The 57,671-nt window shown below is 64.6% G+C and carries 53 protein-coding genes and 1 pseudogene (1 of these 54 running past the window's edge); 11 read left to right on the top strand and 43 right to left on the bottom strand.

Annotated features, from left to right (window positions below):
* Nucleotides 1–442 carry the 5' portion of a glycerol-3-phosphate dehydrogenase/oxidase gene (locus tag AC3WJU_RS07490; RefSeq protein ID WP_492259553.1) on the bottom strand. The gene continues 1,358 nt to the left of window position 1, outside the view, so 442 of the gene's 1,800 nt are visible here — the first part of the coding sequence; it begins with the start codon at nt 440–442; its stop codon lies beyond the left edge, outside the window.
* A 124-nt stretch (nt 443–566) separates the two neighbouring features.
* Here AC3WJU_RS07490 and AC3WJU_RS07485 point away from each other — a divergent pair, with 124 nt between their 5' ends.
* The 4 genes from AC3WJU_RS07485 to AC3WJU_RS07470 are packed head-to-tail and all read left to right on the top strand — an operon-like array spanning nt 567 to nt 4,505.
* Nucleotides 567–1,529: a sugar-binding transcriptional regulator gene (locus AC3WJU_RS07485; RefSeq protein WP_059389187.1), complete on the top strand. Its 963-nt coding sequence runs from the start codon at nt 567–569 to the stop codon at nt 1,527–1,529.
* A gap of 54 nt (nt 1,530–1,583) precedes the next feature.
* Nucleotides 1,584–2,465, top strand: a complete 882-nt coding sequence (locus AC3WJU_RS07480) for an aldo/keto reductase (RefSeq protein ID WP_492259552.1) — start codon at nt 1,584–1,586, stop codon at nt 2,463–2,465.
* 10 nt (nt 2,466–2,475) lie between these two features.
* Nucleotides 2,476–3,423, top strand: a complete 948-nt coding sequence (locus AC3WJU_RS07475) for an alpha/beta fold hydrolase (protein WP_492259551.1) — start codon at nt 2,476–2,478, stop codon at nt 3,421–3,423.
* Nucleotides 3,420–4,505, top strand: coding sequence for a glycosyltransferase family 4 protein (locus AC3WJU_RS07470; RefSeq protein ID WP_284989283.1), 1,086 nt, complete (start codon nt 3,420–3,422; stop codon nt 4,503–4,505). Before AC3WJU_RS07475 ends, AC3WJU_RS07470 begins: the two co-directional genes overlap by 4 nt.
* A 5-nt stretch (nt 4,506–4,510) precedes the next feature.
* Here AC3WJU_RS07470 and AC3WJU_RS07465 read toward each other — a convergent pair whose 3' ends face one another.
* The 27 genes from AC3WJU_RS07465 to AC3WJU_RS07335 form a co-directional block, all read right to left on the bottom strand.
* Complete coding sequence (locus AC3WJU_RS07465) at nt 4,511–6,631, bottom strand: primosomal protein N' (RefSeq protein WP_492259569.1); 2,121 nt, start codon at nt 6,629–6,631, stop codon at nt 4,511–4,513.
* Between the two features lie 133 nt (nt 6,632–6,764).
* Nucleotides 6,765–7,994 (bottom strand): methionine adenosyltransferase, encoded by a 1,230-nt coding sequence (gene metK, locus AC3WJU_RS07460; RefSeq protein ID WP_306959795.1) that lies wholly within the window; start codon nt 7,992–7,994, stop codon nt 6,765–6,767.
* Nucleotides 7,995–8,086: 92 nt separating this feature from the next.
* Nucleotides 8,087–9,334: a bifunctional phosphopantothenoylcysteine decarboxylase/phosphopantothenate--cysteine ligase CoaBC gene (gene coaBC / locus AC3WJU_RS07455; protein WP_492259550.1), complete on the bottom strand. Its 1,248-nt coding sequence runs from the start codon at nt 9,332–9,334 to the stop codon at nt 8,087–8,089.
* 26 nt (nt 9,335–9,360) lie between these two features.
* Nucleotides 9,361–9,621: a DNA-directed RNA polymerase subunit omega gene (gene rpoZ / locus AC3WJU_RS07450; RefSeq protein ID WP_028267125.1), complete on the bottom strand. Its 261-nt coding sequence runs from the start codon at nt 9,619–9,621 to the stop codon at nt 9,361–9,363.
* Between the two features lie 39 nt (nt 9,622–9,660).
* Nucleotides 9,661–10,233: a guanylate kinase gene (gene gmk / locus AC3WJU_RS07445; protein ID WP_492259549.1), complete on the bottom strand. Its 573-nt coding sequence runs from the start codon at nt 10,231–10,233 to the stop codon at nt 9,661–9,663.
* Between the two features lie 72 nt (nt 10,234–10,305).
* Nucleotides 10,306–10,632, bottom strand: coding sequence for an integration host factor, actinobacterial type (mihF, locus tag AC3WJU_RS07440; RefSeq protein WP_084784535.1), 327 nt, complete (start codon nt 10,630–10,632; stop codon nt 10,306–10,308).
* A 109-nt stretch (nt 10,633–10,741) separates the two neighbouring features.
* The gene (pyrF, locus tag AC3WJU_RS07435; protein WP_332602180.1) at nt 10,742–11,623 is read right to left on the bottom strand and encodes an orotidine-5'-phosphate decarboxylase; all 882 of its coding nucleotides are present in this window, start codon (nt 11,621–11,623) and stop codon (nt 10,742–10,744) included.
* On the bottom strand, nt 11,616–14,936 hold the full coding sequence (carB, locus tag AC3WJU_RS07430; protein ID WP_284989279.1) for a carbamoyl-phosphate synthase large subunit: 3,321 nt from the start codon (nt 14,934–14,936) through the stop codon (nt 11,616–11,618). Before carB ends, pyrF begins: the two co-directional genes overlap by 8 nt.
* The gene (gene carA / locus AC3WJU_RS07425; protein WP_492259548.1) at nt 14,936–16,213 is read right to left on the bottom strand and encodes a glutamine-hydrolyzing carbamoyl-phosphate synthase small subunit; all 1,278 of its coding nucleotides are present in this window, start codon (nt 16,211–16,213) and stop codon (nt 14,936–14,938) included. Before carA ends, carB begins: the two co-directional genes overlap by 1 nt.
* Nucleotides 16,194–16,715 (bottom strand): PH-like domain-containing protein, encoded by a 522-nt coding sequence (locus tag AC3WJU_RS07420; protein WP_492259547.1) that lies wholly within the window; start codon nt 16,713–16,715, stop codon nt 16,194–16,196. Before AC3WJU_RS07420 ends, carA begins: the two co-directional genes overlap by 20 nt.
* The gene (locus AC3WJU_RS07415; protein WP_492259546.1) at nt 16,715–18,073 is read right to left on the bottom strand and encodes a dihydroorotase; all 1,359 of its coding nucleotides are present in this window, start codon (nt 18,071–18,073) and stop codon (nt 16,715–16,717) included. The genes AC3WJU_RS07420 and AC3WJU_RS07415 overlap by 1 nt, the downstream gene beginning before the upstream one ends.
* On the bottom strand, nt 18,073–19,086 hold the full coding sequence (locus AC3WJU_RS07410; protein ID WP_284989275.1) for an aspartate carbamoyltransferase catalytic subunit: 1,014 nt from the start codon (nt 19,084–19,086) through the stop codon (nt 18,073–18,075). The genes AC3WJU_RS07415 and AC3WJU_RS07410 overlap by 1 nt, the downstream gene beginning before the upstream one ends.
* Nucleotides 19,083–19,664 carry a bifunctional pyr operon transcriptional regulator/uracil phosphoribosyltransferase PyrR gene (gene pyrR, locus AC3WJU_RS07405; RefSeq protein WP_059389191.1) on the bottom strand — a complete coding sequence of 194 codons (582 nt, stop codon included), beginning with the start codon at nt 19,662–19,664 and terminating at the stop codon, nt 19,083–19,085. The genes AC3WJU_RS07410 and pyrR overlap by 4 nt, the downstream gene beginning before the upstream one ends.
* 199 nt (nt 19,665–19,863) lie before the next feature.
* Complete coding sequence (nusB, locus tag AC3WJU_RS07400) at nt 19,864–20,274, bottom strand: transcription antitermination factor NusB (protein WP_059389192.1); 411 nt, start codon at nt 20,272–20,274, stop codon at nt 19,864–19,866.
* Nucleotides 20,274–20,837 (bottom strand): elongation factor P, encoded by a 564-nt coding sequence (efp, locus tag AC3WJU_RS07395; protein WP_028267136.1) that lies wholly within the window; start codon nt 20,835–20,837, stop codon nt 20,274–20,276. Before efp ends, nusB begins: the two co-directional genes overlap by 1 nt.
* A gap of 168 nt (nt 20,838–21,005) precedes the next feature.
* Nucleotides 21,006–21,527 (bottom strand): tetratricopeptide repeat protein, encoded by a 522-nt coding sequence (locus AC3WJU_RS07390; protein WP_059389193.1) that lies wholly within the window; start codon nt 21,525–21,527, stop codon nt 21,006–21,008.
* Nucleotides 21,524–22,615 carry a 3-dehydroquinate synthase gene (gene aroB / locus AC3WJU_RS07385; RefSeq protein ID WP_492259545.1) on the bottom strand — a complete coding sequence of 364 codons (1,092 nt, stop codon included), beginning with the start codon at nt 22,613–22,615 and terminating at the stop codon, nt 21,524–21,526. The genes AC3WJU_RS07390 and aroB overlap by 4 nt, the downstream gene beginning before the upstream one ends.
* Nucleotides 22,612–23,178 (bottom strand): shikimate kinase, encoded by a 567-nt coding sequence (locus AC3WJU_RS07380; protein ID WP_306959780.1) that lies wholly within the window; start codon nt 23,176–23,178, stop codon nt 22,612–22,614. The genes aroB and AC3WJU_RS07380 overlap by 4 nt, the downstream gene beginning before the upstream one ends.
* Entirely contained in the window at nt 23,178–24,377 is a 1,200-nt protein-coding gene (aroC, locus tag AC3WJU_RS07375; RefSeq protein ID WP_059389196.1) for a chorismate synthase, read from the bottom strand. The genes AC3WJU_RS07380 and aroC overlap by 1 nt, the downstream gene beginning before the upstream one ends.
* A 29-nt stretch (nt 24,378–24,406) precedes the next feature.
* Entirely contained in the window at nt 24,407–25,273 is an 867-nt protein-coding gene (locus AC3WJU_RS07370) for a shikimate dehydrogenase (RefSeq protein WP_492259544.1), read from the bottom strand.
* The gene (gene mltG, locus AC3WJU_RS07365) at nt 25,270–26,952 is read right to left on the bottom strand and encodes an endolytic transglycosylase MltG (protein WP_492259543.1); all 1,683 of its coding nucleotides are present in this window, start codon (nt 26,950–26,952) and stop codon (nt 25,270–25,272) included. The genes AC3WJU_RS07370 and mltG overlap by 4 nt, the downstream gene beginning before the upstream one ends.
* Entirely contained in the window at nt 26,952–27,539 is a 588-nt protein-coding gene (gene ruvX, locus AC3WJU_RS07360) for a Holliday junction resolvase RuvX (protein ID WP_441433563.1), read from the bottom strand. Before ruvX ends, mltG begins: the two co-directional genes overlap by 1 nt.
* A 2-nt stretch (nt 27,540–27,541) precedes the next feature.
* Nucleotides 27,542–30,220: an alanine--tRNA ligase gene (alaS, locus tag AC3WJU_RS07355; RefSeq protein WP_441433562.1), complete on the bottom strand. Its 2,679-nt coding sequence runs from the start codon at nt 30,218–30,220 to the stop codon at nt 27,542–27,544.
* A 120-nt stretch (nt 30,221–30,340) separates the two neighbouring features.
* A complete protein-coding gene (locus AC3WJU_RS07350; RefSeq protein ID WP_059389200.1) occupies nt 30,341–30,553 on the bottom strand; it encodes a hypothetical protein in 213 nt (70 codons plus the stop codon).
* Between the two features lie 58 nt (nt 30,554–30,611).
* Nucleotides 30,612–30,986 (bottom strand): DUF948 domain-containing protein, encoded by a 375-nt coding sequence (locus AC3WJU_RS07345; RefSeq protein ID WP_059389201.1) that lies wholly within the window; start codon nt 30,984–30,986, stop codon nt 30,612–30,614.
* Between the two features lie 148 nt (nt 30,987–31,134).
* The gene (gene rpsD, locus AC3WJU_RS07340; RefSeq protein ID WP_028267147.1) at nt 31,135–31,755 is read right to left on the bottom strand and encodes a 30S ribosomal protein S4; all 621 of its coding nucleotides are present in this window, start codon (nt 31,753–31,755) and stop codon (nt 31,135–31,137) included.
* 170 nt (nt 31,756–31,925) lie between these two features.
* Nucleotides 31,926–33,407: a replication-associated recombination protein A gene (locus AC3WJU_RS07335; protein ID WP_284989268.1), complete on the bottom strand. Its 1,482-nt coding sequence runs from the start codon at nt 33,405–33,407 to the stop codon at nt 31,926–31,928.
* 41 nt (nt 33,408–33,448) lie between these two features.
* On the opposite strand from AC3WJU_RS07335, the gene AC3WJU_RS07330 reads away from it, so the two are divergent.
* Nucleotides 33,449–34,147 (top strand): acVLRF1 family peptidyl-tRNA hydrolase, encoded by a 699-nt coding sequence (locus AC3WJU_RS07330; RefSeq protein ID WP_307053985.1) that lies wholly within the window; start codon nt 33,449–33,451, stop codon nt 34,145–34,147.
* Here the strand turns inward: AC3WJU_RS07330 and AC3WJU_RS07325 are convergent.
* From AC3WJU_RS07325 to hisS, 4 genes and pseudogenes are all read right to left on the bottom strand, one after another.
* Entirely contained in the window at nt 34,144–34,464 is a 321-nt protein-coding gene (locus AC3WJU_RS07325) for a GNAT family N-acetyltransferase (RefSeq protein ID WP_492259542.1), read from the bottom strand. The two genes, AC3WJU_RS07330 and AC3WJU_RS07325, sit on opposite strands and share 4 nt — an antisense overlap.
* Nucleotides 34,465–34,585: 121 nt before the next feature.
* A pseudogene (locus AC3WJU_RS07320) lies at nt 34,586–34,888 on the bottom strand (GNAT family N-acetyltransferase, cg3035/Rv0428c family); the annotation flags it as partial.
* 126 nt (nt 34,889–35,014) lie between these two features.
* Nucleotides 35,015–36,805, bottom strand: a complete 1,791-nt coding sequence (gene aspS / locus AC3WJU_RS07315) for an aspartate--tRNA ligase (protein ID WP_492259541.1) — start codon at nt 36,803–36,805, stop codon at nt 35,015–35,017.
* 143 nt (nt 36,806–36,948) lie between these two features.
* A complete protein-coding gene (gene hisS / locus AC3WJU_RS07310; RefSeq protein ID WP_441433559.1) occupies nt 36,949–38,301 on the bottom strand; it encodes a histidine--tRNA ligase in 1,353 nt (450 codons plus the stop codon).
* Nucleotides 38,302–38,561: 260 nt separating this feature from the next.
* On the opposite strand from hisS, the gene AC3WJU_RS07305 reads away from it, so the two are divergent.
* The 3 genes from AC3WJU_RS07305 (at nt 38,562) to AC3WJU_RS07295 (ending at nt 41,737) form a co-directional block, all read left to right on the top strand.
* Nucleotides 38,562–39,329, top strand: coding sequence for a peptidylprolyl isomerase (locus AC3WJU_RS07305; RefSeq protein ID WP_492259568.1), 768 nt, complete (start codon nt 38,562–38,564; stop codon nt 39,327–39,329).
* Between the two features lie 65 nt (nt 39,330–39,394).
* Nucleotides 39,395–40,999 (top strand): DUF349 domain-containing protein, encoded by a 1,605-nt coding sequence (locus AC3WJU_RS07300; RefSeq protein ID WP_492259540.1) that lies wholly within the window; start codon nt 39,395–39,397, stop codon nt 40,997–40,999.
* A 93-nt stretch (nt 41,000–41,092) separates the two neighbouring features.
* Nucleotides 41,093–41,737, top strand: a complete 645-nt coding sequence (locus AC3WJU_RS07295) for a type IV toxin-antitoxin system AbiEi family antitoxin (protein ID WP_441438260.1) — start codon at nt 41,093–41,095, stop codon at nt 41,735–41,737.
* Between the two features lie 10 nt (nt 41,738–41,747).
* On the opposite strand, the gene AC3WJU_RS07290 is transcribed toward AC3WJU_RS07295, so the two are convergent.
* From AC3WJU_RS07290 to pdxT, 9 genes are all read right to left on the bottom strand, one after another.
* Nucleotides 41,748–44,141, bottom strand: coding sequence for a RelA/SpoT family protein (locus AC3WJU_RS07290; RefSeq protein WP_272909578.1), 2,394 nt, complete (start codon nt 44,139–44,141; stop codon nt 41,748–41,750).
* 149 nt (nt 44,142–44,290) lie between these two features.
* Nucleotides 44,291–45,304 (bottom strand): protein translocase subunit SecF, encoded by a 1,014-nt coding sequence (secF, locus tag AC3WJU_RS07285; protein ID WP_284989261.1) that lies wholly within the window; start codon nt 45,302–45,304, stop codon nt 44,291–44,293.
* Nucleotides 45,304–47,058, bottom strand: a complete 1,755-nt coding sequence (secD, locus tag AC3WJU_RS07280; RefSeq protein WP_492259539.1) for a protein translocase subunit SecD — start codon at nt 47,056–47,058, stop codon at nt 45,304–45,306. Before secD ends, secF begins: the two co-directional genes overlap by 1 nt.
* A gap of 109 nt (nt 47,059–47,167) precedes the next feature.
* Complete coding sequence (gene yajC / locus AC3WJU_RS07275) at nt 47,168–47,551, bottom strand: preprotein translocase subunit YajC (RefSeq protein WP_492259567.1); 384 nt, start codon at nt 47,549–47,551, stop codon at nt 47,168–47,170.
* Between the two features lie 190 nt (nt 47,552–47,741).
* Nucleotides 47,742–48,818, bottom strand: coding sequence for a Holliday junction branch migration DNA helicase RuvB (gene ruvB / locus AC3WJU_RS07270; RefSeq protein ID WP_284989259.1), 1,077 nt, complete (start codon nt 48,816–48,818; stop codon nt 47,742–47,744).
* Nucleotides 48,811–49,455 carry a Holliday junction branch migration protein RuvA gene (gene ruvA / locus AC3WJU_RS07265; RefSeq protein ID WP_284754937.1) on the bottom strand — a complete coding sequence of 215 codons (645 nt, stop codon included), beginning with the start codon at nt 49,453–49,455 and terminating at the stop codon, nt 48,811–48,813. Before ruvA ends, ruvB begins: the two co-directional genes overlap by 8 nt.
* A gap of 89 nt (nt 49,456–49,544) precedes the next feature.
* Nucleotides 49,545–50,123 carry a crossover junction endodeoxyribonuclease RuvC gene (ruvC, locus tag AC3WJU_RS07260; protein WP_078108969.1) on the bottom strand — a complete coding sequence of 193 codons (579 nt, stop codon included), beginning with the start codon at nt 50,121–50,123 and terminating at the stop codon, nt 49,545–49,547.
* A 45-nt stretch (nt 50,124–50,168) separates the two neighbouring features.
* Nucleotides 50,169–50,924 carry a YebC/PmpR family DNA-binding transcriptional regulator gene (locus AC3WJU_RS07255; protein WP_492259538.1) on the bottom strand — a complete coding sequence of 252 codons (756 nt, stop codon included), beginning with the start codon at nt 50,922–50,924 and terminating at the stop codon, nt 50,169–50,171.
* Nucleotides 50,925–50,927: 3 nt separating this feature from the next.
* The gene (gene pdxT, locus AC3WJU_RS07250) at nt 50,928–51,629 is read right to left on the bottom strand and encodes a pyridoxal 5'-phosphate synthase glutaminase subunit PdxT (RefSeq protein WP_059390283.1); all 702 of its coding nucleotides are present in this window, start codon (nt 51,627–51,629) and stop codon (nt 50,928–50,930) included.
* A gap of 101 nt (nt 51,630–51,730) precedes the next feature.
* On the opposite strand from pdxT, the gene AC3WJU_RS07245 reads away from it, so the two are divergent.
* From AC3WJU_RS07245 to AC3WJU_RS07235, 3 genes are read left to right on the top strand one after another with little or no spacing between them, the layout of a single operon-like run.
* On the top strand, nt 51,731–53,026 hold the full coding sequence (locus tag AC3WJU_RS07245; RefSeq protein ID WP_492259537.1) for a Mur ligase family protein: 1,296 nt from the start codon (nt 51,731–51,733) through the stop codon (nt 53,024–53,026).
* On the top strand, nt 53,023–53,772 hold the full coding sequence (locus AC3WJU_RS07240) for a type 1 glutamine amidotransferase (RefSeq protein ID WP_284989256.1): 750 nt from the start codon (nt 53,023–53,025) through the stop codon (nt 53,770–53,772). The genes AC3WJU_RS07245 and AC3WJU_RS07240 overlap by 4 nt, the downstream gene beginning before the upstream one ends.
* 49 nt (nt 53,773–53,821) lie before the next feature.
* Entirely contained in the window at nt 53,822–55,834 is a 2,013-nt protein-coding gene (locus AC3WJU_RS07235; RefSeq protein ID WP_492259536.1) for a M3 family metallopeptidase, read from the top strand.
* 333 nt (nt 55,835–56,167) lie between these two features.
* On the opposite strand, the gene pdxS is transcribed toward AC3WJU_RS07235, so the two are convergent.
* Together pdxS and AC3WJU_RS07225 are read right to left on the bottom strand one after the other, a co-directional pair.
* The gene (gene pdxS / locus AC3WJU_RS07230; protein WP_306959754.1) at nt 56,168–57,094 is read right to left on the bottom strand and encodes a pyridoxal 5'-phosphate synthase lyase subunit PdxS; all 927 of its coding nucleotides are present in this window, start codon (nt 57,092–57,094) and stop codon (nt 56,168–56,170) included.
* Nucleotides 57,095–57,202: 108 nt separating this feature from the next.
* On the bottom strand, nt 57,203–57,427 hold the full coding sequence (locus tag AC3WJU_RS07225) for a hypothetical protein (RefSeq protein ID WP_492259535.1): 225 nt from the start codon (nt 57,425–57,427) through the stop codon (nt 57,203–57,205).
* Nucleotides 57,428–57,671 lie beyond the last annotated feature (244 nt).

Genomic DNA, 57,671 nt, shown 5'->3' with positions numbered 1-57,671 from the left:
CGAGCTTGATGAGGAAGGCGCCGCGCTCCTTCGGCTTGCCTTGCTTGTGCGTGAGGAAGCGGGTGGGGGCGGAAAGTATCCCGGAGAAGGTGCTGAAGATCGGGATGGTCGTCTGCAGGGGCTTGACGTAGTGCGGAGCGATCTTCAAAAGTCGGTTGCGCTCGACCACGGATTCCTGGACGAGGCGGAATTCCCCGTTCTCGAGGTAGCGGATGCCGCCGTGGATCATGTGGGATGAGGCTCCGCTGGCGCCCTGGCAGTAATCGCCGCGTTCCACGAGGGCGACGTCCACGCCTTGGAGTGCCAAATCGCGGAAGGTTCCGACGCCGTTGATGCCGCCTCCGATGATCAGCACCTGGGCCTGCGGCCGTTCGCGGAGTGCCGAAACCGAAGCCCGACGTGGTGATCCTGCTGCGGAACCGGAATTGCTGGTGTATCCCAAAACTGCTCCCTTGGGCTTTGGTGTATGCGCTGCATCACTTGACGTCGCACCTTGCACAACTATTCTTCGAAGGAATGGAAAATGAAATCAAGCTAGTTGCACAAACGTGCAGAACGGAATTGAGATGCCACGATCACGACATTCAGAGGCCCTCCGGGCGGCACAGATGTACTACCTCCAGGACCTCACCATGGACGCCATTGCCCGCGAGCTTCGGACCTCGCGGTCAACCGTTTCCCGCTTGCTGTCTTCGGCCCGCGAGTCGGGACTGGTCCAGATCCAGATCCGCAGTCCCCTGGATTCCGCCCCTGAACTGGAGCGCATGATCCGCAACCACTACGGGGTCGATGTGCACGTGGTGCCCGTCCTGGACACCTTGAACGAGGCGGAAACCCTTGACCGGGTGGCGACGCAGGCGGCAAAGACCATTGGTCCCCTGGTGGATTCCAACGCCATCATCGGCGTGGCCTGGGGTGCCACCATCAGTGCCGTCAGCAGGCACCTGACACGCAAGATCACGCACGGCAGCACCATCGTGCAGCTCAACGGCGCCGGCAACATGCAGACCACCGGCATTACCTATGCCAGCGACATCATGCGCCGTTTCGGCATCGCCTTTGGTGCGCGGGTAGAACAGTTCCCGGTGCCCGCCTTCTTCGACCATGCCTCCACGAAGACCGCCATGTGGAATGAGCGCAGCGTCCAACGCGTGCTCGATCTGCAAGCCAGGATGAGCATCGCCATCTTCGGTGTCGGCTCGGTGCATTCGGACTACCCCAGCCACGTCTACGCAGGTGGGTACCTCGATGAAACGGACTTGAACTTGTTGGCCAGCTCGGACGTCGTGGGCGACGTTGCCACCGTCTTTTTCCGCGCCGACGGCTCTTCCGACGGCATCACCCTCAACGAGCGGTCAACAGGCCCAAGCCACGAGCAACTACGGCAGGTGCGTCGCCGGATCTGCGTCGTCTCTGGTGCATCCAAGATCAACGGGCTTCGTGGAGCACTCGAAGCGAAACTGGCAACAGATCTGATCCTGGACGAGGCCACGGCGAAGCGCCTGGTCAGTTTCGGCAGCCCTTCCTGAATAATTGAAGGACCCTGAAACATTCCCGGCATCGAGGTAGGTAGAGTCTTGGCTATGAAACCCTCGCCTAGGCTCAGTCTCAACAATGGTGTCTTGATTGACCAGTTGGGGTTCGGGCTCTACAAGGTGCCGCCGGCGGATGCCACTTCTTTGGTCGCCACTGCGCTGGGCGCCGGCTACAGGCATTTCGATACAGCGGCCATGTACGGCAACGAGACCGGGGTCGGACGCGGCATCGGCAGTGCGGTCATACCCCCGCCCGGCATCGACAGCAACACGGGAGGCTCCGGGGAAGGAACTCACGGCCTCTCCCGCGAAGACGTCTTTGTCACCACCAAGCTCTGGAACGACGACCAGGGGTACGACTCCACGCTGCGCGCCTTCGATACCTCCATGGCCAATCTCGGCCTCGACTACGTCGACCTGTACCTGATCCATTGGCCTTGCGCAGGGCGTGGATTGTTCCAGGAGAGCTACCGGGCAATGGAAACCCTGTACCGTGAGGGCCGGGTGCGCGCGATCGGCGTCTCCAACTTCCAGCCGGCCCACCTCGAAGCGCTCATGCAAAAGGCCGAAGTGGTCCCTGCGGTGAACCAAATTGAGCTGCACCCGTGGTTGCAGCAGACCAGGCTCCGGACCCTCCACGAGCAGTTGCGCATCCGCACGGAGGCGTGGAGCCCGTTGGGGCGTGGCCAGGTCCTCCAGGATCCGGCAGTCAGCGCGCTCGCGGATAAATATGGAAAGACACCTGCCCAAATCATCATCCGCTGGCACCTCCAGCTCGGAAATATCGTGATTCCCAAAGCCAGTACCGCGTCACGCATCCAGGAGAACTTCGACGTCTTCGGCTTCGAGCTTGATGCCGACGACATGGATGGCTTGGCCGCCCTCGAACGCCACCACCGCACCGGGTCACACCCGGACAACGTCAACTAGGACCTGCCGAATGGAACAAGTGGACACCAACCACTCCCCCGAACCCGCACCAGCCTCCCCACGGGAGTTCTTCAGCAAGGCCTTGGCCTCCAGGACGAGTGCCTCGGACATCGACCTCGACGGCAGCAACGTCGCCTATTGGTGCTACGAACCGGTCACGGTGACCCCGGCGACGCGCACCATACTGGTCATTCACGGTTTCCGCGGCGACCACCACGGCCTGCTCCGCGTAGTGGACCACCTGCCGGAAATGCGCGTCATCATGCCCGACCTTCCCGGCTTTGGCAGCTCGGAGCCTTTCGCCGGAGACACCCACACCGTGGAACGCTACGGGAAGTTCATCACCGGTTTCATGGCGGCCTTGGGCCTCGGAGCGGACACAGTTCTCTTGGGGCACTCCTTCGGATCCATCGTCGCCAGCCACTTCGCCGCCGCGAACCCCGGCGCCATCCGCCCGCTGATCCTGGTCAATCCCATCGCCGCTCGCGCGCTTGAGGGCCCCAAAGGCCTCATGACCAAGCTCGCGGTCCTGTACTACCAGGTCTCCGCCAAGCTCCCGCGCCGGCTTGGACTCGCCGTCTTGCGCAGCCGCCTCATTGTCCGCGTCATGAGCGCCGCGATGGCCAAGACCCGGGACAAGGAACTCCGGGCCTTTGTCCATGGCCAGCACGATGCGTACTTCTCCGCGTTCGCCGACCGCGCTAGCCTGCTGGAGTCTTTCCGGGCTTCGGTGTCCAGCCATGTGGCCGAGGTCGCCGGGCAATTGGACCTTCCTGTGTTGTTGGTGGCCGGCGAGAAAGACGAGATCGCGCTGCTCAAGGACCAGCACAAGCTACTGGAGATGCTCCCGGACGGCGCGCTGGAAGTGATTCCCGACGTCGGGCATTTGATCCATTACGAGACACCGGCGCCGGCCGCCGCCGCCATCCGCAGTTTCCTGGAGGAACACCCCGCGTGAAAATCGTCATAGATGCCCGCTTCACCCGCACGGACCATCATGACGGGATCAGCCGCTACGGATCGAGCCTCATCGCGGCGACGTCCAAGATCGCGGATGTCACCATGCTCATCAGTGACAAGCGCCAATTGGCGCTCCTCCCGGACGTCCCCTACGTTCACATCAGCAGCCCGCTGTCCCCCCGCGAACTGTTCGTGGCGCGTGAAGTCAACAAGCTCGGCGCCGACGTCGTGGTCTGCCCCATGCAGACCATGGGAACCTGGGGCCGCAAGTACGGGCTGGTCCTGACCCTGCACGACCTCATCTACTATGAGCACCCTGCCCCTCCGGGCTTCCTGCCCGCACCCGTGCGGCTGCTCTGGCGGCTCTACCACAAGGCCTACTGGCCGCAGCGATTGCTTCTCAACCGGGCCGACATTGTGGCGACCATCAGCCACACCACCGAGTCGCTCATGGCGAAGTTCAATCTCACGCGCCGCCCGGTCCGGATCGTGGGCAACGCGCCACAGCCGGGCCAGAAGCCGCGCGATCCCGCAGCCGGCGCCGAGAAATCCCTGCTCTACATGGGCTCTTTCATGCCCTACAAAAACGTGGAGACCATGATCCAGGGAATGGCCGATTTGCCAGGATTCACGCTGCATCTGCTCAGCAGGATCACCCCCCAGCGCCGTGCGGAGCTGGAGCCCCTGGTCCCGCCTGGCGCCCAGGTCGAGTTCCACAACGGCGTCACGGATGCCGAATACGATTCCCTCCTGCTCCGGGCCACCGCCCTCGTCAGCCTGTCCAAGGCAGAAGGTTACGGGCTGCCCCTGGTCGAGGCGATGGCACTTGGCACTCCCGTGATCGCCAGCGACACCCCCATCTTCCGTGAGGTCGGCGGGGACGCCGTGAGCTACGTACACCCCGAATCGCCCGGCGAGTTCGCCGCAGCGGTCAAGGCCCTTGAAGACGGCGAATTGTGGCAGGCACGGTCGCGCCGCTCCGTGGAACGCGCGGCTGATTTCAATTGGGACGAGTCTGCGCGCCAACTGCTGGCGGTGGCCGAAGAGATCGTTGCGATGCGGAGCCGCAAACGGCGCTGAGGACGCTAGAGGACGTCGACGCCGTCGAGCCGCAGTTGCACCGGTCCTGAGGTGCGCTTCGCCGCACTGGCGGCTTTGACGGCCCTCATGGAACGGGTGGCAACGGCTGCTTGGGCATACGGAATGAAGATCAGCGTCCGGACGTCCGGATCGTCGTCCCTCCCTGAAGCGCGCTGCGCCGATAGTGCAAGGGAGACCGGCGCTGGGCCCGCAGTGCGGAGCTGGATGGTGTCGGCCAGGCTTTCGGTGAAATGCACGACGTCGGCCCGCTTGCCCGTCACTGAGGCGATCCGCACGGCGGGCGGTAACTGGAGTTCCTGCCGCAGTGCCAGTTCTCGGGAGGCATATCCAGCGGGGTCCCAGCGCAGCAGGGCACCCGTCGCGGCGGTGTCGTCTGCGGTGACAACGACGAGCCCGCCTTCGTTCGCGGGCCGCACGAGGGCCGCGGCATTGAACCATCGCCGAACGGTGTCCTCCCCGGCGCGCAGGTTTTCCCTGCGCAGGAGCGAATTGCCATCCAGGAGCAGCGCCGCTGCGTAGCCGCCGGCTGCGATCGGCTCAGCCCCCACGGTCGCCACCACCAGGGCGCGGGCATCGGACACTGTGGCTTTGACTTGGTCTCCCGACGATGTCACCACAGCCTTGCCTGGAAAAGCCCTGCCCAGTTCTTCCGCTGTCCGCAGCACACCGGCTGCGCCTCTGCGAAGGCGGCCTGCGCCGCAATGCCGGCAACGCCATTCCGGGGCCGGCGTGGAGCACCAGCGGCACTGCGGCAGGGCCGATTGTCCGGCGATGGCGAGGGGTCCCTGGCAGTTGTTGCACCTGGCGGTTTCGCGGCACTCCTCGCAGACAAGGGAGGGGGCGTAGCCGGCCCGGGCCACCTGCACCAGGACGGGGCCGCGTTCCAGTCCCTCTTTGGCGGCCCGCCAGGCGGCGCCGGGCAATCGTGCGATCTTCGCCAAGGGGTCGTGCTCCTGCTCGAAGCTGTCAGCCGTATTGAGCACCCGGGGCGTCCTGGCGCGGACCACTTGCCGGGGAGCTTCCACCGGCACGGCCCACCCGCCCTCAACGAGCCGTTGAAGCTCGGTGCTGCGGCTATGCGCAGCCATGAGGCACGCCGCTGATTCCTGTTCGGAACGCAAGAGCAGGATTTCCCTGGTGTGGGCGTAGGGAGCGCGCTGGTCAATGTGGAGGTCGTCGCCGTCGTCCCAGCACACCACGAGGCCAAGGTCCTGCACCGGAGCGTACGCGGCGGAGCGGGTGCCGACAGCCACCTGTGCCGCGCCGCTGAGGAGCCGGAGGTAGCTCCGGTACCGCGGCGTCTGGCCGTCGTCGGCCGTCAGCCGCGCGACGTCTCCTGGTGGCAGGACAGCGCGCAGTGCCGCCTCCATGCGGTCGAGATCACGATAGTCGGGAACGACGACGACGGCGCCCCGCCCTGAGGAGCGGACTGCCGCCACCGCGGATGCCACGAGCTCGGGCCAGCCTGCGGTTCCAAAACCCTGCGTTGCCGTCAAGACCGCGCGGGGTGAGCCACCCCCGGCCAGGTGTTGCAAGTATGGCGCTCCATTGGTGTAGGAAGCCCACGCCGCGTGCGCCTGCGAGGCCGAGCCCTGGGACGGGATGCCCTGGGGGGCCTCGGTGTGTTCGGCAGGGGTGGCCGGCTCGTCCGAAAGGGAATCGCCGGACAGGAGCAGCTTCTCCAGCCGCGCGACGCGGGGCGGAATGGCGGTCCGGAGGACATCGCTGAGCGTTCCGGCGTAGCGGGCCGCGACACTCGTGGCAAGGTCCAGCAACGCCGGAGTCAGCACCGGGACGGCTGAAACCACCTTGAGAAGGGGAGCCAGGGCATGCCCGGCTTCCGACGATTCCATGCGCTCCAGGACGTAGCCGCTGAGTTCCTGGCCGCTGAAGCGGACTTTGACCCGGACGCCTGCCAGGGCCGTCCCCTCCAACTCGGCCGGGACACTGTAGTCAAAGGGCCTGTCGAGATGCGGCAAGGATGATTCGATCAAGACCCGCGCCACCGGGTTGCTCGCCGCGAGCGGCGGCCCGCCGACGTCGTTCCCGCGCGAGGGGAAGCCTTGGAGCAGGGACGGCTGATGGGCCGGCGAAGACGACACCATGGCAAACGGAAGCAACGAACCATCGCTCATGCTTGTCACCTCCCTGGAGTGCCGGATGCCTTCGTCCAATCCAAGCAGGCCCCACCGACAATTCCGGATTCCGGCTGGCACCGACTGTCACGGGCAAGCCGTTTCAGGCGTTGAAGAATTCCTTCAATTCGTCCACGCGGTCCAATCGTTCCCACGTGAAATCCGGCTCGTCGCGGCCGAAGTGGCCATGCGCCGCCGTCTTGGCGTAGATGGGGCGCTTGAGGTCGAGGGCGTCAATGATGGCGCGCGGACGGAGGTCGAAGATCTCCGCAATCGCTTCGCTGATCTTGGCCGGGTCGACAGTCTCGGTACCAAAGGTTTCCACGTAGGTACCCACCGGACGTGCCTGGCCGATCGCGTAGGCGATCTGGATTTCGGCCCGCTTGGCCAAGCCTGCTGCCACAACGTTCTTTGCTACCCAGCGCATCGCGTAGGCCGCCGAGCGGTCCACCTTCGACGGATCCTTGCCGGAGAAGGCACCGCCACCGTGGCGGGCCATGCCGCCGTACGTATCAACGATGATCTTGCGGCCTGTCAGCCCGGCATCGCCGACGGGACCGCCGATGACGAAGGCGCCGGCGGGATTCAGGATATTCGCGACGTGGGAGATATCCAGGTTGGCCGCAGCCAGGACGGGGTCGATCACGTGCGAGGCGAGATCGGCGCGCAAGAGATCGAGGTGGGTTCCCTCTGCGTGCTGGCTGGAGATAACCACCGTTTCAACGGAAACCGGACGGTCACGGTCGTAGCCGACCGTCACCTGGGTCTTGCCGTCGGGGCGCAAGTAGGCCAGTTCGCCGCTCTTGCGGACTTCGGTAAGGCGCTCCGAAAGGCGGTGTGCGAGCCAAATGGGCGTCGGCATGTAGGACGGGGTCTCATCGCTCGCGTAGCCGAACATGATGCCCTGGTCACCGGCGCCCTGAAGGTCGTAGTCGTCCTCCTGGCGGCCTTCGCGGGCTTCGAGCGAATTGAAGACGCCACCGGCGATGTCGTTGGACTGCTGTCCGATGGAGACAGACACGCCGCAACGGGCGCCGTCAAAGCCATTGGCCGACGAGTCGTACCCTATTCCGAGGATGGTCTCGCGGACGATCTGCGGGATTTCAACATACGCGTCCGTCGTGACTTCACCGGCTACATGCACCAAGCCCGTGGTGGCCATGGTTTCAACAGCCACGCGCGACTCAGGGTCTGCCGCCAGGAGCGCATCAAGGATGGCGTCGCTGATCTGGTCGCAGATTTTGTCCGGGTGCCCTTCCGTAACCGACTCCGAGGTGAAGAGCCGGAGCTTGGACGGGGTGCCGTGGGATTCATGGTGCAGCGGTAAAGTCACTCGACTACCTTACTCGGTTGGGGGCGGCCGGCTTCCGCCGTATGTCCCTATGCTAAGGATGGACCAGCCAGGAAATGAGCCTCGCCCGGCGCCTACGTCGCGGGGCGTACTCGGCTTAGTTCAGTGCTGATCCGGTCAATGACAGCGGCCGCGACGTCGGATTTGGAACCCGCCGCCGACTGCGGCGCCGCGCCATGGCCGGAGAGAATGATCACAGAGTTCTGGTCCTGGCCGAACACTCGCCCGACGCCGACCTGGTTGACCACCAAAAGGTCGCAGCCTTTGCGTTTGAGCTTGGCGGTGGCGTGTTCCAGGACGTCGCCGTCTTCGTCCCCGGTTTCGGCCGCAAACCCGATGATCAACTGCGTGGATGCCGCGGCGTCGCGGCGCACTACCAGTTCATGCAGGATGTCCGGGTTCTGCACGAGGCGCACCACGGGGGCGTCGTTGCCGTTGACCTTCTTGATTTTCGTGTCTGAAACCTCGGCAGGACGGAAATCCGCCACAGCCGCGGCCATGATCACGACGTCGGAGCCGACGGCGGCTTCCAGCGCGGCGTCACGGAGCTCCAGTGCGGATTCAACCTGGACCAGTTCGACGCCGGCAGGTGCCTGGACGTCCATGTGGGCAGCGAGGAACCTCACACGCGCTCCTGCGTCAAGGGCCGCGGCGGCCAGCGCAACACCCTGCTTGCCGGAAGACCTGTTCCCAAGGAAACGGACCGGATCCAGGGCTTCCCGGGTGCCGCCTGCGGAAATCGTGATGGTGCGCCCTGCCAGGGGTTTGGGTCCAGCAAGCGGGGTTGAGGGCGAGGAGGGGTCGACCAAAGCCATGGCGGCCGCGAAGATCGCTTCCGGCTCGGGCAGCCTGCCCGGCCCGGAATCCGCTCCTGTCAGACGGCCCACCGCGGGTTCCAGGACGGTGATACCCCTGCTGCGCAGTGTTTCCACATTCGCCTGGGTGGCTTGGTTGCGCCACATTTCGGTGTGCATCGCCGGAGCGAAAAGCACCGGACCATGCGCCATGAGCAGTGTGTTGGTGAGCAGATCCCCCGCTTGGCCGGTTGCCGCCTTGGCCAGCAGGTCGGCAGTTGCCGGCGCGACCACAATGAGATCCGCTTCATGGCCGAGGCGGACGTGGTTGACCTTCTCGACGTCGTCAAAGACGCTGTTGCTCACCGGATTGCCCGAGAGGGCCTCCCACGTAGCCACACCGACAAAGCGGATGGCGGCCTCCGTGGGAATGACCGTGACGTTGTGTCCGGCTTCAGTAAAAAGCCGGAGGAGCGATGCAACCTTGTAGGCTGCGATCCCTCCCCCGACTCCGAGGACTATGCGCACGTGACCTCCGTCAACAGGCAGTCTGTTTACTCTGCGGGCTCGATGGGCGTGGAAACCAGCAGGCCTTCGTTGATCTCGCGCAGGGCGATGGAAAGCGACTTCTCGTTCAGCTTGGTGTCGACCAGCGGGCCAACGTACTCGAAGAGGCCCTCGTGCAGCTGGGCGTAGTACGCGTTGATCTGGCGCGCGCGCTTGGCGCCGAAAATCACCAGGCCGTACTTTGAATCGGCAGCAGCAAGCAGCTCGTCGATCGGCGGGTTGATGATGCCTTCAAGGTTCGTGGACACGAATTCTCCAAATTCTAACGGGCTGACAAGTGCTAGCGCTTAGCGCTGGTGCGGGGTAAGCCCCATGAGTGAAACAAGCTCGTCCGCTGCCCGGCGTACGTCGTCATTGATGACGGTGTGGTCAAACTCCGGTTCAGCGGCAAGTTCCAGTTTAGCGGTTTCCAGCCGTCGCTGCTGTTCCTCCGGGGTTTCGGTGCCGCGGCCCACCAAGCGGCGGACCATTTCGTCCCAGCTGGGCGGAGCGAGGAACACGAAGTTGGCGTCCGGAACTGCCGCCTTGACCTGGCGGGCGCCCTGCAGATCGATCTCCAACAGCACGGACCTGCCTTCGGCGATGGCGGCGTCCACGGTGCTGCGGAGCGTGCCGTAGCGGTTCATTCCGTGGACGACGGCCCACTCAAGCAACTGGCCGTCCGCAACGAGTGCGTCGAATTCTTCGGCGGACTTGAAGTAGTAGTGGACACCGTCCTTCTCCCCCGGCCGCGGTGCGCGGGTGGTGGCTGAAACCGACAGCCAGACCTCGGGGTAATTGTCCCGGATATACGTGGATACTGTTCCCTTGCCAACGGCAGTGGGGCCTGCGAGGACGGTCAGTCCCGGATTCTTGCTCACATCGTCCTTCGTGGAGATTCTATATATGCTGCGTATCTTCTAAACGCCGCATTTGTTGAACGCTGCATTCGTTTAAACTCTGTATTTGTCTTCCATAAAATCTATCAGCGACCGGGATTGGTGAATTCCCAGGCCCCTGAGCCTGCGTGAAGGAGCGATCCCGATCTCCGCCATGATGGCCGCTGCCCGTACCGGGCCAATGCCCGGTACGGCCTCGATCAGCTCGGAAACGCGCATTCGGGCGATGGCCTCGTCAGTCTGCGCCGACTTGATCAGACCGGCAATGCTGAGTTCGCCCGTCCTGAGCTGTTCCTTCGCGAGTGCGCGTCTTGCCCGGGCTCTCGCTGCCTTTTCCAAGGCATCGGAACGTTCCTCTGGCGACAGAGCCTTTAAGGTCACTGACACATCCCCCTTTGGCCGGCATCGAGTGCGTAGCGGATTGGACTGATCCCGAAGCTATCGCGTGCCCAGTGCGGAGCGCAATGCATTGGACCGACGAAGATCAGGCTCAGGCTTCCAGCAAGCCGTCGCGGGTGGACTCGGTGGCGGATCGTAGTCCGGCAATCGTTGGACCAGCCGCCAGGATTCCGCGGCTCGACGTCCCGAGGACCGCCGGGTATGCCGCGCCGAAAGTGGCACGCAGATCCGCCGGCGTGGCTCCTTGCGCGCCCAGCCCGGGCGCAAGGATGGGCCCGTGGACGGCGTCGAGGTCCAGCCCGAGTTCCACGAGCGCCCTGCCGATCGTGGCACCCACCACGAGACCGACAGACCCCATGGCACCGGGATAACGGCGGTTCTCCTCGGCCGCGGCCTCGGCGATCCGCCGGGCCACCGATTCCGTACCGCCAACATGCTGCACGGACTTGCCCTCCGGGTTGGACGTCAGGGCGAGCACGAAAACACCACGGCCGGACTCCGCCGCGAGGTCGAGCGCCGGGCGCAGCGACTCGAAGCCGAGGTACGGGCTCAGCGTCACCGAGTCTGCTGCCAAGGCGGAGCCATCCCGTAGCCAGGCGTCGGCGTAGGCAGCCATCGTGGAGCCGATGTCTCCGCGCTTGGCGTCGGCGATGCTCAATACTCCGGCGTCCGATGCGACCGCGAGGGTCCGTTCCAGGACCGCCATGCCTGCCGAGCCGTGACGCTCATAGAGTGCCACCTGCGGCTTGACCGCGGCAGCGAGCGTTGCCACAGCCTCCACGACGGTGAGCGAAAAGCGCTCCAGGCCGGCGACGTCGTCGTTCAATCCCCAGTCCGCCAAGAGCCCCGGGTGGGGGTCAATGCCGACGCACAAGGGGCCGCGGGCTGCCATTGCGGCAGCCAGGCGGGAACCGAAAGGCTCCCTTCCCGGCTGCGCAAGTGAACGCTGCCCGGCTGCGGCAGACTCAGGCATTGACGGCCTCGGCTGCCGCGGCCTGGGAAGCTGACAGTGCCGCTGCGTGCTCCTGCAGGCTCGTCACCGACCACTCGTAGGTGCGCAGTGCCTCGATGGCCTGCACGGCGGCGTTGAACTCGGCAACCGTAGTGATGCAGGGGATGCCGATGGACGTTGCGGCCGCCCGGAGTTCGTAGCCGTCGCTGCGGGCCTCGCCGCCGGAAGGCGTGTTGAAGACCATGTCGATTTCGCCGGCGATGATGAGGTCCGCGATGGTTCCTTCGCCTTCGGCGCTGCTGCCCTCGGCAACCTTGCGGACCGGGGTGGCCTGGATGCCGTTGCGGCGCAGGACATCCGCAGTGCCACCCGTCGAGACGATCTCGAAACCGAGATCGGACAGGCGCTTGACGCCCATGATCACCGATCGCTTGTCCCGGTTGGCCACAGAGACGAAGATCTTGCCTTCGGTGGGCAACGCGTTGTTGGCCGCGGCCTGGCTCTTGGCGAAAGCGGTGTCGAAGTGCTTGTCGATGCCCATGACCTCACCGGTGGAGCGCATTTCCGGGCCGAGCAGCGAGTCCACTACCTTGCCTTCAGGGGTCCTGAAGCGGCTGAACGGCAGCACGGCCTCCTTCACCGCGACAGGCGCGTCGAGCGGCAGGGTTGAACCGTCGCCCGTCTCCGGCAGCATCTTGTAGGCGCTGCGGAGCTGGTTGATGGTGACGCCGGTGCCGATCAGGGCCGCAGCCTTGGCCATTTGCACGCCCGTTGCCTTTGAGACGAACGGAACGGTGCGGGAAGCGCGCGGGTTGGCCTCAAGCACGTAGAGCACGTCTGAAGCCAGCGCGAACTGGATGTTGATGAGGCCACGGACGCCGACGCCTTCAGCGATGGCCCGGGTGGCCGTGCGGACGCGTTCGATCACGTTGCTGCCCAGGGTGATCGGGGGCAGGACGCACGCGGAGTCACCGGAGTGGATGCCGGCTTCCTCGATGTGCTCCATGATGCCGCCGAGGTACATGTCCGTGCCGTCGAAGAGCGCATCGACGTCGATTTCGACGGCGTCCTCGAGGAAGCGGTCGATCAGCACCGGGTGGTCCGGGGTGATTTCGGTGGCGTTGGCGATGTAGCGCGAGAGGTTGGCCTCGTCGTAGACGATCTCCATGCCGCGTCCGCCCAGCACGTAGGACGGACGGACGAGGACCGGGTAGCCGATTTCGTCGGCGATCTTCTTCGCGTCCTCGAAGGACACAGCGGTGCCGTTCTTCGGGGCGATCAGTCCGGCCTGGTCAAGCACGCGCGAGAACATGCCGCGGTGCTCGGCAAGGTCGATCGCTTCCGGGGAGGTACCCAGGATCGGCACGCCGGCGTCCGCCAGCTGCTGTGCGAGTTTGAGCGGGGTCTGTCCGCCGAGCTGCACGAACACGCCCATGACGCCGCCCGTGCGCTCCTCGGCCGCGATGACTTCGAGGACATCCTCGAGAGTCAACGGTTCGAAGTAGAGGCGCGTTGAGACGTCGTAGTCCGTGGAGACGGTTTCCGGGTTGCAGTTGACCATGACGGTCTCGTAACCGGCCTTGCGCAACGCCATGGAGGCGTGGACGCACGAGTAATCGAACTCGATGCCCTGGCCGATGCGGTTCGGTCCCGAACCCAGGATGATGACGGAAGGCTTGGAGTGCAGGCCGACCTCGTCCTCCTCGTCATATGACGAGTAGTGGTACGGGGTGTAGGCGGCAAATTCAGCGGCACAGGTGTCCACCGTCTTGTAAACCGGACGGATGCCCAGGGCCTGCCGGACGCCGCGGACAACGGCCTCCGGGTTGTGCGTCAGGGCGCCGATCTGCTCGTCCGAGAAACCGTGGCGCTTGGCGTTGCGGAGCATGTCTTCCGTCAGGGCGCCGGCCTTGCGGATCTCGTGGGACATTTCGTTGAGCAACTGCAGCTGGTCGAGGAACCACGGATCGATCTTGGTTGCGGCGTAGAGTTCCTCAACCGAGGCGCCGCCGAGCAGGGCGCGCTGGACCTGGTGGAGGCGGTCCGTCGTCGGGCGCTTGGACTTCTCGATGAGTTCCGGAACTTCCCATTCGGGAACGTGGCTGAAGTCCAGCTGCGAGCCCTTCTGCTCAAGGGAGCGAAGGGCCTTCTGCAGGGCTTCCGTGAAGTTGCGGCCCATGGCCATGGCTTCACCGACGGACTTCATGGTTGTGGTCAGCGTGTTGTCCGCGGCCGGGAACTTCTCGAACGCGAATCGCGGAACCTTGACGACGACGTAGTCGAGCGTCGGCTCGAACGATGCCGGAGTCTTCTGCGTGATGTCGTTGGGGATCTCGTCCAAGGTGTAGCCCAGGGAGAGCTTGGTGGCGATCTTGGCGATCGCGAAGCCGGTGGCCTTGGAAGCCAGCGCCGAGGATCGCGAAACCCGCGGGTTCATTTCGATGACGACGACGCGTCCCGTGTCCGGCTCGATGGCGAACTGGATGTTGCAGCCACCCGTGTCGACGCCGACTTCGCGGATGACGGCGATGGAGATGTCGCGCAGCCTCTGGTACTCGCGGTCCGTCAGGGTCAGGGCCGGGGCAACCGTGATGGAGTCGCCCGTGTGGACACCCACCGGATCGAAGTTCTCGATGGAGCAGACAACAACGACGTTGTCGTTCTTGTCGCGCATCATCTCCAGCTCGTACTCTTTCCAGCCGAGGATGCTCTCTTCGAGCAGGACCTCGGAGGTGGGGCTGTACTGCAGGCCCTGGCCCACGATGCGGCGCAGGTCGTCCTCGTTGTACGCCAGCCCCGAGCCCAGGCCGCCCATGGTGAAGGATGGGCGGACAACCATCGGGTAGCCGAGGTCTTCCGCCGCAGTCAGTGCTTCATCCATGGTGTGGATGATGTGGCTGCGCGCCGACTCGGCGCCGCAGCGTTCCACGACGCCCTTGAACTTTTCGCGGTCCTCGCCGAGTTCGATCGCGGCAATGTTGGCACCGATGAGTTCGACGTTGTACTTCTCGAGCACGCCGTTCTTGTCGAGCGCGATGGCCGTGTTGAGGGCCGTCTGTCCACCCAAGGTAGGCAGGACGGCGTCCGGGCGCTCCTTGGCGATGATCTTTTCCACTACCTCCGGGGTGATGGGCTCCACGTAGGTGGCATCGGCGAACTCGGGGTCCGTCATGATGGTGGCCGGGTTGGAGTTCACGAGGATGACGCGCAGGCCCTCCTCTTTGAGCACCCGCAGGGCCTGGGTTCCGGAGTAGTCGAATTCGGCCGCCTGGCCGATGACGATCGGGCCGGACCCGATAACGAGGACGCTCTTGAGATCTGTACGCTTTGGCATTACTTGGTGTCCTCGTTCTTCGCGGAGTTCGATGTCTGAGTGTCGGTGCCCTGTGCGGCGTCCTGGCCGTTCTTCGTGCTCTCCATCAGCTCGATGAAGCGGTCGAAGAGGTAGGCGGCGTCGTGCGGTCCGGCCGCGGCTTCGGGGTGGTACTGGACCGAGAAGGCCGGAATGTCGAGGCAGGCGAGTCCTTCGACGACGTCGTCGTTGAGGCTCACGTGGCTGACCTCGACCCGGCCGAAGCGCTCTTCGGGAGCCATGGTGGCACCGTCCATGGGAGCGTCGACGGCGAAGCCGTGGTTCTGCGAGGTGATTTCGACTTTGCCCGTGCGGCGGTCCATCACCGGCTGGTTGATTCCGCGGTGGCCGTACTTGAGCTTGTAGGTACCGAATCCGAGGGCGCGGCCCAGGATCTGGTTGCCGAAGCAGATTCCGAAGTACGGCAGCTTCTCATCGAGCACGGAGCGGAGCAGTTTCACCTGGGCATCCGCCGTGGCGGGGTCGCCGGGGCCGTTGGACATGAAGAAGCCGTCAGGGTTGACTGCCTTGACGTCTTCCAGTGTTGCGGTGGCCGGCAGGACATGGACACGTACGCCGCGTTCGGCGAAGCGGACCGGGGTCATGGCCTTGATGCCAAGGTCGATCGCGGCCATGCTGAATTTCGGCTCGCCGTCCCAGCCATGGTCCGCGGGCTCGACGACGTATGCTTCGTCGATGCTCACTTCTTCGGCCAAGCGGGCACCTTCCATGGGTGCGCTGGCCAGGACGGTGTCCAGGAGCTCCTTGTCGGTGGCCTGGGCTGCCTCGCCGGAGAAGATTCCGGCCCGCATGGTCTTGTGCTCACGCAGGTGCCGGGTGATGGCGCGGGTGTCCACGGCCTGGATGCCGACGATGCCCTGTTCGACGAGCTCTGCGTCGAGGCTGCGCTCCGAGCGCCAGTTCGATGGGCGTCGCGCGGCGTCGCGGACCACGTAGCCGGCCACCCAGATGCGGCGGGACTCGGCGTCTTCTTTGTTCACACCGGTGTTCCCGATATGCGGAGCGGTCTGGACCACCAGTTGGCGGGCGTAGGAGGGGTCCGTAATGGTTTCCTGGTAGCCGGTCATACCGGTGGCGAAGACCGCCTCGCCCAGGGCCACGCCCGTGGCGCCATAGCTGCGGCCGCGGAACGTGCGGCCGTCTTCGAGGACCAGCACTGCCGCGGAGGACTCTGCTGGGTTGGTATTGCCTGTCACTGCGTTGGTGTCCGTCACTTTGTTACTTTCCACTATCGGCATCTGCCTGGGGGGCTGCAGAGATCAATTCTTGAAGTGCTTCGAGGAGCGGTTGCTTGTCAGCGGCGCGCCTGGGCCTGAATCCGGTATCGAGTTCGTGTTCTCCAAGCATCCAGCTCAAGACCACGAGCCCATCCTTCTCCACGAACTTGCCTGCCATTCCGGTGGCGCTGCCGCAATCGGTCACGGCTTCCGCCGGAACGAACAATGGTGCGGTCCCCTTCCGGTCGAAGAGGATGCCTTCCGGATGGATGCTCATTTCCGCGTTGCCGCGGAAGCCAAGCCCGTGGACGGCCACCCGGTCGAGCCAGTCTCCCGCCGTCGTCGTGGCCACATACTGCCCTTCAGCCACAATGCCTGCCGGGCTGAGCAGTTCAGGTAGATCCGGAAGCTGCCCGAGGCCGGCCTGCCGCTTGAGCCTGCCCCGCCAACCTATCGCAATGAGTCCGGCCGCGACCGCGGCGAGAACCACGACGAGGAGCAGCGAAGCAATCTTGGTGTCCATCAGTTGCTGCCGGCGCCGGCCGGCTCCGCTTCGTAGCGGTACGGCGTGTTGAGCTTTCCGTCCAGCACGGTCGGGTGGCCCTTGAAGAAGGTGGCGACGACGGCGCCGGGCAGCTCTTTGCCCGCAAAGGGTGAGTTCCGGCCCATGGTCGCCATCTTATGCGGATCCACGGTCCACCGGGCAGCCGGATCCACGAGGATGACGTTCGCGGGCTCGCCGGCCTCGAGCGGACGTCCCTGATCCGCCACGCGGCCAATGGCCGCGGGAACCGTGGACGTGACCCGGGCGAAGTCGGCCCACGTCATGAGCCCCGTTTCGATCATGGTTTCCTGGACTACCGACAAAGCAGTCTCCAGTCCCGTCATGCCCATGGCCGCCTGGGCCCACTCGCACTCTTTGTGCTCGCTCGGGTGCGGGGCGTGGTCCGTGCCGACGACGTCGATGGTGCCGTCCGCGAGCCCGGCACGGAGCGCCTGGACATCCGCGTCGGTGCGCAGGGGCGGGTTGACTTTGTAGACGGGGTCGTAGCTGCGGACCAGTTCGTCGGTGAGCAGCAAGTGGTGGGGTGTGACCTCCGCGGTGACGTTGATCCCGCGTTCCTTGGCCCAACGGACGATCTCCACCGAGCCGGCGGTGGATACGTGGCAGACGTGGAGGCGCGAACCGACGTGCTGGGCCAGCAGGACGTCCCGGGCGATGATGCTTTCCTCGGCGACTGCCGGCCACCCGGCCAGGCCGAGGACCGCGGACACGGTGCCCTCGTTCATCTGGGCACCCGCGGTGAGGCGGGGTTCCTGCGCGTGCTGGGCTACGACGCCGTCGAACGCCTTGACGTACTCCAGGGCGCGGCGCATCAGCACGGGATCGTGGACGCAGATTCCGTCGTCGGAGAAGACCCGGACCTGCGCGCGGGAGTCCGCCATGGCGCCGAGTTCGGCGAGCTGCTCGCCGGCGAGCCCGACCGTAACGGCGCCCACCGGGCGGACGTCCACCCAACCGGAGGCGCGGCCCAGGCTGTGGACCTGCTCGACGACGCCGGCCGTGTCCGCCACCGGGTTGCTGTTGGCCATGGCGTGGACCGCGGTGTAGCCGCCAAGGGCCGCGGCGCGGGTGCCCGTCTCCACGGTTTCCGCGTCTTCGCGGCCAGGTTCGCGCAAGTGCGTGTGGATGTCTACCATGCCCGGAAGCGCCACGAGGCCCGCGGCCTCGATCACGGTGGCGCCGTCGGCGGTAAGGCCGGTGCCGCGCTCAGCGATGACGCCGTCGCGGATCAGCAGGTCCTCGGCGTCGCCACCCAGGATGGCCGCACCTCGGATCAAAAAGGTACCCGTTGCTGTCCCTGTTGAGGTCTGGGTCATCAGTTGCTCTCCTTATCGGAACGGGCGGTGCCCGGCATGGGGGCGGCTTCACGGGAATCCCCCGAGAGCAGCAAGTACAGGGCGGCCATCCGGACCGACACGCCATTGCGGACCTGGGCCAGGACGGTGGAGCGCGGCGAATCGGCGGCGGCGGAAGAAATCTCCAGCCCGCGGTTCATGGGGCCGGGGTGCATGATGATGGTGTCCTTGAGCCCGAGGTCGTCGAGGGCGCGGAGGCGGGCATCGTCGAAGCCCCAGCGCCGCGAATACTCGCGGGTGGAAGGGAAGAAGGAAGCGTTCATGCGCTCACCTTGGACGCGCAGCATCATCATGGCGTCCACTCCGGCCTCGAGGGTCTCGTCGAGGTTGTAGCTGACCTTGCAAGGCCAGTGTTCGACGCCGATCGGCAGCAAAGTGGGCGGGGCCACCAGGGTTACTTCCGCACCAAGCGTGCGCAGGAGCCACACGTTGGAGCGGGCGACGCGGGAGTGCAGGACATCGCCGGCGATGGCGACGCGCATGCCCGTGAGGTCGGCGCCTGTGGACGCCGAGCCGTGCAACGAGGACCAGTGGCGACGCATCGTGAAGGCGTCCAGGAGTGCCTGCGTGGGGTGTTCGTGGGTGCCGTCCCCGGCGTTGATGACGGCCGCGTCGATCCAGTCGGTGGCAGCCAGGCGGTGCGGAGCCCCGGAAGCCCAGTGGCGGATGACTACCGCATCGGCCCCCATGGCGGCGAGCGTCTGCGCGGTGTCCTTGAGGGACTCGCCCTTCGAAACCGAGGAACCCTTGGCCGCGAAGTTGATGACGTCGGCGGACAGCCGCTTCGCCGCGGCCTCGAAGGAAATGCGGGTGCGGGTGGAGTCCTCGAAGAAGAGGTTGACCACGGTGCGGCCGCGCAGGGCGGGCAGCTTCTTGACCTCCCTGTCCCCCACTGCAGCCATCTCTTCGGCGGTGTCCAGGATCCGGATGGCGTTCTCGGCGCTCAGGTTCTCGGTGGAGAGCAGGTGTTTCATGCGCCCGCCTCGATCACTACTTCATTGATGGGCTGGCCATCAACGGAATCGAGTTCCTCGAGGTGGACCCGGACCTTTTCCGAAGAAGACGTGGGCAGGTTCTTGCCGACGTGGTCCGCGCGGATCGGCAGTTCGCGGTGCCCGCGGTCCACGAGGACGGCAAGGCGGACGATGCGTGGCCTGCCGAGGTCGATGATGGCGTCAAGGGCTGCCCGGATGGTGCGGCCCGAGTACAGGACGTCATCGATGAGGACAACAACCTTGTTGTCGATGCCGGACAACGGCAGCTTGGTGGGGTATGGAGGCCTGGCGGGCTGGTGCGAAAGATCGTCACGGAACATGGTGACGTCCAGCTGACCGACAATCGCGGAAGCGTTGACGGACGGATCCGCGGCGGCGATTTTCTCTGCCAGCCGCACTGCCAGCGGATAACCGCGGCGCGGGATGCCCAAAAGAACCAGGTCCTGGGAGCCTTTGTTGGCTTCGAGGATCTCGTGGGCGATACGAGTGAGCGCACGATCGATATCCGCGTGGTTGAGAACAACCCGGGACGGCACCGGCGCAGTGACTTCAGTCATCGCTCGTCTCCCCTTTCCCCGCCTCACGGGACGGAATTAAAAAAGGAACATTTGCTCTTCAAAATTACCACAGGGCTCAGGCCCGCCGGACGCGCCCGGGGCCAGGGCGCTGCGTTTTAGCTCACAGTTGCGGGTACGACGAAGGGCCGGTGCCCGCGGTTTCCCGTGGCTCCGGCCCTTCGTCTGCTTCCAATGCCGCTTATGCGAGCAGTGAAGGCTTCAGCGTCTGCAAGCGGCCGAGGAGGCCGTTGATGAACGCAGGAGATTCGTCGGTGGACATGACCTTGGCCAGGGCTACCGCTTCGCTGACTGCTACGCCGTCAGGCACGTCGTCGTTGTAGAGGAGTTCCCAGGCGCCGATCCGCAGGATGATGCGGTCTACCGCCGGCATCCGCTCCAAGGTCCAGCCCTGGGCGTAGGTCTGCAGGAACTCGTCGATGGTGGGCTGCATGGCAACCACGCCTTCCACGATGTCCACCGTGTACGGGTTGACGACGAGGTCGGTCATTTCCCGGCGGGCCTTCAAGACCTCGAAAGCGGAGGCGGAACGCTGCTCCGCCTCGAACAGTACTTCGAGGGCCCTGTTACGGGCCTTACCACGGGCGCTCACTAGTCGTTGACCCGGCCCAGGTAGCTGCCGTCGCGGGTGTCGACCTTGACCTTGGTGTTGTTCTCAACGAAGAGGGGCACCTGGATCTCGTAGCCGGTCTCGAGGGTAGCCGGCTTGGTTCCGGCCGAGGAGCGGTCGCCCTGCAGGCCCGGCTCGGTGTAGGTGATTTCGAGGACAACGCTCGGGGGCAGTTCGATGTAGAGCGGGGTGCCCTCGTGGATGGCGATGTTGACCATCTGGTTTTCCAGCATGAAGTTGGTGGCGTCGCCTACCGTGGCACCGGAAACCGTGATCTGGTCGAAGTCCTGGGTGTCCATGAACACGAAGTCCGCGCCGTCCTGGTACAGGTACTGGTAGTCGCGGCGGTCAACCGTGGCGGTTTCGATCTTGAGGCCGGCGTTGAAGGTCTTGTCGACCACTTTGCCCGACATGACGTTGCGCATCTTCGTGCGCACGAACGCGCCGCCCTTGCCCGGCTTGACGTGCTGGAACTCAATGATGTTCCAGAGCTGGCCCTCGAGCTTCAGCACGGTTCCATTCTTGATGTCATTTGTGGTTGCCACTAGTATCCTCTGGTTTCTCTCACTGGTGCTAGCTACCGCTTTAGCTACTGGTTTAGCTTCCAGCCGACTATGCCAAGCAGGCATGCCGTGACGGCCGCCAGCGCGTATTTATCAAAAATCCAAAGTCCATTCTACCGGCAAAATGCGCCGAGCCTGGCCGCGCCCGTGTCAGGAGGCGAACTCGAGGACGTTCCGGGCGCGCTGCAGGGCCACAGCAGAGGAGTAGATCAGCGAAGCGTCGGCCGCCAAGGCGACCCGCAGGTCCAAGGCCTTGGTAAACGATTCTGCAGCGGCGACGTGATTGCCGGCCACAAAATAGGCCCGCCCCAAATATTGGTGGACGACAGGTTCCTTGGCGGTGCCGTGGACTTCGCCCAGGAGTTGGCGGAAGAGCTCCACGGCCCGGTCAAAGCGGTTGGTGGCACGGTGCAGTTCGGCCTCGAAGATCCGCAATTTGAACGACTCGGGATCGTTGTAGCGCGCCTCGGCCAACAACTCGGCGGCTTCACCCGGGTGGCCTTCGAGCATGAGGGCCATGATGCGGTCGGCCGGATCGCTCGACTCGGCCAGTGCGGACTGCATGGCTTCCTCGTTGACGATGGCCGGCAGGAGGGTGTCAGGGTTGGTGCGCACCCCGGGGAATCCGCCCGTGGGCCAATCGCTGATGCTGCTGAAGGTCTCGGTGGTCATGATGCGATCTCCTGGTAGGCAGCGAAGAGCAACGAGGTGTCCGGGACGTCAAGGATTCCGGGCTTTGCGACGCCGTCGAGCACCACGAAGCGCAAGAGGTCTCCGCGGGATTTCTTGTCACGGCGCATGCCGTCCAGCAGGCCCTGCCAGCGGTCCCGGCGGTAGGTGACCGGCAACCCGAGTCCCTCCAGGATGGTGCGGTGCCTGTCGGCGTCGACGTCGGAAAGCCGGCCGACGCTGCGGGCGAGCTCGGCGGCAAACATCATGCCGACCGAAACCGCTGCGCCGTGGCGCCACGAGTAGCGTTCCACGAGTTCGATCGCATGGCCAAGGGTGTGCCCGTAGTTGAGGATTTCACGCAGGCCGGATTCCTTGAGGTCTTCGGAAACCACCTTCGCTTTGACCGCGATGGCGCGTTCGATGAGCTCGCGGAGCACCGCCGAGCCTGGATCGGTGACTTCCTCCGGCTTGTTTTCGACGAGTTCCAGAATGGCGGGATCGGCAATGAATCCGCACTTGATGACCTCCGCCATTCCGGAGATCAACTCGTTCTTGGGCAGCGTCTGGAGAGTGTCCAGGTCCGCGAGGACAGCCGCGGGCAGATGGAAGGAACCTACCAGGTTCTTGCCTTCGGCCGTGTTGATGCCGGTCTTGCCGCCAACCGATGCGTCCACCATACCGAGGAGGCTCGTGGGCATGTGGATGACCTTGACGCCGCGCAGCCACGTTGCGGCGACGAATCCGGCGAGGTCGGTGACCGCGCCGCCGCCGACCGCCACGATGGCGTCGGAGCGGGTGAAGTCGTTCTGGCCAAGCACTTGCCAGCAGAAGGCGGCAACCTGGATGTGCTTGCCTTCTTCGGCGTCGGGGATCTCGGCTGTGAGGGCCGTGAACCCGGCAGCCTCGAGTTCGGCGCGGACCGTATCGCCCGTGAGGCGCAGGGCACGAGGGTGGATCACGAGAACCCGCCGGACCCGCTCGCCCAGCTTCGCGGGAAGGGTCTCCAGGAGCCCGCGCCCGACAACGACGTCATAGTTCTCGTTGGCGGACTGGCCAGTGACCTTGATGACAGTTGCTTCGTTGCTCACTTTTGCACTTCCTCTTTCAAGGCCGCGTATTCACGCAGTCTTTCCTCCACGTGGAGGGCGATTTCCGCCACTGTCCCGGACCGGACGTCGACGATGATGTCTGCAAGGCGTTCATAGACTGGACGCCGGGCGGCAAAAAGGGTCTCCCAGCGGGCCATGGCGTCGCCGGCCAGGAGTGGCCGGCCTGTGTTGCGGGCAATGCGCTCGGCGACAGTCTCGGCGTCGCACTCAAGGTAGATCACGGTGCAGTCGCCCAGCAGCTGCTGCGTGCCCGAATCGAGCACTGCGCCGCCACCCAGCGAGACTACGGCACGGTTGATGTTCGCAGCGTCGACGGCGCGTGCCACCGTCCTGGCCTCGATCTCCCGGAATGCGTGTTCTCCGCGACCGGCGAAAATATCCGCAATCGTGCCGTGGTGCTCAACGATGACGGCGTCCGTGTCCACGAAGGGCACGCCCAATTGTTGGGCGAGTTGCTGGCCGATGACCGACTTGCCGACGGCCATTGGCCCAACCAAAACGATCGCGCGCCCATAACCGGCGCCCGGGTTACCGCGGACCACTAGTGGCCGACCGAGTCCAGGGTTGCCGGGATGCTGTCCAGGTAACCCCGAAGGTTCCGGGCGGTCTCAGCGACCGAGTCACCGCCGAACTTCTCGGCAACGGCCTCGGCCAACACCAGGGCAACCATGGCCTCGGCCACGACACCCGCCGCCGGAACGGCACAGACGTCGGAGCGCTGGTGGTGCGCCTTGGCGGCCTCACCGGTGCTCACGTCAATGGTCTTCAACGCACGAGGGACCGTGGCGATGGGCTTCATGGCGGCACGGACACGCAGGACTTCGCCGATGCTCATGCCGCCTTCGATGCCACCGGCCCGGTTGGTCTTGCGGACGATCCGGCCGGTTTCGTCCTTGACGATTTCATCGTGCGCGGCGGAGCCACGGCGGGCCGCTGTCAGGAAGCCATCGCCGACTTCGACGCCCTTGATTGCCTGGATGCCCATCAGGGCAGCGGCCAGGCGGGAGTCGAGGCGACGGTCCCAGTGCACGTAGCTTCCGAGCCCCGGCGGAAGGCCGTAGGCCAGGACTTCGACAACACCGCCGAGGGTTTCGCCTTCCTTGTGTGCTGCGTCGACCTCGGCCACCATGGCGTCGGAGGTCTCCCGGTCGAAACAACGCAGAGGATCGGCGTCGAGGGCCAGGACGTCGGACGGCACGGGCAGGGGGCGGCCCTCGGGCACGGTCACGCTCGCGATGGATACGGTGTGGCTCACGAGCTCGATACCAAGCTGCTTCAGGAATTGCGAAGCGACGGTACCCAAGGCGACACGCGTGGCGGTCTCGCGGGCACTGGCGCGTTCCAACACAGGGCGGGCCTCAGGGAATCCGTACTTCTGCATGCCTGTGAAGTCCGCATGGCCGGGCCGCGGACGTGTCAACGGCGCATTGCGGGCTTGGTCCGCGAGGACTGCGGGGTCCACCGGGTCGGCAGACATGATCTGCTCCCATTTGGGCCATTCGGTGTTGCCGATCTGGATCGCGACGGGGCCACCCTGCGTCACGCCGTGCCTGACGCCGCCAAGGATGGTCACTTCGTCCTGCTCGAACTTCATCCGGGCGCCGCGGCCATAGCCGAGACGGCGACGCGCCAAGGCGTCACGTATTTCCTCGCTGGTGAGTTCAACACCGGCGGGGACGCCTTCAACAATTCCGAGCAGTGCCGGGCCATGGGATTCACCGGCAGTCAACCAACGCAACATATATCCAATCCTGCCATGTAAGGCCCTTACTAGACCCGCCGGGGAAGCCCGACTGAGTCACACATCACATCTATGACATCGGCGGTGACGTCGGCTCCTGAAAACAAACGGATTTGCTCCACGGCCTGATAGAGCAACATCTCGAGGCCCGGAACCACCACTCCGCCCCGCGAACGCCATGCTTCGGCAATACGGCTGGGCCAAGGATCGTAGGCCACATCGAGCAGCACACCTATGCCGACGTCGGGAAGCGTGCCGTCGGGAAGCTGCCCAAGCTGCGCCGCAATGCCGTCCGCCGCCCGCGGCGGAAGCGTGGAGATCACCAGATCCGCTCCTGCCATGCCAACAGCCGCTTCGGTCATCGGCCGGAGGTGGATGGAAAGCCCGACGGCGGCCGCCGCGACTTTCGCCTCGGCGGCCCGCCCGGCGTCGCGCACAAAGACGTCAACGTGTTTCGAGCCGAGCTCCCGGAGCGCCGCAATAGCCGCTGCCGAGGTCCCTCCGCCGCCAAGGACCGCCGAGCCCGGCTGCTCCTTGACTCCTGCATTCCTGACGGCGTCGACTATGCCCGCCACATCCGTGTTGTGGCCGACCCGACGCACGCCGTACTCAGTCGCTTCGAAAGCCACCGTGTTGATGACGCCCAAGTACGCACCGGCCCCCCGGACCTCGTCGACTTCGTCCACCATGGCGGTCTTGAGGGGCATGGTGACGGACAAACCGCACCAGTCATCCCCGTCCACGAGGCCCGCCATGAAGGCCGGGAGCCGCTCCACCGTTACATCGATCGCCGAGTATTCGATGTCGAGCCCGAGCTTCGCGTAGGCCGCTCGGTGGAGCGCTGGTGACTTCGAGTGGCTGATGGGGTGCCCCAGGACGGCAGCACGTCTACTCACACGCACCGTCCGGCGTTGGCAGCACACCAGGCGTTGTATTGGTCAACGTATTTGAGGTGTTCCGCCAGGGTGCTGGAGAACTTGGTTTCCTTGGTGTCGAGATTGATCGTCACCCAGTAAAGGTAGTTGTTGGCTGTCGGCTTGGCGGCGGCATCGATCGCCGTCTTGCCGGGTGAACCGATGGGGCCGACCGGCAGGCCCACGTTGGCGTAGGTGTTGTAGGGGTTGCCCTTGTCGGCCTTCTGGGCGTCGGTCAGGTGGAAGGTCTTGGTACCCAGGCCGTACGTAACGGTGGCGTCGGACTGGATGAGCCCGTTCGTCTCGGTGTTGCCCGGCTTGAGCCTGTTGTAAATGGCGCCGGCCACGTTGCCGTAGTCGGCCTGCCCGCCTTCAGCCTGCACGATGCTGGCTACCGTGATGGTCTGGTACTGCTTGGCGGGATCCGTGACACCCTGGGCCTTGAGCTCGTCGGTAGTGGCCGTGACCAGCTTCTGGAGGATGTCCTTGGCAGAGGTTCCAACGGGGAAACGGTACTCCCCCGGTGCCAGGAAGCCTTCCAGGTTCTTTGCCTGGGCAGGGACGCCAAACTGGGCCGGCGAGTCGCTGAGCGCCTTCAATTCGGAGAGAGGTATGCCCGAACCCTTGGAGATCGCGTCAAGGGATTCACCGATGCGCAATCCGGCACTCAATGCGAAGTACATGACCTTGGAAGAATCCTTGCCGAGGAGCACATTCACCGCATCGGAGTTCTTCATTTCCGTTTTGAAAGTGAAATCACCGGGTGAGAGCTCACCACCGGCGGCAGTGAAGGCTGCCACGAAAGAATCGGCGTCGGCAATGACGTGCTGGCTCTGGAGGTTGCTCGCGACCAGCTTGGGGCCGGAGCCCGGGGCAACCGTGATGGTGACCGAGCCGGTGCCCGGGCCTGGGTAGTCGCTGACCTTGTCCATCCCGAGCAATGGCTTCAGGAACTGTGCACCAACGGCAACCGCTGCGACGAACACCGTGAGGGTGAGCAGGAGCGCGACAAGCCGACGGCGCCTGCGGACCTTCTTCGAGGGGACCTTCGGCGCAGGAGTCGCAGCTGCCATGAGGTCGTGCGCACCGTGCTCCTCGTGCACCGCGTAGTCGAACTGGGGGTCGTGGTGCGCATAACCTTCGTCATGGGCCTGCAGGTCGTGAAACTCGTCATCGTGTGCAACGTCGTAGCTGTGAACAGCGTCGTGCTCGACGACATCGGGGTGGAGAGTATCGTGCCTGACGTCGTCGGGGTGCGCCACGTCGTAGTGCTCGACCTCTGGCTGCACTGTGTCGTCGATGGGGTGCACAGCGTCAACGGGCTGCAGGGGAACTTCAGGCTGCGCTGGGTCAGGGTGCTCCTGCAGGTCCTCTTGGGACCGGACTGCTTCTCCATGGTTACCGTCGCCATGGATACCGTCGTCGTGGAGGTCAGCGGCGTGCGTGGTCGCTTCCGGGGCCGCCGGCGCATAGTCCGGGACGAATGCAGGCTGCGGTTTCGGGACTGCGACAGGTTCAAAGTGGACAGGCACAGGTGGTGGCAACACCTCCTGGTTCTGCGTCTCCAGGAATCGTTCCCTGGCACGGATTTCACGACGCGTCAGAGGCCGGGTACGGTCTTCTGCTGCGTCGTTGGAGGGGTCGTTGTTGACCGGGCTCACTATTGTCTTCCCCTCGTTGGAGAGTGTGGATCAATGCCGGAGGCCGGCAGCGGCGCACTGGCACCGTCAATGTGTTGGGGTGGCATTGGCGCCTGCACGCGCCTGCCCACATCCGCACCTCTGGCTTTTTGCATGTCGATCGCGTGCTGCAGAATTCCGGCAGCGGCAACCTGATCCACCACTTTACGATGATCCTTGCTGCTCATGCCAGCTTCATGGAGATTGCGGTGGGCCGTCACAGTACTGAGCCTCTCGTCCACCATGTTGACTGGAACATCGAGTCCTTGGCGCTGCAAGTGGGCTGCCAGCAAGTCCGCGTAGTCCGTGGCCATGGCCGCAGAAGCGTGTTCTTCGCCCTTCATCGTCCGCGGCAGGCCGACGAAGATCTGGACTACGCCGAGCTCCTCGGCATGCCGGACAATGACCCCGATATCGGAATTCTTCTTGGCGTCCCGGCTTACCGTCTTGAACGGCGTGGCCAGGATCCCGTCCGGGTCGCAGATGGCGACTCCCACACGGACGGTCCCGACGTCTACCCCCAGTTTGATGCCCCGGGGGTAGTCGTCGTTGCTCGCAATGGCCTCCAAAATCAGCGCTTGGCGATCGCGTCCACAACGGCCGCAAGGGCCGGTGCGATCTTCGCGTCGTCGGTTCCGCCGCCTTGGGCGACGTCGTCCTTGCCGCCACCGCCGCCACCGAGGATTCCTGCGGCCACGCGGACAAGGGCGCCTGCCTTGACGCCCGCTTCACGCGCTGCCTCGTTGGTGGCGATGATGATGACCGGACGATCGTTGCTGACACCGGCCACGGCAACCGTGGAAGCTTCGGAGCCGAGCCGGTTTCGGATGTCCATGGCGAGGCTGCGGAGGTCGTCCGCTCCCCCGACTTGGCCGGCGTCGTGCGCCACTACCCGGACGCCTGCGGCATCCTGGGCCGTGGCAACGAGGTTCGCAGCGGCTGCGGTCAGCTGTTCCTTGCGGAGGCGGTCGAGTTCCTTTTCCGTTGCCTTGAGCTTGGCCAAGGTGCTGGAGATCCGGTCCGCCAACTGGCCCGACGGGACCTTGAGCATCTCCGTAAGCTCGGTGACCAAGGCTCGCTCAGCTGCGAGGTGCCGGAAGGCGTCGAGGCCGACGAAGGCTTCCACGCGGCGGTTTCCCGAACCCACGGATTGCTCGCCGAGCAGCGACAGGCTCCCGATGAGGGAGGTGTTGGCCACATGGGTGCCACCGCAAAGCTCACGGGACCACGCGCCGTCGATCTCCACGACGCGGACTTCGCTGCCGTAGTTTTCGCCGAAGAGGGCCATGGCGCCCAGGGCCTTTGCCTCGGCGAGGCCCATCACCTTGGTGTCCACCCGGAAGTTATTGCGGATGGCGATGTTCGAGACCTCTTCGATCTCGGACTTCGTGGCTGCGCTCAATCCCTCGCCCCAGGCGAAGTCGAAGCGTAGGTAACCGGCCTTGTTGAAAGAGCCACGCTGGGTGGCTTCCGGGCCGAGGATCTGGTGCAGGGCGGCGTGCACGATGTGGGTGCCCGTGTGGGCCTGCTCGGCGGCGTGGCGGCGTTCGCGGTCGACGGCGGCACGCACCAAAGCGTCCGAGGCGATCTCGCCTTCGCGGACGATAGCCTTGTGGACGCTCAGGCCCTTCACGGGGCGCTGGACGTCGAGGACCTCGACGACGAAGCCGTCACCGGTGATGAGGCCCTTGTCGGCCGACTGGCCACCCGCCTCTGCGTAAAACGGGGTCTCGTTGAGCACGAGCTCGATTTCGTCGCCCGTGGAGGCGTGGGCAACACGCCGGCCCGAGCTCACGATGCCGCGGACCCGGGCCTCGCCTTCCAGTTCGGTGTAGCCGGTGAAGACCGTCTCGCCCTCGGCCAGGAGCTCCTGGAAGGCCGAGACGTCGGCGTGTCCACCCTTCTTGGCCTTGGCATCCGCCTGGGCGCGCTGGCGCTGCTCCAGCATGAGGCTGCGGAATTCGGCTTCGTCAACCTTCAAGCCGGCCTCCTCGGCCATTTCGAGGGTGAGGTCGATCGGGAATCCGTAGGTGTCGTGAAGGGCGAAGGCATCCTCGCCGGACAGCGGCTTTCCGGCGGCCTTGGAGAGCACCACGGCTTCCTCGAGGCGCGCGGTGCCGGAGGCGATGGTGCGCAGGAAGGCTTTTTCTTCGGCGTAGGCGATGCGGCTGATGCGATCGAAGTCGGTCTCCACCACGGGGTAGACACCCTTCATGGCGTCGCGGGAAGCCGGGAGCAATTGCGGCAGGCAGGCTTCTTCGACCCCGAGGAGGCGCATCGCACGGACGGCACGGCGGATCAGCCGGCGCAGGACGTAGCCGCGGCCTTCGTTGGACGGGGACACGCCGTCGGAAATGAGCATGAGGGCCGAACGGATGTGGTCGGCGACGACGCGCATCCGGACGTCGTCCGTGTGGTGCGGGTCGTCAGCGGACTCGGCAGAGGTGTATTCCTTGCCGGAAAGGGCTGCGGCCTTGTCGATGACGGGACGGACCTGGTCCGTTTCGTACATGTTTTCGACGCCCTGCAGGATCATCGCGAGGCGTTCCATGCCGAGGCCGGTATCGATGTTCTTCTTGGGCAGTTCGCCAACGATGTCGAAGTCCACCTTCGAGCGGACGTTCTCGATCTGGTACTGCATGAACACGAGGTTCCAGATTTCGACATAGCGGTTTTCGTCCGCGATGGGACCGCCTTCGGCGCCATAGGCCGGGCCGCGGTCATAGTAGATTTCCGAGCACGGGCCGGCAGGACCAGGCTGCCCGGTGGACCAGTAGTTGTCGGCCTTCCCCATCCTCTGGATGCGCGAGGCAGGGATGCCGGTGTTCTTCAGCCACAAGTCCTGGGCTTCGTCGTCTTCCTCGTAGACGGTCACCCAGAGGCGCTCGACGTCGAGTCCGTAACCGCCGTCGTCGACGCTCTTGGTGAGCAACTCGAAGGCGAACTTGATGGCGTCTTCCTTGAAGTAGTCCCCGAAGGAAAAGTTTCCGCACATCTGGAAGAACGTGCCGTGGCGGGCGGTCTTGCCCACTTCCTCGATATCGCCGGTGCGGATGCACTTCTGGACGCTCGTGGCGCGGTCGAAAGGCGGCTCCTCGCGGGCGGTGAGGTAGGGAATGAAGGGAACCATGCCGGCCACAGTGAAGAGTAGGGAAGGGTCGCTAGATACGAGCGACGCTGAGGGGACGGCTGTGTGGCCCTTGCTGACAAAAAAGTCCACCCAGCGTTTGGTGATCTCCTGCGACTTCATTAGCTGATTACTTACCCTTCTCAATTCACTGCACATGAGTTTGTGCGCGGTTCTGGCATGCGCCATTGCCGCAGCTTCTAATTCTGCCCTGTTGACGGCCGCTTGGGCGAACCGCGGCTGCTAACGGCTGCCGGCGTCGGACTCTACGATGCCAAGCGCGGCCCTGAGGTCGACTTCGCGTTCATTCATTCCGGCGCGCACGGCGTCGGCGAAGTCGTACACGCCGTCGGCCAGCCGCGCAACGGCACGGTTCAGGCCTTCGGGGCCAATGGCGGCCTGTGCTTGGGTGATCTTGCGGAAGGCGATGACTCCGATTGCCATGCCGATCCCCATCCAGACAATTCTTTTCACAGTTTTCCTGACATACGAAGGTCGTGACTTACGAACGGATTCAGCGGCTGCGGCGGCCACTGCCCGGTTTGCGGCGGGCGGCAAAAGCCGAGCGCACTCCATAGCTGAACGCTGCCACCTTGATGAGCGGCGAACCGACTGTTGCGGCCACCAGCGAGGACAAGGCAGAGATGTTGGCGGAGGCGTCGGAAACGTTGGAGGTGATGCCATCCACCTTTTTCAGCTGCTGGTTGGTGGTGGAAACCGTCGCCGTGACCTCGTCCATCAGGGGGGTCGCTCCGTCGCTCAAGGAACGGATGGAGGTGCGGACCTCATCGAAGACCCGCCCGAGTTTGAGGATCGGCACGGCCAACAGGACTACAAGGAGCGCGAAAACTCCGGCTGCGATCAGGCCTGCAATATCGCCACCAGTCATGGATACTCATCTCCTAGCATTTGTTGCTTTGCCGCTGGTTCGCCATGTGGTTCTACACAGGCACCCCGGCGTGGCTTCCCCAAGTACCTTACATACAAAGAAGCCCGCGGCGCGTGCCACGGGCTTCTTTGTATGTGCTTGCTGGGAATTAGCGAGCGTAGAATTCGACCACGAGCTGCTCTTCGCAGGTCACGGGGACCTCGGAGCGCTTCGGGCGACGAACCAGGCGTGCCTGCAGGGCGTCGATCTTGACGTCAAGGTATGCCGGAACGACGTTCAGGACGTGTGCGCCGGCAGCTGCAACCTGGAACGGAGCCATGACTTCGCTGCGGCTGTGAACGTGGATGAGCTGGCCTTCCGCAACGCGGAACGACGGGCGGTCCACGCGGATGCCGTCAACGAGGATGTGGCGGTGCACAACCAGCTGGCGGGCCTGGGCGATGGTGCGGGCGAAGCCTGCACGCAGCACGAGGGCGTCGAGACGCATTTCGAGCAGTTCGATCAGGTTTTCACCGGTCAGGCCCTTGGTGCGACGTGCTTCTTCGAAGGCACGGGTCATCTGGGCTTCGCGGATGCCGTACTGGGCGCGCAGACGCTGCTTTTCGCGCAGACGTACGGCGTAGTCAGAGTCCTGCTTCTTGCGGGCACGGCCATGCTCACCGGGGCCGTACGGACGGCGCTCCATGTACTTGGCGGCCTTGGGAGTCAGAGCGATGCCGAGTGCACGCGAAAGGCGTGCGGTACGGCGAGCACGAGTGTTGTTAGCCACTTGTGTCCTTCCAATATCTGCGGTGTGTCAGTGTTACTGGCCTCCATGAGGGAGAGCATCGGCCAACCGCTGCCTTTTGCTACGGGGCGCAGGGCACAGCATCAAAACCTGGATTTTGATGGATTGTGCGCCCGAGCCTTGCCAGACAAGCATCTAGCCTACCATGACGGCTACTTGCCCCGGATGATCCTGCGCAGCCGCTCAAGCCTCGGAGCAATATCCCGTTCGGCGCCGTTTGCCGTGGGCTCGTAATAGTCCCTGCCGACCAGATCGTCCGGAGCGTACTGCTGGGTGGCAACGCCATGCGGGGCATCGTGGGCGTACTTGTAGCCTTGGCCGTGGCCAAGGCCTTTCGCTCCTTGGTAGTGCGCGTCCCGCAAATGCGCCGGAATCCCGACCCCCATCCCCGCACGCACATCTGCGATGGCTTTGTTGATGCCCAGGTAGGCGGCATTTGACTTGGGCGCGGTCGCCAGATGCACCACCGCTTCGGCGAGGATGATCCGGCCTTCGGGCATGCCGATCAACTGCACTGCCTGGGCAGCGGCGACGGCGGTCTGCAGCGCCGTCGGATCCGCCATGCCGATGTCCTCGGCGGCCGAAATGACGATCCGGCGGGCCACGAAGCGCGGATCCTCGCCCGCTTCAAGCATGCGGGCCAGATAGTGGAGGGCCGCATCGACGTCGGAACCGCGGATCGACTTGATGAACGCACTGGCGACGTCATAGTGCTGGTCGCCCGCGCGGTCGTATCGGACGGCAGCCACGTCCAGCGCCCGCTCCGTATGGCGGAGTTCGACGACGACCGGAGCCTCGGGGGCGCCGTCACCTGCCAGCCCTTCCTCTTCAGAAGCGTCTTCGGACGCGTCGCCGTCGTCGTGGTTCCTGTCACCGTAGGCGACGCCGGCAGCGGCCTCGAGCGCGGTGAGCGCACGGCGGGCATCGCCCCCGGACAAGCGGACCAGGTGCTCCAAGGCTTCCGGGGTGAGCTCCACTCCCCCTGCCAAGCCGCGGGCATCGGCAACGGCGCGCTGCAGCAGCGCTTCGATGTCGCTGTCGGTGAGCGGTTTCAAGGTAAGCAGCAGTGACCGGGAAAGCAGCGGCGAGACCACCGAGAACGAAGGGTTCTCGGTGGTAGCTGCGACCAGGACCACCCAGCGGTTCTCGACCCCGGGAAGCAGGGCGTCCTGCTGGGCTTTGTTGAAGCGGTGGATCTCATCCAGGAACAGCACCGTGGTGGTCCGATAGAGATCCCGGGCAGTCAAGGCATTTTCCATGACCAGGCGGACATCCTTGACGCCCGCGGTAATGGCGGACAATTCGACGAACTTCCGGCCGGGTCCGCGGGCAATGACGTGTGCCAGCGTCGTCTTGCCCGTACCCGGGGGTCCCCACAAGATGACCGAACTCGGGCCGGCAGGACCGGCGGCGTTGGCCCCTGCGGCAAGCTGCCGCAACGGAGACCCCTGGCCCAGCAAATGCTGCTGGCCCACAACGTCGTCGAGAGTCCGGGGCCTCATACGGACAGCCAAGGGGCTCCGCGGCGACGCCGGACGCCCTGTGCCTGCGCGTCCATCGCTGGAACGGTCCGAATCCGCCTGGCTGCCGGCGTCGTCGTCATTGTCCGCGTCGGCACCAAAGAGATCTTCCACATGGATAGGCTACTCATGATTCCAGCGAAGGAGACATCGACGTGGAGACCCGGCCGTCCGGCCCCAACGAAAAGCCGCCGCCCGGGGCGGTGCGCACCGCTTTCATCCCTGGTCCGCGGTTGACCGGCTGGGTGGAGCGCTTCGCCGCGAGCCATGGCGCCGTTCAGGAAGAGCCCGACGACGGCGGCACGCTCCTGCGGGCGGCCGATGGCGCTACCGCTCTACTAAGGGCCCCCTGGCCCGTCGATGGACGGCCCGGCAGGGGCGCAACCGCGGTTGAGCGCCTGGCGTCGCTTGCTTCGCAGGAACGGCGGCTCGGAATCATCCTGGTGCGCCGGGGCGGCTACGCGGTGGGGGTCGTGAGCGGCGGCAAAGTGTCCGCCTCCAAATCGGGTTCACGTTACGTACAATCCCGCTCGGCTGCAGGTGGATCCTCGCAGCAGCGCTTTGCCCGTCGTCGTGAGAACCAGGCCAACGCACTGACGGAAGCGGTGGCCGGTTATGCCGCCGCTGTGTTCGCCGGAGACAGTATTGAATATCTCGTTCTGGGCGGAGACACCGCACTCTCCGCGGCGGTCCTCGAAGAAAAGGCGTTGAAGGAATATTCGTCCCGGGCGAAGCTCGCGTTCCTGGCGGTTGCCGACCCCAACGCAACCGTACTTCGCAGGGCTGCGGCGGATGCCTGCGCCGTGCGGATCGACGTCACGGATCCGTTGCAGGAGGGGCGCCGGGCCAGCTAACAGCCCGACAACGCCCGCTGCGGCCGTGCCTGCCGGTAGAGGTACCTGCCGTGCTCTGCGAACCCCGCGCCGTCGTACAGGGTCCGGGCGCCGGTATTCGAGGCCGTTACCAGTAGCCAGAACTCGGACACGCCTCGGTGGGCGCCCGCTTCCAGAAGCGCTTCAAGCACCTGCCGCCCGTAGCCACGGCGGCGGTGCTTGGCCGCAGTTGCCATGCAGTAGATGCCTCCCTTGCCGCCTACCAGGGCGAGGCGCCCGACGGCGGCCGGGACGCCGTCGTCGTCCTTCGCGAGAGCGTAGACGGAAGGGCAAGACACCAGAATCCTCCGGGCGATGTCCAGCTCGGCGTCTCCCCCCGCGGCCGTCAACGGACCACCACAGCCGGAGCCACTCTTCGGAAGGCTCCTCCGAGATCTCGACGCCGGTTGCCGGGCCACCGGGCAGGGTAGCTGGAAGGGCGCCGCCCGGACGGACCATGATGAGGGTCTCCGACTGCCGGGTGAATCGCTGCGCATCGAGCACACTGTTGAGGCCCGCGCTTCGCTCATCGTCGAAAATCTGGAAGATCAGCGGCAGGCGCCGGGAGCGGTACCACTGCGTGGCGGCCCGTACTGCCGACTCGTGGTCGCTGGCCTGCTCCCTGGGCCAGACCGAGTTTGCCCGCTGTGTCACACCTCCGGCGGCCCGCATGACCCATCCCCCGGTGTCCTCACGGTCCGGGGCGGGCCATGCCCGGTCCATGAGCTCCTCGATCGATGCAAGGCCCATTTCCTGCGTCACGCGTCCTCCTCGAATTCAGTCGACGTCATGCTACGCCGAAGGCCCCCGCAATGTGCGAGGGCCTTCGGGCTACTTCTACGGTTCCAGCTACTCCGGCTTGGCTGCCGCTGCCTGCGGCTTGGCTTCAGGCTTGAAGTCGACTCCGGCTTCCTTGCGCTGCTGCGCCGTGATGGGCGCAGGAGCAGCGGTCAGGGGGTCGTAGCCGCCGCCGGACTTCGGGAAAGCGATGACGTCGCGGATCGAGTCCACGCCGGCCAGAAGGGCCACGACCCGGTCCCACCCGAAGGCCATGCCGCCGTGCGGAGGTGCGCCGTACTTGAATCCCTCGAGCAGGAAGCCGAACTTGGTCTGCGCGTCTTCCTTGTCCAGGCCCATGAGCTCGAAAACGCGCTCCTGGACATCGGCCTCGTGGATACGGATGGATCCGCCGCCGATTTCGTTGCCGTTGCACACGATGTCGTAGGCGTACGACAGGGCCGCTTCCGGGTCCTTGTCAAAGGAGTCCAGGAACTCGGGCTTCGGGGAGGTGAAGGCGTGGTGCAGGGCCGTCCACTGTCCGCCACCCACCGCGACGTCGCCGGAAGCGACGGCTGCGGCAGCCGGTTCGAACATCGGGGCGTCCACGATCCAGACGAAAGCCCAGTCCTTGGGATCGATCAGGCCGGTGCGGTGGCCGATCTCGACGCGGGCAGCACCCAGCAAGGCGCGGGATGGTGACTTCTCGCCGGCGGCGAAGAAGATGCAGTCGCCGGGCTTTGCGCCGACGGCGTCAGCCAGGCCGGCACGCTCGGCGTCCGTGAGGTTCTTGGCAACTGGGCCCGTGAGCTCGCCGTCTTCCTTGAACAACACGTAGGCGAGACCCTTGGCGCCACGCTGCTTGGCCCATTCCTGCCAGGCGTCCAGCGCGCGGCGGGCCTGCGAGGCTCCGCCTGGCATGACGACGGCGCCAACGTAGGGCGCCTTGAAGACGCCGAAGTTCGTGTCCTTGAAGAACTCCGTCAATTCACTGAGCTCCAGGCCGAAGCGCAGGTCCGGCTTGTCGGAGCCGTACTTGGCCATCGCCTCGTGGTACGTCATGCGGCGGATCGGCGTCGGGATCTCGACGTCGATCAGCTGCCATAGTGCCTTGACGATGCCTTCGCCGAGCTCAATGATGTCGTCCTGGTCAACGAAGCTGGCTTCGATGTCGAGCTGGGTGAATTCCGGCTGGCGGTCCGCACGGAAGTCTTCGTCGCGGTAGCAACGGGCGATCTGGTAGTACTTTTCGAAACCGCCAACCTGGAGCAGCTGCTTGAAAAGCTGCGGGGACTGCGGAAGCGCATACCAGGAACCCGGTGCCAGACGCGCCGGAACCACGAAGTCGCGGGCGCCTTCCGGCGTCGAGCGCGTCAGCGTGGGAGTCTCGATCTCAACGTAACCCTGCTGGTGAAGCAGCTCGCGGGCCACGCGGTTCGCTTCGGAACGCAGGCGCAGGTTCCGGGCGGGGCCGGGGCGGCGCAGGTCAAGGTAACGGTGCTTGAGTCGCGCTTCTTCACCGACCTCCACGTGCTCGTCGATCTGGAACGGAAGGGGATCCGAAGTGTTGAGGATCACTACTTTCTCGGCGATGACCTCGATCTCGCCGGTGGCGAGGTGCGGGTTCTCGTTGCCCTCGGGACGCTTGCTGACGGTGCCCACGATCTGCAGCACGTATTCATTGCGCAGGCCGTGGAAGACCTCTTCCTCGCGGACAACCACCTGGGCGACACCGGACGCGTCACGCAGATCGACGAAGGCCACGCCACCGTGATCTCGGCGGCGGCCTACCCAGCCTGCCAGGGTGACGGTCTGTCCAATGTGCTCGGAACGCAGGGATCCGAGGTCATGTGTGCGCAGCACAGCATTCCTTTCAACATGATTTTCAGGACCATGACAAAACGATCCCGTTCGAGTTTACCCGTATGAACGAAGCGTGGCCCCACCGGGCGCGGCCCGCTCCCGCCCGGGCCCGCGGGGTTTTGCCTTGAGGCGCCGGTTCGCGGCTATCGCGTGGTGATGCGGACGTGGAGATCCTCGGGTGACGGCTCCCAGTTGGCCGGATCCGCGTCGACTTGCTCCCCGGTGCGGATGTCCTTCACTTGGTGCTTGCCGTCGTCGTCCGTGAACCAGACGAAAGGAATGCCGCGTCGGTCGGCGAATTTGATCTGCTTGCCGAACTTCTCGGCCTTCGCCGCAACTTCGGTGGCGATCCCCCGTCCACGCAGCTGGGCCGCCACATCCTGGGCCGCAGACCAGCTGTCGTCGTTGTTCAGCGCCACCAGGACTGCCGTGGGAACCGAGCGCGACGCCGTCGCGAATTCCTGGCTCAGGATGCGGGAGACCAGGCGGGTCACGCCGATCGACAGCCCGACGCCGGGGAACTTGCGGTTGCCCTTGCTGGCGAGGGCGTCGTAGCGGCCGCCGGAGCAAATGGAACCGAGTTGCTCGTGTCCCACCAGGACGGTTTCGACGACCGTACCGGTGTAGTAGTCGAGGCCGCGGGCGATGCTGAGGTCGGCAACAACTTTGCCGGGGGCGCGCTGCACGGCAGCCTCGATGACTTGTTCCAGCTCGCTGAGGCCCTCTTCAAGAAGCTCGTCCGATACGCCAAGCGCACGCACCTGCGCCACGAAGGACGTGTCCTCGGTGCGGATGCTGGCAAGCTTCAAGGCAAGCGCTGCCTGCTCATCCGTGGCGCCAAGCTCGCTCCTGAGCAATTCGGCAACTTTCGCTTCGCCGATCTTTTCGAGCTTGTCGATGCTTCGAAGCACGCCGGCAGTGTCGGTGAGGCCGATACCGCGGTAGAAGCCCTCGGCCAACTTGCGGTTGTTGATGCGCAGGCGGAAGTCCGGAATGGGAAGGGCGCTCAACGCTTCCGCGATGACGAGGGCGATCTCGACGTCGTAGCGGAAAGGCAGCTCGCCGTCGCCCACGACGTCGATGTCCGCCTGCGTGAACTCGCGGGCGCGGCCCTCCTGGGGCCGCTCCCCCCGCCACACCTTCTGGATCTGGTAGCGGCGGAACGGGAACGCCAGGTAGCCGGCGTTCTCGACGACATAGCGGGCAAACGGCACCGTGAGGTCGAAGTGGAGCGCCAAGGCGTTGGGATCTGCCTTGTCCGACTTTCCGCCTTCGCCGCCGTCCTCGTCTTCCTGCAGCCGGCTCAGTCCGTATACCTCTTTGTCTATCTCGCCCTTGCGGAGAAGCTGGCCGACGGTTTCGACAGCGCGCGTCTCGATGGAAGAGAAGCCGTGGAGTTCAAACGTCTTGCGCAACGTGTCCAGCACATGCAGTTCCACCAACCGTTCCTGGGGAAGCCACTCGGGGAATCCGGACAGGGAGGCGGTACGGGCCATGGTGGAAATTTCTCCTCAATGATTGCGCGGGCCGGACCCAGCGCCACGAACCACGGGCCGATTCGGCTCAGGATGGGCTGGCGTCCAGTCAGTCATGCATAAACTATGTGCGGCAGCCAGTTTATGCTTTCGGCGCCTGCACATCTAATGCGGGCGCCCGGGTTCGGCTTGCTTGCGAGGGAAGCTTGTCCAGACAACCAGGAGGACCATTGTCTACAAGGCCGCGGGACAACCGTGAAGCCAAACGGCGCATCAGGCAGATGGAAGCCAAGCGCGAGCTTCGGCGTGCACAGGGCAAGCGCCGCCGCCGGGACAATGTGATCGCGGTCAGCGTGGGTGCCGCCGCCCTGATTGCCGCCGTCGTGCTCCAACTCACGGCGTTCAACTCGAATCCGAGCGAATCGGAGTTCGCGGCGGCCCAAGCCGGGCTGAGTTCGCCGTCCGCCTCTGCCAACCCCTCCGCTTCGGCCGCGGCGACGGGCTCGAATAGCGCCGGCATTCCCAAAGCGGACACGGCCGCAGGTAAGACTTTCACTGGCCAGCTCAGCCTCAATGGAGGGACAGTCGGCGTCGAACTGGATGGCACAACAGCTCCCCAGGCCGCAGCAGTGTTCAAATCCCTCACTGACGCGAGTTATTACAGCGGCCTCAAGTGCCCTCGATTGACTACCGCCGACAATTTCTCGGTGCTGCAGTGCGGAGCCAAGGGGACGGACACCACAGACGACCCCAACTTCCACTGGGGACCACTTGAGAACACCCCGGCGAACAACACCTACCCGGCCGGAACCATCGCCGTCGCCAGGACCGGCAACAACGCCTATGGCAACGGGCACCAGTTCTTCATTGTGTACAAGGACACCGTCATTCCCCCGGACTCCGCCGGCGGGTACACGGTGGTCGGCAAAGTGACGAGCGGCATGGACGTGGTGACGAAGATCGCCCAAGCCGGTATTAATCCGGGGAGCAGCGCCACCGACGGCACCCCTGTGGCAGCTGTCACGATAGACTCGTTTTCTCTGAAGTAACTAGCCCGGACCATGGTCCACGGCGCATTACCTTAGTAATCCCTCCAAGCGAAAGACTTTTAGCGGTGACAGACAGTCAGAAATCCGACGAAACTGCAGTAGTGGCCAACGACGAAGAAACCCAGGCTCCCGTAGCTGAGCAAGCCGACGTTGCGCCGGTTGCCCCGGCCGAGCTCGCTGCCCCGGCAGAGACCGCCGCCCCAGTGGCCGACGCGGCAGAACCCGCCGCCCCAGTGGCCGACGCGGCAGAACCCGACGCCCCAGTGGCCGACGCGGCAGAGCCCGCGCCCAAGCCTGCCTCTCCGGCGCCACGTCCGGCCCCCTCGCATGCGCCTTCCCCCGCCGCATTTGCTGCCCGCCCCAAGGCAGCCGCCAGTGTTATTCCGGCCGCGCCGGCAGCCCAGCCTACGGCTGTCTCCCTGGCGGAAGCCGCCAAGTGGGGGCGCGCCGAGGGTGACGGCCACGTCTTCCTGACCATCGACGGCGAAGAGCAGCCGGTGGGACAGTACCCGGGAGTGAGCACCGACGAGGCGCTGGCATACTTCGCCCGGAAGTACGACGACGTTGTTGCGCAGATCGTTTTGATGGAACACCGCGTGGAGTCCAAGGCCCCGGCCACGGACATGCAGAAGACGGTCGAGCACCTGCGTGAGCAGCTGGCAGAGCGAAACATGGTGGGCGACATCCGCACTGCCGAGGCTCGACTTGATGCCTTGGCTGGACAGATTTCCGAGTTGGAGAAGTCCGAGAAAGCTGCACACGACGCCGCACGATCCGCGGAGCTCGCGGCACGCGAGGCGATCGTCGCCGAAGCCGAATCCATCGCATCCCAGGATCCGTCCCAGGTCCAGTGGAAGACGTCGAGCGCCCGCATGAACGAACTCTTCGAGAGCTGGAAGACAGCCCAGAAGAACGGCATCCGGCTTGGACGAAGCAACGAGGACGCGCTGTGGAAGCGGTTCCGCTCGGCCCGTACCGTCTTTGACCGCCACCGCCGTGCGTACTTCTCCCAATTGGACAGCACCAACTCGGCGGCCAAGGTCGCCAAGGAACAGCTGATCGTCGAGGCCGAAGCTCTCTCCAGCTCCACGGATTGGGGATTCGCCGCCGGCGAATACCGCCGTCTCATGGACCAGTGGAAGGCTACGCCTCGCGCCAGCCGCAAGGATGACGACGCCCTCTGGCTCCGTTTCCGTGCCGCGCAGGACGTATTCTTCAGCAACCGCCAGGCTGCCAACGACGAGATCGACCAGCAGTACACGGCAAACCTTGCCGTCAAGGAAGAGCTCGTTGTCGAGGCACAGGCCCTGCTGCCGATCACGGACCTCAATGCTGCCAAGAAGTCCCTGCAGTCCATCCGCGACCGCTGGGAAGAAGCCGGCAAGGTCCCCCGCGCCGACATGGGCAGGATCGAAGCCGGCCTTCGCAAGGTTGAGGACGCCGTCCGCGACGCCGAAGAGGACAAGTGGCGCCGGAGCAACCCGGAGACGAAGGCCCGCACCAACAGCGCCTTGTCGCAGCTGGAAGCGGCTATCGCCGGCCTGAGGGAAGACCTGGAAAAGGCCGAAAAGGCCGGAGACCAGCGCCGCATCAAGAACGCCCGCGAGGCCCTTGAAGCACGAGAGGCCTGGCTTGACCAGATCCAGCGTTCGGCAAGCGATCTCGCGTAGTAGTAGAGCTTGAACCAACAGGCCCCGTGCCGGTTATCCACATAACCGACACGGGGCCTGTTCCCGTTGCGGCAGCCACGCGATGATTGCTGAATGGCCCCGAGATTACCGCCTCCGCAGCAACAGGACTTCCCTGCCCAAGAGCTGTACGCGCCCAGCCCGCAGTTCACGTGGGCCGAGCTTCAATCAATGGCTACGGACGGCGTGCTCACACCACTCTACGAGAAGAGCTTCACTCCCTCGGGGCTGGATGTCACGCCTCGGCTCCGAGCCCGCGCGGCCGCCCTGGTGGTTCCGGATCGCATTCGCAGGAAGGTCATCGCGGGGCGCATGACGGCGGCCTGGATTTACGGTTGCGCGGATGCCCCAGAGAGGCTTTCGCTTCTCGTGGACGCCAAACACCGTATATCGAGCTTGCGTTCGGCCCGCGGCTGTATCCTGCACGAAGTCCGTTTAGGCCAACTGGACGTGGTCAGCATCGGCGGGCTGCTCGTGACCAGTCCCCTGCGGACGGCCGTGGATGTGGCCCTACACGTAGAAGCCAGCAGGGCCTTGCCCGCACTGCGGATGCTGCTGTCCCGGGATGAATTGGGCGTCCGGCTGCGGCTCTTGACCCTCGCGGTGGAGGCGTCCACGAGGGTGCCCCACAAGAAAGCTGCACTGCGCAAGATTGCCGCGTTGGCTCGGACCGCTGACCCGCCGCCTTCCGACGTCTTGCCGCCTGAGGTAGCCGCCTGAGTTGCTAGGTTCAGCTTCTCCTGCGGTTGCCCGTGGTCCGGTAGACGTCAAAGACCCCGTCGATCCTGCGCACGGCACTGAGCACGTGGTGAAGGTACTTAGGATCGCCCATTTCGAACGCGAAGCGGGAGATGGCTACCCGGTCGCTGGAGGTGTGCACGGAAGCAGCCAGGATGTTGACGTGGTTTTCCGAAAGCACGCGGGTGACATCCGAAAGCAACGACTTCCGGTCCAAGGCTTCCACCTGGATCTCCACCAGGAAGACGCTGGATTGGGTCGGAGCCCATTCAACCTCGACGATGCGATCGGGCTGGTCACGGAGGTCCGAGACATTCGTACAGTCCGTGCGGTGTACCGACACCCCCGAGCCGCGGGTCACGAACCCGAGGATCGGATCAGGCGGTACAGGCGTGCAGCAGCGGGCCAGCTTCACCCAGACATCCCCCACGCCGCGGACAATGACGCCGGAGTCCGAGTACCGGGTCTTCTGGAGTTGCGAGGGAATGCTGACTTCGTCCAGGTCCTCATCGGGCGTCTCATGCCCACCGAGGTGCTCCATGAGCTTTTCCATGACGGACTGCGCCGAAGTGTGCCCGTCTCCGACGCCGGCATACAGGCCGGAAATGTCGACGTAGTGGAATTCCTCGGCCACCGTGGACAAGGCGTCATGTGTCATGAGCCGTTGCAGGGGCAGGTTCTGCTTACGCATGGCGCGGGTCAGCTGGTCCTTGCCCCGCTCGATGGCCTCTTCGCGGCGTTCCTTGCTGAACCACTGCCGGATCTTGTTGCGCGCCCGGGCGCTTTTGACGAAATGCTGCCAGTCCTGGCTCGGTCCTGCGCCCTCGGCCTTGGAGGTGAAGATCTCCACCCAGTCGCCGTGATTGAGTTCGCTGTTGAGCGGAACCAGCTTGCCGTTGACGCGCGCACCGATGGTCCGGTGACCCACTTCGGTGTGCACCGCGTAGGCGAAGTCCACCGGTGTCGATCCTGCGGGAAGGGCCATGACCTCGCCCTTGGGGGTGAAGACGAACACTTCCCGGGCATTGATTTCAAAACGCAGCGAGTCCAGGAATTCGCCCGGATCCGATGTTTCCTGCTGCCAGTCGACCAGGGAACGCAACCAGCCCATGTCGCCGTCCTTGGGGCTCCCCGGACCTACGGCGGTCCGGTTGGGCTGGTCCTTGTACTTCCAGTGTGCCGCCACGCCATACTCGGCACGGCGATGCATTTCGTGGGTACGGATCTGGATCTCAACGGGCTTGCCCCCGGGCCCGATCACGGTGGTGTGCAAGGACTGGTACATGTTGAACTTCGGCATGGCGATGTAGTCCTTGAACCGTCCCGGAAGGGGGTTCCAGCGCGAATGCAAGGTGCCAAGAGCCGCGTAACAGTCACGGACGGAATCCACGAGGACACGCACGCCCATGAGGTCGTTGATGTCGTCGAAGTCCTTGTCCCGGACAATCATCTTTTGGTAGATCGAGTAGTAATGCTTGGGGCGGCCCGTGATGGTGGCCTTGATGCGGGCGACGCGCAGGTCTTCGGCAATCTGGTTGCGGATGACGCTCAGGCTCTTCTCGCGCTCTGGAGTGCGGTCCCCCACCATCCGGACGATTTCTTCATACACCTTCGGGTACAAGGCGGCGAAGGAAAGATCCTCAAGTTCCCATTTGATGGTGTTCATGCCAAGGCGGTGGGCCAGCGGTGCAAAGATCTCAAGTGTTTCGCGCGCTTTGCGGGCGGAAGATTCAGCGGAAACAAAGCGCCACGTACGGGCGTTGTGCAGCCGGTCCGCCAGCTTGATCATCAGTACCCGGATGTCCTTGGCCATGGCCACGACCATCTTGCGGACGGTCTCGGACTGTGCGGCCTCACCGAATTGGACTTTGTCCAGCTTGGTGACGCCGTCCACGAGCATTGCGACCTCGGGGCCGAAATCACGCGTCAGGTCAGCGAGGGTGTAGGGAGTGTCCTCGACGGTGTCGTGCAGGAGTGCAGCAGCAAGGGTTGTGCCTGTGAGGCCCAATTCGGCCAGGATCGTGGCCACCGCAACGGGGTGGGTGATGTACGGATCGCCGCTCTTCCGCTTCTGGCCCTGATGGCTGCGCTCTGCCACGGTAAAGGCCCGCTGGATGAGATCGAGGTCTTCTTTGGGGTTGTTGGCCCTGACGGTCCGCAGGAGCGGTTCGAGGATGGGCGAATAGGTGCTCGTGCCCCGTCCCGTCAACTTCGCCAGCCTGGAGCGCGTCCGCTCGCGTCGTCCGGGGAACGTCGGGCGCACGCCCGGGGAGTCCACGGGCACACCGTCCACGGTGCTTCCCGTAGCTGCAGTTGCGGTGCCGGGCACGCGGCTCAGGCCGTCCTCTCCGCCCGCCGGCGGCGCCGACGTCGTACGTTCCTCCACAAAAGCACCTCTCACGACTGACTTAATTCTCCCAGTCTATTCCCGCTGGTGAGCTCTCCAAGAACCGGTACCCAGATGACGGAGCCGGGAACGCAAAAGGGCCGGTCACCACTTTTCGGCGGTGACCGGCCCTTCAAGGGGAAACGAGGCTAAACGGCCGCTGCTTCCGAGTTCGCGCTGACGGCTGCCGCGCGCCGGGTCGCCACCTTCTTGGCCTGCTTCTGCAGCTCGGGTTCGCTCTGGCGCAGCCACGCGTAGAGCGGAGCCGCGATGAAGATCGTCGCCGCCGTACCGATCAGGATGCCGACGAACAGGGCGAGGGACAGGTCGCGCAGCGTGCCGGCGCCCAACAGTCCGGCGCCGATGAACAGAATCGCGGCGACCGGCAATACTGCCACCATCATGGTGTTGATGGAGCGCACCAGGGTTTGGTTGACGGCAAGGTTGACCTCTTCGGCGAAAGTGCGCCGGCTGGAGGTCGCGATGTCCGAGGTGTTTTCACGGATCTTGTCGAAAACCACCACGGTGTCGTACAGGGAGTAGCTGAGGACCGTCAGGAAGCCGATGATGGCCGACGGTGTCACCTCGAAATCGCTCAAGGAGTAGACACCGGCCGTAGTGAACATCGTGACCAGCATGCCGGCAAGGGCAGAAACCGACATCTTCCAGGTGCGGAAGTACAACGCCATCAAGAGAGCGGCCAGCCCAACGAACACCGCGAGGCCGATCAGGGCCTGCTTGGTGACATCCTGCCCCCAGGTGGGGCCGATGAAGGTCGAGGTGACCTGGTTTTCGGTCACGCCGTAGGCCTTCGCGAGATCCGTCTTGATCTTGATGGTCTGGTCATCGCTGAGTTTGTCGGTCTGGATGCGCATGGTGCTACCAGCGACGTTGGCGACGCGCGGAACGGCACCAGCAACGACGTCGTGGACTGCCTTCTCGCCCGGGGCGGATTCGGTGGTCTTCACGTTGGACACCGTGAACTCGGAGCCGCCCCGGAAGTCGATTCCGAGGTTGTACCCGCCCTTGACCACCGGCAGGAGGATGGAGATCGCCACCGCTACTGCGGCGATGATGAACCAGATCTTCTTGCTGGAAACGAAGTTGTAAGAACGCTTGCCCGTGTAGAGCTCGTTGCCGAACTTTGCGAAGCTCGTGGTCATTACTTCTCCTCCTTGGTGCCGTTGGAAGAACCAGTCAACTGGGCCTGCTTCTCGGCAAGCCGGCGTTCGGCGATGGTCATGCGGCGCTCGGCTTCAGCGGCAGCACCGGTGTTGCGGGCGCGCACGACGGCGGGCTTCTCCGTTGGCGTGCGGAGCCGGCCGGCACCGCGGTACAGCGGCACGGCGCCCAGTCGCTCAGGGTCGAGGCCGGAGAAGCGGTGCCCCTCGCCGAAGAACTTGGTCCGGGCCAGCGCCTGGAGCGTGGGGTGCGTGAACATGAACACGACCAGGAGGTCTGCCAGCGCGGTGAGGCCAAGGGTGAAGGCGAAGCCGCGGACGTTTCCAACAGCGACGAAGTACAGCACCAAGGCCGCGAGCAGGTTGACGGCCTTGGACGCGAGGACCGTGCGCTTGGCGCGCTTCCAACCGTTAGCGACGGCGGACACGAGGCCCTTGCCCTCACGAAGTTCGTCACGGATGCGTTCGAAGTACACGATGAAGGAGTCTGCTGTCTGGCCAATGGCCACGATAAGACCTGCCACACCGGCAAGGGACAGCCGGTAGTTTTCAGTCCAGCCAAGGATCGCGATGGCTAGGTATGTCAGTCCACCGGCCACAACGAGCGAGAGGATGGTGACAAAGCCCAAGGCCCGGTACTGGAAGAGCGAATAGACCACCACGAGCAGGAGCCCGATCACACCGGCCATCAGGCCAAGACGCAGCTGCTCGCCACCGAGGGTGGCGGAAATCTGTTCCTCGGACTGGATATCGAAGCTGATCGGCAAAGCGCCGTAGCGAAGCTGGTCCGACAACGCCTGTGCCGAGGCCTGCGTGAAGTTACCCGTGATCTGCGGCTTGCCATCGGTAATGACTGCGAGGGCACGCGGCGCGGAAATAACCTGGTCATCCAGGACGATGGCGAACTGGGCCTTGGGGTCGTTGCCGCCCTGCGCCTGCGATGCCACGTAGAACTGGTTGAGCCTCTGCGTAACGTCCTTGAAGGTCTTGGTGGCGTTGGCATCGAACGTGATGGTCACGCCCCACGCATTGGTGACCGAGCCCTGCGCGCCCTGGACGGGATCGAAGGAGGACGACACGATGTCCTGGCCCTTCACTTCGACCGGGCCAAGGATGTACTTGACGGCAGGAGTCTTGGCCGTTGCCGGCTCGCAGGTCACCAGCGGCTTGGCGGGATCCGACCGCGGCTGCTTATCCTGGGCCGGGTTGACGCAGTCCAAGGCTTCGAAGGCCTTGTAGACGTCGGCTGTGACCCAGTTGCTGTCGCTGGCGTTGGTCGGCGCAGCGGTGGGCTTGGGCAGGCTCGCGTCCGGCGTGCGGGATGCGACCGGAACGGCCGCAGGGTCACCGGTGGTGATCACCGGGCGGAAGTTCATGTCGGCAGATGCCTGGATCAGGGCACGGGTTTCCGAACTTGGCGTACCGGGAAGGCTTACCACGACGTTACGGCCGGACTGCGTGGTGATTTCCGCTTCGGCGACACCGGAGCTGTCAACGCGTTGGCGGATAATCGCGACGGCCTGGTTCAACTGTTCTTCGTTGATGCCGGTTGATCCTTCGACCTTGGGCGCGAGAATCATTTGCGTGCCGCCCTCGAGGTCAAGCGCGAGCTTTGGGGCCCAGCTGGCGTGACCAGTGATGACGCCGCCACCGAGGACTGCTGTCAGTACAGCGAATATTGCGACAAGCCAGATCAGCACCCTGCGGGCTGCATTTTTGTGGCCGGTTCGTGCCATGTTCGATCTTCCTGTTGATGACGGAACAGCCGCCGACGTGCACGGGTGAGCGCAGGCCGGCGGCGATTCATTGCCGTAGAACTATTCCCGCTTGTAGAGCGGGTACGGGCTAGTTGTCCTTCTTGCCCTCGTCGTTGAGGCGCTTGAGGGTCTCGTCCGGGGTCTCCGTGGATGCAGATGCATCGGCATCCGCGGCCGTCAGCGACGACGCGTCGTCCGGAACGTCAACTGCGGCCTCCTCGGCGGGCTCAACGATCTTGGTGACGGCCTGGCGGTGCACCGTGGCGAGGTTGCCCGGGGACAGTTCCAGGACAACCTTGTTCTCGGCGTCGTCCATCGAGACGATTCGGCCGAACAGTCCGAAACTGGTCATGACGTCAACGCCGGGGGCAAACTGGGACTGCAGCTTGGCCTGCTGTTGCTGCGTCTTCTTGTTGCGGCGGAACATCATGAAGATGAAGACGCCGAGCATGGCGAACAGCAGGATTGTCATTGGATCCACAGGGAAGTTCCGTTCTTTACTTACGTTTTTGGTTTCACGGCCATGTCTGCCCGGTGGATCCGGCGGCCGTGGAGCTTTCGCCCACTTGGCCGCACAATGCTCCGACGGGCGGGCACAGAACCAAGGACTCGAACGTGCCGAGTGTCATACCAGTCTAGAGGGTTAAGCTGAATGGATCGTGCTAACGGCCGGTGTCGATGCTTTCCGCCCCGTTTTCGCTATCCTCGAACAACGCCAGCGGGTCCTGCCCGAACACTCCTGGCGGCACGGCGTATCCGAGGTGCGTCCAGGCTGACGCCATGGCAATCCTGCCGCGCGGCGTCCGTCCCAAGAGGCCTTCGCGCACCAGGTACGGCTCAGCGACCGTTTCGACGGTCTCCGGTTCCTCCCCCACGGCGATAGCGAGGGTGGAGAGCCCTACGGGACCGCCGTTGAACTTGAGGATCAGGGCTTCCAGCACAGCACGGTCCAGGCGATCCAAGCCACGCTGGTCCACCTCGTACATGTCCAACGCAGCGGAGGCGGCACGGGCATCGATTTGTTCGATGCCGTGAACCAAAGCCCAGTCCCGGACACGGCGAAGCAGCCGGTTGGCGATACGCGGGGTTCCGCGGGAACGGCCCGCAATCTCGCTGAAGCCGGCCGAGTTGACTTTCAGGTCAAGCAGTCCGGCCGAGCGGCGCAGTACGAGTTCCAGCTCCGCCACTGAGTAGAACTCCAGGTGCCCGGTAAAACCAAAGCGGTCACGCAGCGGTCCAGGCAGCAGGCCGGCCCGCGTGGTGGCGCCCACGAGGGTGAAAGGCGGCAGCTCAAGCGGAATGGCAGTGGCGCCTGCGCCCTTGCCCACCACGATGTCCACCCGGAAGTCTTCCATGGCCATGTACAGCATTTCCTCTGCGGGCCGGGACATCCGGTGGATTTCGTCGAGGAAGAGCACTTCGCCTTCAGAAAGCGAGGAGAGGATGGCCGCAAGGTCTCCGGCGTGCTGGATGGCCGGCCCGCTGCTGATGCGCAAGGGTGCGTTCATCTCGGCGGCGATGATCATGGAGAGAGTGGTCTTGCCGAGCCCAGGAGGGCCCGAAAGCAGGACGTGGTCCGCGCTGCGGCCGCGCATCCTCGAGGCTTCCAGCACGAGCGAGAGTTGCTTTCGGACACGGTGCTGGCCTACGAAGTCGTGGAGGTTCTTCGGGCGAAGTGCGGCTTCGATGATGCGCTCTTCGGGTTCCTCTCCCCCGGTAACGAGGGACTGCTCAGCCACGGCTGCCTACCCGGTTTCCGGCGCGGGCGCCGTCCTGCCCGAGCCAGCGAAGGGTTGCGCGCAGGATCTGGGCGACGTTGCCGGCGTCGGCAAGTTCCGGGGAATCGGCCATTGCCTTGTCGATGCTGCCGGCAGCGTCCTTCTCCGACCAGCCCAGGCTCGTCATTGCGGCGACCACCTGCGGCTTCCAGACAGACTCGGCCGCGACGGCGGGGGCGGCCCCGGGCGCGGTGCCGTGGGGAACGAGTTTGCCCGCCAGTTCCAGGACGATCCTGCCGGCCACTTTCGGGCCGATACCGGGGACCTTGGTGAATGACTTGGCATCGCCGGAATGCGCGGCCACCCGGATCGCCTCGGGCTCGTGGACGGCCAGGACTGCAAGGGCCAGGCGCGGCCCCACCCCGCTCACACTGAGCAGGACATCGAAAACTTCGCGTTCGTCGTCGTTCGAGAAACCAAAGAGCGTCAGGGAGTCCTCCCGGACGATCAACGAAGTGAACAGCTTCGCTTCCTCGCCGACGTGCAGGTGGCTGAGGGTTTGGGGCGTGGCGTAGACGCTCATACCGGCGCCGTTGAGATCGATGACGGCCGTGGAGAGACTGACGTGTGCCACGGTTCCGCGGAGAAAACTGATCAAGACCCGGCTCCTGAAGTACTGCCCCGCGCATGCTGCGCCGCGGGCTATCCGAACATATCTACGAATACCCTAGCAAGGGCCACCGACAATTACCGGGCGCGGCGCGCTTTCGCTTCGGCTTCAGCCCAGGCTCGCTGGGCGGGCGTCAATGCGCTGCTCCCCGGTCCGGTGGTGGCAACTGCGGCACCGCTGCCGGCCCGCCACGCGTGGGTGACAGCGAGGGCCAACGCGTCCGCGGCGTCGGCCGGGCGGGGCGGGGCGTCAAGACGAAGGATCTTGGTGATGAGTTTCGTCACCGCTTCCTTGTTGGAGGTGCCGCTTCCCGTCACGGCGGCTTTGACCTCCGACGGCGTGTGGAGCGCCACCGGGATGCCCCGCCGCGCGGCGGCCGCGATGACGACGCCGGATGCCTGGGCAACGCCCATGACCGTACTGACGTTCAACTGGGAGAAGACCCGTTCGACCGCGAGAACGTCGGGTTTATAGAGGTCCAGCCATTCATCGATGGCCTTGGCTATGACCAGCAGTCGCTGGTCCAATGATTGCTCCGGGGAGGTTCCCACGACGCAGACAGCTACCATCGTGGCGCGCCGGTTCCGTTCGACGTCGACCACTCCGATGCCGCAACGGGTGAGGCCCGGATCGACTCCCAATACGCGAAGAGTCAAGTCCGGGCCTCCCTGTTTGTTGTGAAGCTGAATGGCAAGCGGGCGCTACTCGGCTTCGAGCGCAGCCTGGACTTCCTCGCTCATGTCCGCGTTGGTATAAACGTTCTGGACGTCGTCGAGATCCTCGAGGGCGTCGACGAGCTTCATGAACTTCTTGGCACCGTCGAGGTCCAGCGGCACCTGCATGGACGGGACGAATTCAGCTTCGTCCGTTTCGTATTCGATGCCGGCCTCCGTGAGGGCTTCGCGGATTGCCGGAAGATCGGTGGGCTCCGAGTGGATTTCCCAGTTGTCGCCGTTGTCCTTGACTTCTTCTGCGCCGGCCTCGAGCACTGCCATCAGGATGTCGTCTTCGCTGAGCCCGTTCTTGGGCAGGTTGACGACGCCCTTGCGGGTGAAGAGGTAGCTCACGGAGCCGGGATCGGCGATAGTGCCGCCGTTGCGGGAAATCGCCAGGCGGACCTCGGAGGCGGCACGGTTCTTGTTGTCCGTGAGGCACTCGATCAGGAGGGCGGAACCCTGCGGGCCGCGGGCCTCGTACATGATCTCCGTGTAGTCGACCACTTCGCCGGTGAGGCCGGCTCCGCGCTTGATGGCGCGGTCGATGTTGTCGGCGGGGACCGAGGTCTTCTTGGCTTTGGTCACAGCCAGTTCGAGGCTCGGGTTGCCGGCAAGGTCCGGTCCGCCCATGCGGGCCGCGACTTCGATGTTCTTGATCAGTTTGGCGAACGACTTGGCCCGGCGGCTATCGAGGATGGCCTTCTTGTGCTTGGTCGTCGCCCATTTGGAGTGGCCTGACATGCTTTAAACTTCCCCTCTGATCATTCGAATAAACAATTCATGCACGCGCTTCTCCCCAGTCACTTCCGGGTGGAAGGAGGTGGCCAGCAACCGACCTGAGCGCACTGCAACAATTCTAGCCAACCCGTGCAAAGTGTCCGTGTGGGTCGCTTTGCCCGGTTCCACCTGCGCAAGGATTTCGACGCCGGGTCCGACCCGTTCCACCCACGGTCCGCGGATGAAGACGGCGTGGACGGGGTCCACGCCGGACTCGCCTGCGCTGAACTCGAGGCCCTTGAAGTCAAGATCGGTTTCGAAGGACTCGCGCTGCCGGCCGAAGGCATTGCGACGGACCGTGATGTCCAATCCACCGAAAGTCTGCTGCGGATTTCCGGCGAGGTCCGTGGCGGGATCGGCGATGTCGTCCGCCAGCAGGATCATGCCGGCGCAGGATCCATACACCGGCAGCCCGGACGCGATCTGCTTGCGGATGGGATCGGCGAGTTCGAAGATGCGCGCCAGCTTGTCGATGGTAGTCGACTCGCCGCCGGGAATGATGAGGCCGTCAATGTCGTCGAGCTCCGCCGGACGCCGGATGCCGACGCCGGTGGCACCGGCCGCTTCGACGGCGTGGATGTGCTCACGAAAATCGCCTTGTAGTGCGAGGACGCCGATGCGCAGGCCCGCGCCCACGCTTGATGACGCCTCGGAAGGGGGATTGGTCATTCGACCATCATAATGCGCTGCCACTGCCGGGCTTGCGCCGGCAACCCGATCGCGGCTTTACGGCACGTGGTTTATGCACCAACTGGGATATATTACAGAGCATGTTTTCGTTCACCGTTCCACTCGGCAAGCTGGTCCGTGCTGTGTCCCGGCTGCGCGGCGGGGGTTCGGCTTTGCCCGGCCTCGTGGTCGAGAAGATCGACCCCGGCTTCATGCAGAGGACGCTGTCCTCGCTCCCCCACGGTGTGGCGGTGGTGAGCGGAACCAACGGCAAGACGACCACCACAAAAATGGTGGTGGAGCTCCTGGAAAGCCAGGGCTTGAAGGTCTTCACCAACCGGACGGGCAGCAACTTCACCCGTGGCGTTGCGGCCGCTCTCCTGGGTGAGGTGGACTGGCGCGGCAGGTTGGACGCCGACGTCGCGGTGTTGGAACTCGACGAGGCACACGCCGTGCATTTCGTGAACAAGGTGCCGCCGCGCTATTGCCTTCTCCTCAACGTCCTGCGCGACCAACTGGACCGTTTCGGCGAAATCGACACCACGGCGCTACTCCTCCAGCGCATCGCCGAGCGAACCACCGGGACCGTGGTCCTGAACCGCGAGGATCCCCGGGTCGCCCGTATTGCCGGAGCCGTGAGCGGCCCGAAGGTGCTCTACTTCGGATTGGACGAATCGCTCCGCAGCACCTTCCCGAACGACGACGACATGCGGGCCGCGGCTCCGGAAACCAGCCCCCGCGGTGAGGTCCCCGCATCCCCGGCGGCCGACGTCGTGCTCCGCCGGGTCGGTACCGACGACGCCGACTTCGAGTTCGACGGAACCCTTGTGTCCACGCACATGAAACTCCGCGGCGTCTACAACATCTTCAACGCCGCAGCCGCGTTGGTCCTCGCCAGGAGCATCACCGGGGCAAGCGGGAGGCCCGGCGACTCCGCCAAGCTGGTCAAGGCGCTCTCCGAAGTGGCTCCGGCGTTTGGCCGCGGGGAGAGCCTGACGGTGGACGGCCAGCCTTTTGAGTTGGTCCTCGTGAAGAACCCGAGCGGTTTCCGCCTGGGCCTGAAGTCTTTCCCGGCGAAGGGCTACGCGTCCATGATCGCCATCAATGACAACTATGCCGACGGCCGGGACATGTCGTGGCTTTGGGACGTTGAATTCGACTCCCTGCGCGAGGACGGTGTCGAGGTCGTCACCGGCGTCCGTGCCTATGACATGGCACTGCGCCTCCAGTACGACGAGGTCCGCTTCGGCTCAGTGGACACCGACATCACTGCGGCCTTGGCCGAATTCATCCGGGGTTCGGCCGGCAAACCGAAACGCGTATTCTGCACGTACACCGCGATGTTGGCCATCCGGCGCGAACTCTCCAAAATCACCACAGTAGAGGTGGTCTCATGACCCCGGCCGAAGGTACCGCTCACACTAGCAAGGGCACCATCCGGGTCCTGCAGCTGTACCCCCGGGACATGAACATCTACGGGGACTGGGGCAACGCACTCGTCTTGCGGCAGCGCCTGCTCTGGCACGGTTACACGCCCGAACTCCTTGAATACAATGTGGGCGACGACTTCCCCGAAGATGTCGATCTCATTGTCGGCGGTGGCGGCCAGGACAGCGGCCAGGTAGTCATCCAGGACGATCTCCAGTCACGCGGCGAGCAACTGCGCGGGATGGCCGAGGACGGAACGCCCATGCTGGTCATTTGCGGGCTCTACCAGCTTTTCGGCAAGTTCTTCAAGACGAAGAGCGGACCTGTTATCCCCGGTATCGGCATCCTTGACGTCGAGACCATCGGTACGGACGAACGCCTCATCGGAAACGTCACGCTCACTTCACCCGAGTTCGGGGAAATCATGGGCTACGAAAACCACAGCGGACAGACCTCCCTGGGTGCCGGCGTCGAGCCGCTCGGCACCGTGTCCAAGGGCGCCGGCAACAACAGCAAAGACAACCACGAAGGCGCCAGGCACCGGAATGTGGTTGCCAGCTACTTGCACGGTTCCCTGTTGCCCAAGAATCCGGCCATCGCCGATTTCCTGATCCGGACCGCCGTCGAACGCAAGTACGGTACTTTCGTCCCCGGCACGCCCGACGACGACTTTGCCCGCCTCGCGCGCGAACACGCCGCGCGGCGGCCGCGCTAACACGGGGAAAACCGTTGTGGGCGGGGCCCCTGCATGAAAGGGTTGCTTCATGACGAACCCCCTCTTGGAGCCGAGTACCCTTCCCTTCGGCTTGCCGCCCTTCGCAACAATCCAGGACAGCCACTTCGCCGAAGCCGTTGATGCGGGCCTCGTTGAGCACCTGGCCGAGATCCAGTCCATCGTCGACAACCCGGAGCCCGCATCCTTCGAAAACACGGCGGTCGCGATGGAACGCTCCGGCCGCCTGCTGGAGCGGGCAGCGGCGGCCTTCTTCACATTGGTTTCCGCCGACGCCTCGGAGGCCATCCGCGAACTCGAAACCGAGCTGTCTCCCCGGTTCGTGAGCCATCAGGACGCGGTCTATCTCAACCGCGGACTGTACGAGCGATTCGCGGCCGTAGACACTTCAGGACTTGATGACGAAGCCACCCGCCTGGTGCAGGAGTACCTCCGGGAATTCCGCCAGTCGGGCATCCAGCTCCACCCGGCTGACCAGGAAAAACTCAAGAGCCTCAACGCGGAACTCTCCCGCTTGGGAACGGAGTACGGGCAACGGGTCAAGGAAGCCATGAAGGCCGCCGCCCTGGTGGTGGATGACGCCACAGAACTTGCCGGCCTGCCGGCGGACGACATCGCCAGTGCTGCGGAGGCCGCACGCACTGCCGGGCACGAGGGAAAATACCTCCTGACTCTCATACAGCCGAGCAACCAGCCTGCTTTGGCTTCTTTGCAGAACCGCGAGCTCCGCCGTCGCCTGTTTGAGGCGTCCGTTGCGAGGGGAAGCGACGGCGGCAGCCTGGACGTCCTGGAACTGGTGAAGGCGATGGTGCGTTTGCGGGCCGAGAAGGCGACACTCCTCGGGTTCGGCAACTACGCCGAAATGGTCATGGACCGCCAGACCGCCCCCGATTTCGCGGCCGTGCAAGCGATGCTCAACCGACTTGCTCCGGCCGCCATCCGCAACGCCGATGCAGAAGCGGCTGCCCTGGCGGAGAGCGCAGGGCACCCATTGGAAGCATGGGACTGGGCGTACTACTCCTCGAAGGTCCGGCGGGAGCGCTACGAAGTGGACGAACAACTCCTTCGGCCCTATTTCGAATTGGACCGGGTACTCGTGGACGGCGTGTTCTTCGCAGCCACGAGCCTCTTCGGTATTACTTTCCACGTGCGGAATGACCTTGAGGGGTACCACCCCGATGTCCGCGTCTGGGAGGTGCGAAACGGAGACGGCTCCGAGCTTGGTCTCTTCCTGGGCGACTACTACGCGCGGGACTCAAAGCGCGGCGGCGCCTGGATGAACTCGCTCGTCGAACAATCAGCACTCCTGGGTACCAAGCCGGTGGTGATCAACAACCTGAACATCTCCAAACCGCCGGCCGGAGAACCCACCCTGCTTACCCTGGACGAGGTCCGGACCACGTTCCACGAGTTCGGCCATGCCTTGCACGGACTCTTCTCCAACGTCATGTATCCCCGGTTTTCCGGCACCTCGGTCCCCCGGGACTTCGTGGAGTATCCGTCGCAGGTCAACGAGATGTGGATCATGTGGCCCGAGATTATCGGTAACTACGCCCGGCACCACGCGACTGGCGAAGCGCTTCCCCAGGACATCATCGACCGCCTCAACGAGTCCAAGCTTTGGGGCGAAGGCTTCGCCACGACGGAATACCTCGGCGCCGCCCTTTTGGACCTGGCCTGGCACGTGCTGGACGTCGACGGCGTTCCTCAGGACGCGCTGGACTTCGAAGCCAAGGCATTGGCTGCTGCAGGCGTGGCGCACTCCCTCATTCCGCCCCGGTACCGCACGGGGTACTTCCAGCACGTCTTCGCCGGGGACTTCTACGCCGCCGGGTACTACTCGTACATCTGGAGTGAAGTGCTGGACGCGGAAACGGTGGACTGGTTCACGGAAAACGGCGGGCTGCTGCACGAGAACGGCGAACGATTCCGCTCGGAGCTGCTCTCCCGTGGCAACAGCCGCGATCCGTTGGAATCATTCCGCACGCTCCGCGGCCGCGACGCCTCCCTCGAGCCGCTCCTCAAGCGCCGCGGCCTCGAATAGCTGCTTGGCCGCCCCAACTGACTCGCAGTTAATGTCGTTATGGAGCCTCATAACGACAACAACTGGGAGTCAGTTGGGTTAACGCACGACGCCGGCCGGTCACCGAAGAAGGTGACCGACCGGCGTCGTACTTAGCGGGAGAGCGGTGCGAGGGACGGTGCGACCCGCCAACGCAAGGCGCCGGGCGGTGTGATCCGGCAGCCTGCGTAAAAGGGCCCCCGCCCCGAGCCGCTGGAAAGCCGCGGCAGTGAGTCGCGGGGAATAGCAGGCCGAGGATCAGCGCCGTCCGGCGCCAACAAACCGCGCCGTCTGGCGCGTCGGCTTAACGAAGACCTACCAGCCGCGCTCGGCGAGGCGGTGGGGTTCGGGGATTTCCTCGACGTTGATGCCCACCATGGCTTCGCCCAGGCCGCGGGAGACCTTGGCGATGACGTCGGGGTCGTCGAAGAAGGTGGTGGCCTTCACGACGGCGGCGGCACGCTGGGCCGGGTTGCCGGACTTGAAGATGCCCGAACCGACGAACACGCCGTCGGCGCCGAGCTGCATCATCATCGCAGCGTCGGCCGGGGTGGCGATGCCGCCGGCGGTGAACAGCACGACGGGGAGCTTGCCGGTGGCGGCGATTTCCTTGACGAGCTCGTACGGTGCCTGCAGTTCCTTGGCCGCAACGTAGAGTTCGTCCTCGGGCAGGGTGGAGAGGCGGAGGATCTCGGCGCGGATCTGGCGCATGTGGGTGGTGGCGTTGGAGACGTCCCCGGTGCCGGCCTCGCCCTTGGAGCGGATCATGGCCGCGCCCTCGTTAATGCGGCGCAGCGCCTCGCCCAGGTTGGTGGCACCACAGACGAAGGGAACGGTGAAGTTCCACTTGTCGATGTGGTGGGTGTAGTCGGCCGGGGTCAGGACCTCGGACTCGTCGATGTAGTCAACACCGAGGGACTGCAGGACCTGGGCTTCGACGAAGTGGCCGATGCGGGCCTTGGCCATGACGGGGATGGACACCGCGGCGATGATCTGGTCGATCATGTCCGGGTCCGACATGCGGGACACGCCACCCTGGGCGCGGATGTCCGCGGGAACGCGCTCGAGCGCCATGACGGCCACGGCACCGGCATCTTCGGCGATGCGGGCCTGCTCGACGTTGACGACGTCCATGATGACGCCGCCCTTGAGCATCTCGGCCATGCCGCGCTTGACGCGGCTGCTGCCCGTAACGCTGGCTGCGGACGAACCGGCTTCGTTGCTTACATCAGGTGTAGACACAAAAACCCCTATGGGTAGATAGAAGACCTTGGCCGGGGCGCAGGCGGACGGAGGCCACACACAGCGCGCACCGGATTTCCAGGTCACATTGACCAAGTAACTTCAATACTAGTCCCCCGCGCTGTGACCGTCGTACTCGATTACCAGCCCCGGCCACGCGGTCGCGCCGGCACCGGCGGGCGTCGCGCACCCGGTGATATTGGTCCCGCGTGTCGCGGATACTTCAGGTGCATTGACGGCAGCAAGTTGGTGGGCGGATTCACGGCGCGGGAATCTGTCTTCTGCAATTGTGAGTTCACCGCCGGCCTGATCGCCGAGGCGATCCGGGTTCATTGGGAGCTCAGCACCTGATTTTCGGGACGTGTTTTCCTTGTTTCGCTTTTCGCGACGCCGAACGCCGGTGCGGGAGGTAAAAATGTCCGACCCCCGTGACAGGGTTTATTCATGGAAGGCATCGGTCAACTCGTCGCACCTCGGGCGGCCGCGCCCGACGGCGGGAACCCGTCGCCGGGACGCCTGTCCCGCCGGCTGAAGCCCGTCCCCGCCCGGCACGCGCAGTTCCAATTCGCAGCGCAGT

This window comes from Arthrobacter sp. FW306-1B-F12A (genome assembly GCF_058781865.1).
The sequence above is the reverse complement of the archived record's forward strand: the minus strand, read 5'-3'. Positions and strand labels throughout refer to the sequence as shown.

What these genes read in the sequence shown, in the direction of transcription:
- AC3WJU_RS07485 (WP_059389187.1), top strand. Translation starts at nt 567, where the DNA reads ATGCCACGATCACGACATTCAGAGGCCCTCCGGGCGGCACAGATGTAC.
- AC3WJU_RS07480 (WP_492259552.1), top strand. Translation starts at nt 1,584, where the DNA reads ATGAAACCCTCGCCTAGGCTCAGTCTCAACAATGGTGTCTTGATTGAC.
- AC3WJU_RS07475 (WP_492259551.1), top strand. Translation starts at nt 2,476, where the DNA reads ATGGAACAAGTGGACACCAACCACTCCCCCGAACCCGCACCAGCCTCC.
- AC3WJU_RS07465 (WP_492259569.1), bottom strand. Translation starts at nt 6,631, where the DNA reads ATGGTGTCGTCTTCGCCGGCCCATCAGCCGTCCCTGCTCCAAGGCTTC.
- pyrF (WP_332602180.1), bottom strand. Translation starts at nt 11,623, where the DNA reads ATGCCTGAGTCTGCCGCAGCCGGGCAGCGTTCACTTGCGCAGCCGGGA.
- carB (WP_284989279.1), bottom strand. Translation starts at nt 14,936, where the DNA reads ATGCCAAAGCGTACAGATCTCAAGAGCGTCCTCGTTATCGGGTCCGGC.
- carA (WP_492259548.1), bottom strand. Translation starts at nt 16,213, where the DNA reads ATGCCGATAGTGGAAAGTAACAAAGTGACGGACACCAACGCAGTGACA.
- AC3WJU_RS07420 (WP_492259547.1), bottom strand. Translation starts at nt 16,715, where the DNA reads ATGGACACCAAGATTGCTTCGCTGCTCCTCGTCGTGGTTCTCGCCGCG.
- AC3WJU_RS07415 (WP_492259546.1), bottom strand. Translation starts at nt 18,073, where the DNA reads ATGACCCAGACCTCAACAGGGACAGCAACGGGTACCTTTTTGATCCGA.
- AC3WJU_RS07410 (WP_284989275.1), bottom strand. Translation starts at nt 19,086, where the DNA reads ATGAAACACCTGCTCTCCACCGAGAACCTGAGCGCCGAGAACGCCATC.
- pyrR (WP_059389191.1), bottom strand. Translation starts at nt 19,664, where the DNA reads ATGACTGAAGTCACTGCGCCGGTGCCGTCCCGGGTTGTTCTCAACCAC.
- AC3WJU_RS07390 (WP_059389193.1), bottom strand. Translation starts at nt 21,527, where the DNA reads ATGACCACCGAGACCTTCAGCAGCATCAGCGATTGGCCCACGGGCGGA.
- aroC (WP_059389196.1), bottom strand. Translation starts at nt 24,377, where the DNA reads ATGTTGCGTTGGTTGACTGCCGGTGAATCCCATGGCCCGGCACTGCTC.
- alaS (WP_441433562.1), bottom strand. Translation starts at nt 30,220, where the DNA reads ATGAAGTCGCAGGAGATCACCAAACGCTGGGTGGACTTTTTTGTCAGC.
- AC3WJU_RS07350 (WP_059389200.1), bottom strand. Translation starts at nt 30,553, where the DNA reads ATGGGGATCGGCATGGCAATCGGAGTCATCGCCTTCCGCAAGATCACC.
- AC3WJU_RS07345 (WP_059389201.1), bottom strand. Translation starts at nt 30,986, where the DNA reads ATGACTGGTGGCGATATTGCAGGCCTGATCGCAGCCGGAGTTTTCGCG.
- hisS (WP_441433559.1), bottom strand. Translation starts at nt 38,301, where the DNA reads ATGGCCCGTACCGCCTCCCTGTCCGGATTCCCCGAGTGGCTTCCCCAG.
- AC3WJU_RS07305 (WP_492259568.1), top strand. Translation starts at nt 38,562, where the DNA reads ATGGAAGCCAAGCGCGAGCTTCGGCGTGCACAGGGCAAGCGCCGCCGC.
- AC3WJU_RS07295 (WP_441438260.1), top strand. Translation starts at nt 41,093, where the DNA reads ATGGCCCCGAGATTACCGCCTCCGCAGCAACAGGACTTCCCTGCCCAA.
- secF (WP_284989261.1), bottom strand. Translation starts at nt 45,304, where the DNA reads ATGACCACGAGCTTCGCAAAGTTCGGCAACGAGCTCTACACGGGCAAG.
- secD (WP_492259539.1), bottom strand. Translation starts at nt 47,058, where the DNA reads ATGGCACGAACCGGCCACAAAAATGCAGCCCGCAGGGTGCTGATCTGG.
- yajC (WP_492259567.1), bottom strand. Translation starts at nt 47,551, where the DNA reads ATGACAATCCTGCTGTTCGCCATGCTCGGCGTCTTCATCTTCATGATG.
- AC3WJU_RS07255 (WP_492259538.1), bottom strand. Translation starts at nt 50,924, where the DNA reads ATGTCAGGCCACTCCAAATGGGCGACGACCAAGCACAAGAAGGCCATC.
- pdxT (WP_059390283.1), bottom strand. Translation starts at nt 51,629, where the DNA reads ATGACCAATCCCCCTTCCGAGGCGTCATCAAGCGTGGGCGCGGGCCTG.
- AC3WJU_RS07245 (WP_492259537.1), top strand. Translation starts at nt 51,731, where the DNA reads ATGTTTTCGTTCACCGTTCCACTCGGCAAGCTGGTCCGTGCTGTGTCC.
- AC3WJU_RS07240 (WP_284989256.1), top strand. Translation starts at nt 53,023, where the DNA reads ATGACCCCGGCCGAAGGTACCGCTCACACTAGCAAGGGCACCATCCGG.
- AC3WJU_RS07235 (WP_492259536.1), top strand. Translation starts at nt 53,822, where the DNA reads ATGACGAACCCCCTCTTGGAGCCGAGTACCCTTCCCTTCGGCTTGCCG.
- AC3WJU_RS07225 (WP_492259535.1), bottom strand. Translation starts at nt 57,427, where the DNA reads ATGAACCCGGATCGCCTCGGCGATCAGGCCGGCGGTGAACTCACAATT.